The following is a 57671-nucleotide window of genomic DNA, read 5'->3' on the forward strand; positions in this document are numbered from 1 at the left end:
GCCCGGGTACAGGTGGCCGGCCATTGGCTGCTCATCGTTACCGCAGCGCTGGTGGTGGGGGTGATAGGGTACCTGGGGCGGGGTTGGAGCCAAATGCCAAGGGACGCCTGGAGGCGCTGGCGCGCGCGGCGCAGGCAGGCCTGGCTCGCCTCGGCCGCCTACGCCTGGCGGCAGGTGCCGGGCCAGCTCGCCCAGCAACCGCCGCAGTTGGGCGCGCTGTACCTGTGGCTCAGGCGCGCGACGGGTTGTCGTGAAATGAGTACGGGCCTGGGCGCACTTCCCGTTGCTGTCAGTAAATGTTTGCTAGCGTTTCTGAGGGCGCGCTATGGCGTTTCGCCTCAGGACACGACGACGGCAAGCCAACTGATGGAGACGTTACCAGCGCTGCGACGTGCGGTCGACGAGCACACCCGGCCCGCGTCACCCCGACACGGCCTGAAGAGGCTCAACCCCTGACTTCGGCCCATTGCCTGCATTCATCAAGGAAGTCATATGCATCTGAACGCTGTTTCCCGCCCAGGGCGCTGGTTGTTCACACTTTTGCTGATCCTGCCGTTGCTGGCCCAGGCAGCGGATGCCTTGCCCTCCTGGAACGCCAGTGCATCCCGTGACGCGATCGTGGCCTTCGTCGAGGCGGTGACCGACGAGAAGGGCAAGGACTACGTGCCAGTGGCCGAGCGAATCGCCGTGTTCGACAATGACGGCACCTTGTGGAGCGAGCAGCCGATGTATTTCCAGGTGCTGTTCGCCCTGGCCGAGGTCAAGCGCCTGGCGCCGCAGCACCCGGAATGGAAAACCCAGCAACCGTTCAAGGCCGTGCTGGAGGATGACCAGAAGACCCTGGCGGCCAGTGGCATGCAAGGCCTGATGCAGATCGTCACGGCCACCCATACCGGCATCAGCACCGACACCTTCAGCCAGAACGCCCGCCGCTGGCTGGCCAGCAGCAAGCACCCGCGCAGCCAAAAACCCTACACCGAGATGGTCTTCCAGCCCATGTTGGAGTTGCTGGCGTACCTGCGCGCCAATGGCTTCAAGACCTACATCGTCTCTGGCGGTGAAGTGGCCTTCATGCGCACCTTCGCCGAAGAGGTCTATGGCATTCCCCCTGAACAGGTGATCGGGACCACCTTCGCCACGCGCTTCCAGGACCAGGATGGGACGTTGTCGATCCAGCGCCTGGCCCAGCTCACCCACAACGACGACGGCCCCGGCAAGCCGGAGAGCATCGAGGCCTACATCGGTCGTCGGCCGATCCTGGCGTTCGGCAACTCCGACGGCGACCTGCAGATGCTGCAGTGGACCATGGCTGGGGAAGGGCGGCGCCTGGCGGGGCTGGTACACCACACCGATGCCCAGCGGGAATGGGCCTACGACCGGCAGAGCCAGGTCGGTCGGCTGGACAAGGCGCTTGACCAAGCCCGGGACAAGGGCTGGGTGATCGTGGACATGGCCAAGGCGTGGAAACAGGTCTACCCCTTCGACCAGGACGCGAGCCAACACTGATAGATAGCCACAGGGAGTGCTGCGAGAGGTCCGTGCAGGCGTCGTCTCTCGATGCACAGGCAGTCGTGGATACGACAAGCAACCAGAACGGAGAAGCACCAATGAAACGCACAGGAAGGTGGTTATCGCAGTTCGCACTGGCGGCGACGGCGATAGTGGGATGCTCGATGGCCACGGCCGCGGACAAGCCGAACATCCTGGTGATATTCGGCGATGACATCGGCCAGACCAATATCAGTGCGTATTCGCACGGAGTGGTCGGCTACAAGACGCCGAACATCGACCGTATCGCCAAGGAAGGGCTGATGTTCACCGACTACTACGCCGAGAACAGCTGCACGGCGGGGCGCTCTACCTTCATCACCGGCCAGTCTGCCTTGCGCACCGGGCTGTCCAAGGTCGGCATGCCGGGCGTCAAGGTCGGCCTGCAGGATCGCGACGTGACCATCGCCCAGGCGCTCAAGGCACTGGGGTACGCCACGGGTCAATTCGGCAAGAACCACCTGGGTGATCGGGACGAATACCTGCCGACCAACCACGGCTTCGATGAGTTCTTCGGCAACCTCTACCACCTCAACGCCGAGGAGGAGCCCGAGCGCCCGTATTGGCCCAAGGACCCCAACGACCCCTTCGTCAAGGCCGCTTCGCCGCGTGGGGTGATCCGCTCCACCGCCGACGGCAAGATCGAGGACACCGGCGCGCTGAACAGCAAGCGCATGGAAACCATCGATGACGATACCACCCAGGCGGCCATCAACTTCATCGACAAGCAGGCCAAGGCCGACAAACCGTTCTTCGTGTGGATGAACACCACACGCATGCATGCCTTCACCCATGTACGCGAGTCGATGCAAGGGCAGAGTGGCATGGTAGGCAACGAATATGCCGACGGCATGCTCGAACACGACGGTGACGTCGGCAAGCTGCTCAAGACGTTGGACGACCTGAAGCTTACCGACAACACCATCGTCGTCTACACCACCGACAACGGGCCGAACCAGTGGTCGTGGCCGGATGCGGCGACCACGCCGTTTCGCAACGAGAAGAACTCCAACTGGGAGGGCGCCTACCGGGTGCCGGCCATGGTGCGCTGGCCGGGCAAGATCAAGGCGGGCGAAGTGACCACCCAGATGTTCTCCGGCCTGGACTGGTTCCCTACCTTGTTGGCGGCAGCTGGCAGTGCGGACATCAAGGAACGCTTGCTCAAAGGGGCTGATGTCGGTGGCAAGAACTTCAAGGTGCACCTGGACGGCTATAACCAGCTGGACTTCCTGACAGGCAAGACCGACAAGAGCGCACGCGAGGAATTCTATTATTTCAGCGACGATGGAGACCTGGTCGCCATGCGCTTCAAGGACTGGAAGCTGGTGTTCTGCGAACAGCGCGCCCCGGGTGGTTTCAAGGTCTGGAGCGAGCCGTTCACATGCCTGCGGGTACCGAAGCTGTTCCATCTGCGCATGGATCCATATGAGCGGGCAGACGTGGTGTCGGACCAGTACTACGACTGGCTCGCCAAGAACGACTACCTGATTTTCGAGGGCACCCGCAGGGCTGCCGCCTTCCTGCAGACCTTCGTCGACTATCCCCCCAGCCAGCGTCCGGCGAGCTTCAGCATCGACCAGATCCGTGCCGACGTAGACCGGCAGATCGAGGCCAAGATGAAGCAAGGCGCCAAATAAGCGCCGACTGGAAGCGGACGCAGGCCAGCGCCTGCGCCCGTCCCCTGGCCTGCGGCAGTCTTCCTGGCGCAGGCCTCCTTTCGTTCGATAAGGCTTTGCCATGTCATCAGCCGCCAGTCAGTCCCGTTCGCGCCCCCGTCGCGCGGTAGTCCAGGCAACCTCGGCCATGGCACGTTCCCAGCTGTCGATCACCGCGTTGCTGATGTTCCTTTCCGGCGGTGCGGCCCTGGTCTACCAGGTGCTCTGGGTCAAACAACTGTCCTTGGTGGTGGGGGTGGAGGTGTATGCCGTCACCACGGCCATCAGTGCTTTTTTCGCCGGCCTGGCGCTGGGGGGCCTGGCGTTCGGTCGGTGGGCCGACCGTCTGCGCCGTCCGGTCCTGTTGTATGCCGGGCTGGAGGTGTTGGTCGCGGTCCTCGGGGTCGCCGCAACCCTGGGGCTTGGCGCTGCCGCGGGCCTCTTCGCCCGGCTGGAGGCCAGCCTGGGGCCGCTGGCCTGGGTGCTGCCTTTCGTGCTGGTCGGCCTGCCGGCGTTCTTCATGGGCGGTACCCTGCCAGTGCTGGTGCGCGCCCTGTCCCCGGTCGAGGGCGAGCTCGGCCGGGCAGGTGGCGGCCTGTATGCCGCCAATACCGCGGGCGCCATCGCCGGTACCCTGGCGGCGGCGTTCGTGCTGTTGCCAACGCTCGGTGTGCTGGCCAGTGCCTATGCCGCCGCATTGCTGAACGTGCTGGCTGCTGTCGCCGCGCTGTGGGTAGCCCGCGCGCCCGTCGAACCGGCACACCAGGCCACTGCGGCCACCACCGCACGCAGTGCCTCGGCACGCCTGGCCATCGGCCTGTATTGCCTGGCCGGCGGGGTGGCGCTGGGGTACGAAGTGATCTGGACGCAGTCGATCGTGCAGTTCATGAGCACGCGGGCCTTCGCCTTCGCCGTGGTGCTGGCCACCTATCTCTGCGGCCTCGTGCTCGGTAGCGCCTTGTATGCGCGGCATGCGGACCGTATTCGCGACCCCTGGGGCGTGTTCGGCCTGCTGATCGCCAGTGCGGGGCTGCTGGCGATTCTCCAGGTCGCCGGGCTGGGGCAGTGGCTGGTCGGCGCGCAGAGCCTGGCCGAGCGCTGGGTGCTGACCCTCGGTGGCAGCGAACTGGCGGGCATGTCCGCACGCTTCGCCGTCGCGGCGCTCAGCGTGGTGTTCCTGCCCACGACCTTGCTGGGCGCGGCGTTTCCCCTGGCCTTGCGCCTGGCGGTAGACAGTGCCCATGTCGGCCGCGATGTGGGGATCGTGGTTGCCCTCAACACCCTGGGTGGCATCCTTGGCGTGATGCTGACAGGGTTCCTGCTGGTACCAGGGCTGGGCCTGGTGCGTGGCCTGGCGTTGCTCGCCGTGCTGGCTGCCGCCATTGGCGGTGTGGCGGTATGGCGAGGGACGCAGGTCAGCCGCCGGATGCGCGTGGGGGTGCTGCTCGTCGGCATCGCGACCCTTGCCTGTGGCCTGTTGACGTCGCCCCGGCACCTGGCGCAATTGATGCCTGCCACCCGCAGCGGGCAACTGAGCTTCTATGAGGAGGGGCGGGGCGGCACGGTGGCGGTGGTACAGCAAGGCAAGGGGCAACGGCAGTTCAGCCGCCTGTACATCCAGGGCGTGTCCAATACCGGCGATGCCATGCCGTCGCTGCGCTACATGCGCCTGCAGGCGTTGCTGCCGTTGTTGATTCACCGCGGCGAGCCCCGCTCGGCGTTGGTCATCGGTTTCGGTACCGGCATCACCGCCGGTGCCATGCTGCGCTACCGCGACGTGCAGCACCCGGTGGTGGCCGAGTTGCTGCCCGAGGTGCTGAGGGCCGCGCCACACTTTCGTGGGACCTTCGAGGCCATCGACGATCCACGCCTGGACATTCGCCTGCGCGACGGCCGCCGTGAGCTGCTGCGCAGCGAGGCCCGCTACGACATGATCACCCTGGAGCCGCCGCCACCTTCGGCTGCCGGGGTGGTCAACCTGTATTCGCGCGACTTCTACCGCTTGGCCGCCAGCCGCCTGAACGAGCATGGCGTGGTTGCCCAGTGGTTGCCGTTGCCGACACAGAACGACGAGGACAGCCGCTCGCTGGTGCGCAGCTTCATCGACGTGTTTCCCCATGCCTCGCTGTGGACCACGGAGTTTCACGAGATGCTGCTGGTGGGCTCCCTGCAGCCGTTGCAACTGGACGTAGCGCGCATCCAGCAGCGCTTTTCGCAGCCCGAGGTGGCTGCCGTGCTGGGCGAGGTGGGCATCGACTCGGCGGCCGCGCTGCTGGCGACCTGGATCACCGATCGCCAAGGGCTACAGACCTATGCCGGCGATGCACCGGCGGTAACGGATGACCAGCCACGCATCGAGTACGCCCCGTGGGTCCGTGCCAAGGAGATCACCCGGGTACTGCCCGAGCTGCTGGCATTGCGCCGTGAGCCGCCCTTGGTCAACGTGCAGCCGTCGTTTCGCGCCCAGGTCAACGCGCAATGGGCGAGCTTGCGGCGTTTCTACGGCGTGGGCCTGCACGCCTACCGTGGCGAGCGCCAGGCCTGGGCACGGGAGGTGAGGACCGTGGTTCGCGAGGATGGCAGCAACCCTTACTACCGCTGGTTCATCGGTGACCCGCGATGAAGCAGGACGTGATCATCTGCGAGTACTGCGACGCGGTGTATCAGCGCACGCCGCTGGCCCGCCACCAGCGCGCCGTGTGCGTACGTTGCGCGGGCGTGCTGGAGCGCCATGGCGCCTTGTCCGTGCAGCAACGCCTGGCCCTGGGCGTGACCGGCGCGGTGCTCCTGGCGTTCGCCCATCTCTACCCTGTCATGACCATCAACATGCAGGGCCTGAGCAATAGCGCGACGCTCTGGGACTCGGTGCTGATCCTCAGCCGCGGCAGCATCACCCTCATCGCCCTGGTGGTGGCGCTGGCCATCATCATCGCGCCAGTGATGCAGGTGGGCTTGCTGATCTGGGTACTGGCCTTCGCCTTGTGCCAACGCCGCGCGCCGGCCTTTGCCTGGTGCATGCGGGGGCTGGAGGCGCTGCGGCCCTGGAGCATGCTGGAGGTCTGCCTGCTGGGCGCCCTGGTGGCCGTGATCAAGCTCGCGGGCCTGCTCGATGTGATCCCGGGCATCGGCCTGTTGGCCATGGCCGCGCTCAGCGTCCTGTTGATCTATATCGCCGGGCGCGACATCCGCCAGCTCTGGGAGCAGGTATGAGCGTGCCGCCCACCGCCGCCGAACTGAAGCTGTGCCTGTGCCATGGCTGCGGCCATGCCAGCGACCTGACCCGCCACCCGCATCGCTGCGAGCGCTGCGCCGCGCCCCTGCATGCGCGCAAGACACAGGCCGTCACCCGTACCTGGGCCTACCTGCTCACGGCGCTGGTGTTCTACATCCCGGCCAACCTGCTGCCGGTGATGCATACCGAGATGCTCGGCCAGGGCACCGACAGCACCATCGGTGGCGGTGTACTGGAGTTCTGGGAGAGCGGGGCCTGGGACATCGCCTTGATCATCTTCATCGCCAGCATCGGCGTGCCGGCGATCAAGTTCATCGCCTTGCTGATGTTGCTGGTCACGGTGCAGCGGCGCAGCGACTGGGCATGCCGGCAACGCACCAAGCTCTACCGCTTCGTGGAACTGATCGGCTACTGGTCGATGCTCGATGTGCTGGTGGTCGCGCTGGTCGCGGCCCTGGTGCAGATGCGCGAGCTGGGCACCATCGAACCACGCGCCGGCATCCTGTTCTTCGGCCTGGTCGTGGTGTTCACCATGCTCTCGGCCATGAGTTTCGACCCGCGTCTCATCTGGGACAGCGCTTCACACAAGGAGGACGCCTGAATGGTGCAAGACAGCGAGCGGCAACCGGCCGCGGCACAGGTGCAGAGCAGGCGCTGGAACGTGTCCCTGGTCTGGATCGTCCCGATCATCGCGCTGTTGATCGGCGCCTCCCTGGTGGTGCGCAGCTGGATGCAGGAAGGGCCGGTGATCACCATTTCCTTCAAGACGGGCGAGGGGCTGGTGGCGCACAAGACACAGGTCAAGTACCGCAGCGTGGTGATCGGTGAAGTGGCCTCGGTGGAACTGGCCGAAGACAAGAAAAGCGTGCTGGCCACCGTGCGACTGTCCAAGGAGGCCGAGTCGTTCGCCACCGAGGGCGCCCAGTACTGGGTCGTCAGGCCGCGCATCGGGGCGGGCGGTGTCACCGGTGTCGATACCTTGCTCTCGGGCAACTTCATCGGCGCCGATGCTGGCCAGTCCACGACGCCGGCCAAGGCGTTCACCGGGCTGGAGTCGCCGCCGCCGATCACCTATGGCGAGAAGGGCAAGCGCTTCACGCTGCATGCCCAGGACCTGGGTTCGCTCGACATCGGCTCGCCGATCTACTTTCGCAAGATCCCCGTCGGGCAGGTGGTGTCCTACGCCTTGCAGGAGGATGGCAAGGGGGTGGACATCGGCATCTTCATCGAAGCGCCCAACGATGCCTTCGTCACCCGCAACACGCGCTTCTGGAATGCCAGCGGGATCGACCTCGACCTCGGCGCCAATGGCTTGAGGGTCAATACCGAATCGCTGTCGTCGATCCTGGTCGGCGGGTTGGTCTTCGGTGAGCCCGAGTCGGCCACCGGGGCTGCGCTGGCCGAAGACCAGCAGGCGTTCGAACTGTATGCCGATCGCGATAGCGCCCTGGCACCGCCTACGGGCAAGGCATTGCCGCTGCGCCTGCGCTTCGACCAGTCCATGCGCGGCCTGGCCGTTGGCGCGCCGGTGGAGTTCATGGGGGTGGCGTTCGGCAAGGTCACGGCGGTCGAGCTCGACTTCGACGAACAGAAACAGAGCTTCCCAGTCATGGTGGACGCGGTGGTCTACCCGCAGCGCCTGGGGCCTGTCTACCTGAAGATGTTCGGGGCGCTCAAGCGAGCGCCAGGGGACGAGGAGGCCGGCAGCCAGCTGATCGGCAGTTTTGTCGCGCATGGCCTACGGGCGCAGGCGCGCACGGGTAACCTGCTCACGGGCCAGTTGTATGTATCCCTGGACTTCTACCCCGACGCACAGAAAGTCGCCTTCGATGCTTCGGCACGCCCCCTGTGGATTCCCACGGTGCCCGGCAGCCTGGACAAACTGCAGGAGCAACTGCAGCAGATGGTCGCGCGCCTGAGCAAACTGCCCATCGAACGCATCGCCAACGACCTGGACGGCAACTTGCGCGAGCTGAAGACCAGCCTCAAGCAGTTCAACACGCAGACCCTGCCTGATGTCAGCCAGACCCTGGAAGCGCTGCGTGGCACGTTGCAGACCGCCAATGCCGCGCTGTCAGAGGGGTCTCCGCAGCGCGAGAGAATGAACGACACCCTCAACGAACTGGAGCGCATGTCGCGTTCGCTGCGTGACCTGTCCGACTACCTGGGCAGGCACCCCGAATCGCTGATACGCGGGCGGCCCAAGGCCGTCGATGCCGATGGCCTGCGGCCTTGAACCAAGGAGTGAACCCCTATGCACAAGCTGGCAAAACAGCTATTGGCCGCCGGGCTGGTCGCGACCTTGCAAGGTTGCAGCAGCGCCCCCATCCACTACCACACCTTGGTGCCGGCGCAGCCTGCCGAGCGGCCGGCGGGCGTCGATATCGCGATCCAGCAGGTCACCCTGCCGCCCCAGGTCGATCGTTCGCAACTGGTCATACGCCAGGGCGACAGTGGGCTGGTGATCCTGGAGACCGAATGGTGGGGGGCCAACCTGGTCGACGAGTTCCGCAGCGCCCTGCAGGACCAGCTAGGAATGCCGACCGGGGCGGCTGGCCGGGCGACCTTGCGCGTGGAGGTGCAGCGCTTCGACTCGATCCCGGGGCAGCACGCCTTGCTCGATGTGAACTGGCGGCTGGGATACGGCACGCCGCACAGCCAACTGTCCTGCCACAGCACCTTGCAAAGCAGGGCGGACAACAGCATCTCCGGGTTGGTCGCGGCGCACCAGGACAACCTGCGCAGGTTCGCCCGCATGGTCGCACAGGCCAGCGCCGCCGGCACGACGCGCTGCCCAGCGCCGGCCCTCTAGTGGCTGGCCTTTGCCGCTGGAGCGCTCGATGACGCTACGCAAGCGACTGTTCTGGCTTTTCGCGCCACCGCTGGTGGTGGTCCTGCTGGCGATCCATGGGCTGGCGCACACGCTGATCCTGGGCCGTCTGGACCATGAGGATGAGCAACTGCTGGTGGCCGAAGCCACGCATATCCGGGCCTTGGTGGGCAACCTGCTCGAACGCGACCATGACCGCCTGCGTAATTTCGTGCTCTCCTTGGCGCCTTCGGCAGCGGCAGGCGACATCCTGCCGCTACCCTCCGCCAGCTTGAGCCGGATGAACTTCGACTTCCTGATCCACCTGGATACGGCAGGGCAGGTGAGCGCCGCCCAGTGGCAACCCGTGCAGGCCCTCGACCTGGCGACCTTGGGCACGGCGCCTGTGCGCAGCACCCAGGCCTTGCGCGACGATATCCTCGCCCTGGCGCAGCGCCTGGAGCGTGATGGAACGGCCCGGCAAGTGCCGGGGCGGCTGGTTGCGGTACAAGGCGTACCGATGATCCTGGTCGGCATGCAGACGCCACCACCGGCCTCAGGTACCCTGTTCGCCGGCCACTTCCTCGACAGTGAACGCACCACGGCCTTGCAGCGGCAACTCGAAGGCGTCCTACGGCTGCTCGCGCCCGAGCGGACGCCGCCACACTGGGCCCCGCTCGAAGGAAACGAAGACATCGCCATCAGCCCGCGCCAGGTCCTCGATGCCGACCGGCAGCGCATCTTCCTGCAGTTCGACCGTCGTCCGGACGAACCGCAGTTGGTGCTGGAGCTGCCCCGCGAGCGGCACCTGTACGTCGAGGGGCGCAAGCAGATCGATCTTTTCCTCGGCCTGTCGGCGCTGGTCGCGCTGCTGGCCTGGTTGCTGACCTACCTGGGCCTGGACGTTGTCCTGCTGCGCCGCATCTCGAGGATGCACCAGGAGCTGCTGCACATTGGACCTGAGTCCGCCGGCCGTCGCCTCAGCGACCGCGGCACGGATGAACTGGGCCTGCTCGGGCAAGAGACCAACCACATGCTCGATCGCCTGGAGCGCAGCGAAGCACGGGACCGGGCGATCCTCCAGGCCATGCAGGAAGGCTATTTCGAACTGGACGGCCAAGGCCATATCCTGGCCATCAACCCGGCCCTGGCCACGCTGCTCGGCCTCTCGCCAGAAGCCGTGATCGGCCAGCCGGCCAGCCGATGGCTGGAGACATGCACCGAACAACGGCTCGGCGCGCTGGTCGAGGCGCACTCGGCGGGGGACGCACCACTGCTGCATGGGCGCCTGCACCGGGCCGACGGTAGCCTGGGGTACTACGAAACGCACGTCTCGCCCATCTTCGATGGCCAGGGCCGGCCCAGCGGCTATCGCGGCATCCTGCACGACGTCAGTGGCCATGTCGAATACCAGAACCAGCTCTTCGACCTGGCCTATCGCGATGCCCTGACCGGGCTCGGCAACCGCAAGGCCTTCTACGAGCACCTCACGCGCAACCTGGCCGACGGGAAGGGTAGCCTGGCGCTGCTGTTCATCGACCTGGACCGTTTCAAGCAGGTCAACGACCGCTTCGGGCACGATATCGGCGACAGCCTGCTGGTGCAGATGGCCAACCGCCTGCGCGAGGCCGTGCGCAAGCCGGACCGTGCCTATCGCCTGGGCGGCGACGAGTTCACGCTGATCCTGCCCGGCACCGGCGCAAGCGATGCCCAGCGCCTTGCCGAGCGCTTGTTGCAGGTATTGGGGGCACCTGTGCAGATCGAGACGCAGACCATCGATTTCGTTACCCCGAGCATCGGCGTCGCGCTCCACCCCTTGCATGCCCATGATCCCGACACCTTGGTCAAGGCGGCCGACCAGGCCATGTACCAAGCCAAGCGTCAGCGCAACCGGGTGTGCCTGTTCACGGCCGACGTCGAACCCGAGCCCGGGCCGTGACAGGGCGTTCAGGACATCGCTGGAAACCGGGGCGCGAAGCGGCCCCATGGCATTTCACCTCGGCGCCGGTTTCCTGTTCGCGAACAGCTTCGGTAACGCGGCGAGCTCGTCGAAGAACGTCTGCGGCAGGTCGGGAATCGCCTGTTTCAGCGCCCCGACGGGGTCCTCCATGAAATACTCCATGCGTGAGGCATCGCCCCCCAGCCAGGCGAAGAAGCGCTGTTCATTCGCGGTCATCGCCTGGATCAGGCGCTCTACCGTGTTCGCTGCCGCGGCGTCGGTTTCCGCGAGCTTGCCGATGAGCGGATGATTCGCCCCGGTTACCGGCGCCCGTGGGCTTCGGGAAGAGAAGGTGACGTAGTGCTCGCCTGCGGCGCTGTCTTTGAGGCGGTACTTCACGAAGTGGGTCGACTGGCTTGCCATGGCAGGCCTCCTGTTGTTCCGTGTGTGTCGGTAGGTGCCACGTGGGCTAGACGAACAGCGGATCACCGCCCAGTTGCAAGGATATGTTCGGATGGACGTAGTCGAGCTTGAACGAGCCGCTGCCCGTCCACTTGATCGGGTCGACGGCATTGACCATGAGCAGGTCCACGGCAGGGGAGGTGTCCTTGTTGACCGATTCGATGGCCGCCGTGGCGATTTGCGATGCCCCCAGCAACAGCCCGATCACCAGGCCGCCCAAGACGATCGATGCGCCGTCGGTGAGCGGGGCGCAGATCAGCGACACCAGACCGATGATGATCGACAGGATGATCTCGGTGACGATCACGCCAGGGTCCTGGTGGACGGCGTACTGCTGGTCCGTGGGTTGGGTCTGGATGAAGGTGATGGTCTGCCCATTGTTCGACGTTCCGAGGTCGAGGGTGTACCAGTTGGTGGCTGTCGTCTCGGAGGTCACGCCGAAGGTGATGTAGGTGCTGGTGGTACTGGTGACGGTGAACGTCTCGCCATCGGTCTCTACCGTGAGCGCGGTGAGCTTCGGGTAGTAGGTCGAGCCATCATGCGCGATCGGCGGCATGTCGACGGACACACCTTGCACCAGGTAGAGGCGGGTCTTGTCGTCGCTCATCAGGAAGTTGTCGTCGGTCAGCCCCGGGTAGGCGACCATGATCGCCGGACGCACCAGGTCGTAGAGGGTGCGTTCCTGGGAGACCAGGAACCCGGCTTCACTGCCCCCGGGAATCGCCGACGGCGATATCTGTTCGCTCAGGGATTCACCGTTGCGGTCCCCAGTCATGGTGAGCACGCCCAGCACGCTGTCCTCGAGGGTGTTGCCGTCGAGGTAGGCGTAGCTGGTGTAGTTGGGTGTCACGAACCCCCATTGTTGCTGGTCGATCATCCGGTTGAGGTCGACCACCGAGAAGATGTGGTTGAACGCCCCCAGGTTGCCGTTGACCCAGTCCAGCAGCGCCTGGCCAAAGACGGCGCTGGTGACGGTGCCAGGGTCGGGCGACAGGGTGACCTGGCCGACCAGGGCGGCCACGGGTGTCGAGGGGTCGTCCGACGTGGTTTTCACCACCAGCGCAACCGGGTTGCAGGGGACATCGCCCGCTGCATCATGGGGAATGTAATGAAGGTTGATCTCGATGACCGCCGTGCCCGTCTCGCAGGTCACACGCTGGCCGTTGCTGTAGTCGACCACGATCCCGGTCATGGGGATGGAAAAACGCACGTTCTTGCCATCCCCACCCCTGCAGATCTGCCAGTCACAGAAGTTCGCCGAGACCGTGTAGGCATCCGCCGCCGTGACCGTGAACCCGGGCGGTGACGACTTCTGGTCGACAATGGTCTGGTTGACGTCCGGAATCGGGATGGCGAAGGCGGTATCCCAATTGTAGGTGTAGACCCCCTCGTTGCTGGTCGTCATGACGCCTCTCCTGTTCCGTACGCCGTTGCCTTCACTTGGTTTTCAGGCCGATCTGCAGCGAGTCGGCCAGCCACGCCGAGGTCAGGTCATAGCCAGTGACGCCGGGGAAGGTGTACGGCTCGATGGCATCGTTGGCGAACTCATCGAAGCCGGGCACATTGTCCCATTCGTTGTTGTACACCGCCGCCATGATCGCCGAGACGGCGATCTCGATACCGGAAGCGGCCGCCACGGCACCGGTGATGCCGCCAAACACCTTCCAGCGGGTGGAGTTGAAGGCATTCTTGATGCGGGTCATTCGGCCGGCGGTCTGCTCGGCGCCATTGGCCAGGGCATCCTTCTCGTTGGCGAGGTTCTGCTCCTCTGCTTCATCGCTGCCACTGAGCTCTTCGACGAAGGTGGTTTCGTTGATGACCGCGCTGCCTTCCTCGACGCTCTCGACCGTCACTTCCGCCGCACTGGCCAGGCCGTCGACGATCGGGCCGAGCACGGCGACCAGGGCCAGGCTGGCGGTGACCGCCCCCATCACGATCTCGAAGGTGATTTCCGCCTGGGTCTTGGTGACATCGACGGTCATGTTGCGCACCGATTGGGTGAAATTGAAGATCTGCTTGGTCGCCCCCGTCGACGTGGTGACCGTCTTCAGGCCCAGGTTGACCTGCTCGGTGTAGTTGATGTGCACGTCGTACTGCCAGCTTTGCGAATAGGTCAGGTCGATGAATTTGATCTCGAGGAAGCTGTGCTCCAGGTTCATCTCGAACTGCCCGGCGGCGATGGTGACCTGGGTCGCGGTATAGAACTCGAGCTGGCCGTCGTTGAGGTCGACGATGTACTCCGAGCCGTTGCCGCTGAGGAACCACTGGCTGCCGGCGACATTGACCTTGACGGTATCGCCGCGCAGGTCAGGGTTGTAGTAATAGCCACCTTCGCCATCGGAGTGCTTGAAGGCATCGACCAGCCCCTGGGGCAGCGAGCCGCTGTCCAGCTCGGCGGAGTAGCCGTTGTCGGCGGTGGTGGCGTCGGGGTCGTCCTCCATCTTGAAGTAGCCGTAGGTCAGCGCGTTGACGTTCTGGATGGACAGCCCATCGTTGAATATCGAGAAATCCTCGTCGCTGGCATCGTCGAACAGGATCTTGGCGCCGCCGAGCATCATGTTCTTCATGAAGTTCTGCCCGCTGATCAGCAACCCCACGTTGGCGCCATTCGCATCGCTACCGGTGGGAATGGCATTGGGCGATACCTGGTGGTTCGCGCCGGGTCGGTTGTTCTGGACCATGGTCAGCACCCCCATCACCGAGCTGGTCATGGTCTGCTCGTCGATGACGGCATAGCTGGTGGCCGTCGGGTCGATCCAGGTGTAGCTGGGCGATTGATCGAGCTGGGGGGTGAGGTCGATGACCGAGAAAACGAAGTTGAAATAGCTGATGTTGCTGTTGAACCACTCGCTCAGCAGCTCAGGGAGCACCGCGTTGCCGATGCTGCCGGCATTTGGCGGATTCAGCACGTTCATCACCACGACGGCTGGCGTTGCACCGGCTTCCTTGCTCAGGGCGCGAAGCTGGGTGGCGAAGGACTTGGTGTACTGGTACACGGACAGGAACTGGTTCTGGTCCTTGTCCTGGCTGAAGAACAGGTAATAGAAGGTGTTGTCGGCGGCGGCGATCAACCAGGCGGCGCCCTGATGGACCGTCGAGAGCTTCGACTCGCTGGTGATGGTGACGCCGTTGGCGGCGAAGTCGGCAATGAGGGCCGCATCGACGATGTCGTTGTCGAGGTCGGCGACGATGGCCGCCACCCCGCTGTTGATCACGAAGGACTTCTGGTCGGGGTCGGGGATCCAGTCCATGTTGATCTGGATGATTGCACTCATGCCCAGCCCGTCCAGCGGATAGCTGTTGGCGCCAGCCTGGTAGACACCGCTGGCGATCGGCACGCTCATGTTGATGTTCTTGCCGTCACCGCCGATGGTCAGCTGCCAGGGGTCGAGGCTGGCCTGGATCTGGTAGGACGGGTCGTCGCTGGCGGCCTGGGTGAGGGTCTTAGCGCGGCTGTCGACGCTGCCCCAGTTGTCGGTGAGGGCCGTATTGGTGGTGTCGAAATGCAGGGCCACCACCGTATCCCAGTCGTAGGTATCGGCCGTTGGACGGGTGGCGATTTCTGATACGGGCACAGGGGCGAGCGATGTGTTGTCGGTGGGGGTGGCCATTGGCTGTTCCTCCTGGGTGGATCGATTTCCCGGCCTGCACACCCGCGCCGGGCACCTGGAACGCTCAGGAAAGGTTTCCACGGAAGTAGAGGGCACCGTCGAGCCCACCGTCGGTCAGGGCGAACGATTGACCGTTGGCCTGCCAGTCGAGCAGGTCGGTGACGTTGACCGCATGGTTGCCGAGGGTGGATTGCACCGCGCCATTGATGTTCGACATGCCGACGTCGTTGACCTGGTCGCCGAAGCCGTTGACGGCGTCGGTGATGTCGGCGATCAGGCCGACCAGCGTCAGGCCCAGCCCCACCAGGATGATGTAGTCGTACCAGGGGATGTCCTGATCGTGGGTGGTCGTCGGGTTCGGGTCTTGCCGGAAGGTCATGCTGCCGCTTGCAACGTCCAGCGACAGTGGGTTGACCGTATGGGCACTCCAGCTGTAGGAGGCATCGGGGAGGTCGGCCAGGCCGAACAGGAAGGTCAGGGGGCCGCCGCCTGCGGAGGAGGTCTGCAATCCGTCCCCGGCATCGGAGGGCCATAGGGAGAAGCTGTTGGTGTTGATCGCGTCGCCACCAACCTGAACGGTGAAGGCGCCACTGTTGGAAATCAGCGAATGCTGGTTCGATTGGCTGACGGAAAAGGTCCCACCCGGGAAGGTGGCCTGGACACCAGGCAATAGCGTGTTCTTGAAAAAGGCGCTCTGCGAGATGAGGGCCACGGCGTTGGCGCCCGGCACCAGGGCCGTCGAATCGAAGGCGGGTGTGGGTGGGAACGGTGAGTCGTCGAGCATGGACAGGAAGCAGAGTGCCTCGATGTTGCCCGAGGCGATGTAGTACTGCCACTTGTACGGGCGCAGCCAGGTCGTCGCGCCGGCAGGCACCGGGACGACGCCGGCGAATACATACTGCAGGTTGCCCCGGTTCTCGTAGAAGGCCGCCTGGATAATCTGCTTGAGCATACCGATGGCGGCACTGGTCAAGGTGCCGGAAGGGTCGGTGACCGTCAGTATCGCAACGTAGCCGGGATCGTTGGGCGTCGCGTCTTGGGTGGGCGAGAACACCAGCTGGGTCAGCGACCCTTCACCGTCGAGTGCCTGCTGGTTGCCAGGGCCCATCCAGCCCAGCGTTATCTCCAGCAGCAGGGAGACACCGGCCATGTTCCATTCGCCGTTGACACCGGGGAGATTGGAGATGCTCAGGCTGCCATCCTTGATGGGCACGTTGAGCTTCATCAGGCTGTTCTGGCCGCCGTCGGCCATGCTCCATACATCCAGGTGGACATCGAGCGTGGTGATGGCCCCGGTCATGGGGTCGTGGTCGGTGTAGGCGACGGGCATCGCGACGGATGCCAGGTTCCTGCGTAGGATGTCGTTGACTTTGTCCTGGCTCAACGCATAGGAATAATCATATTGATAGGTGTCCATAAGAGCATCCCTGTCTCTCCTGCTCCTTGTTGTTTCGCCCACTCGCTGAATAACAGCGAGTGGTATTTCAGGCTAGTCGCTTTCTTGTGCGGGTCAACGCGCTTCAATAATAAAAATGAAGCAGGCGAGGGCGGTATTGGGTTCGAGGCGGCAGGGTATGACGATATTGCGAGGGCCTTGCAAGGCCTGGGCGCGATATGAGGGTTGGGCTTGACGCTTGTTAAAACAAGGCATTGAGCAGAGCAAGGGCATCGGAAGGAAACCCCGGAACTTGATATTTGATGAGGCCAAGTAAGATGTCCACTTATGAAGAATGTGAACATCAATGACATCATCTATTCGGATATAATTGGCTCGTCGTTTCAGGCCGATATATAAAACCTGAATCATCAGATGTCGATCAATTGATTTCTCTATGATGGCTTATGCAGCACACGCCCGGGCACGACCGAGGGCACGGAGATGGTGTCCATCGCCGGCTGTAGCTTACGAAGGATCGTCAAGGCTCGCAGGGTTGGTTCGTAGACCCTGCCGTTGCGTACCATCCGCGGGTCGCCGAACAGCTCCCGCAGGCGCGCCAACGCAGCGCAGCCGGTTGCCCGAGATCGGAGAACCACGGAGAGGGTGAATAAAGCTGCTTCGTCGTCCAGGACAAAGGGGCTGGCCAGCCTATTGCGAATAACGATAGCGAGCGCGTGCCATTCGAGGGAGTCTGCGAACCGACTTCAAACTGACGCAACGCTCGGGAAAGCGGCGCTCCCCAGGGGGAAAGCGCCGCGTTTCAAGCCTTTTGGGGCGGGAAAACTAACAGCCTTGCGGCATCTCGCCCTGTGCCAGGCGGGCGTTGATGTCGGCGATCACCGCTGGAAGCTCGGCGATGGTGTCGATCAGGTAGTGCGGGCGTGAGCCTTCGAACATCTGGCCGATGCGCTGGCGCTCCTGCTCCAGCGTGTCTGCCGGCAGCGCCTTGTATTGCTCGTAGGTCAGGCCCAGGGCATTGCCTGAACACGTCAGCGCAACGGTCCACATGCCAGCACGGCGGCCTTCGAGGATGCCCGGCCAGGTGTCGTCGACCTTCACGCAGGCGGCGACGTCATCGATGCCAAGGGCAATCACATTGGCCAACGCCTGCGCGGGATGCGGACGGCCGTTGGGGACTTCATCGGTGGCTACCACATGGTCGGCGACGTAGCCGTTGCGCTCGGCCAGGGCGACGACCTTCTCCATCACCACCGCCGGGTAGCCGGAGCAGGACCCAATCTTCAGGCCGCTCTTGCGCAGGGTGGCGATGGCCTCCAACGCACCGGGGATCAGCGCGGAGTGCTCGGCGATCTTCTCGATCTGCAGCGGCATGAAGCGCTCGTAGATGGCGGTGACGTCATCATCCGTGGGCAGGCGGCCGAAGGCGGCGCGGTAGCGCTCGCCAATGGCCGGAATGTCGCACAGGGTGCGGATGTGGTCCCATTTGCCCATGCCCATCGGGCCGCGTGCCTCTTCCAGGCTGACCTGCACGCCGAACTCGGCGAAGGCCTCGACGAAGATCTGGGTCGGCGCGAACGAGCCGAAATCGACCACGGTGCCGGCCCAGTCGAGAATGGCGGCTTGCAGTTGCTGGGGTTGCTGGTAGTGCATGGCAGTACTCCGATGAAGGGAATTGCAGGGTGAGCGCAGCCTGCCCGACGATAGGGCAGGCTTGCAGGTTCTAGGGGACATCAAGGGTCGCTGGCGGTCGCTGCGGCGGCGGCGTCAAACAGCTCGGCGATGATCGGCCGCTTGCGGCGGATGCCCAGGCAGCACAGGTAGTAGCTGATGTGGAACGGATCCTCGGCAAAGGCGATGGAGCGGGTGCCCGGCCTGTCGGCGTATTCCACCGCCGAGACGAAGCCCACGCCGATACCGTGTACCACCGCGTGGACGATGGCCTCGCGGCTGTTCAACTGCATCGCGCAATCCAGTTTCACGCCGTGGCGCCGACAACCTTCCTCTACCAGTTGGCGGGTGCGCGAGGCCGGCTCGCGCAGGACCACGCGCTGCTGCGCGATCGCCTGCACGCTGACGCCCTGCTGCCGCGCCCAGGGATGGTCGTCGCGCACCACCGCGAGGATCGGGCAGGTGCGATACAGCTGCGTACTCAGGCGCTGGTCGAACTCCGAAAGGGCGAGGATTGCCACGTCGATGTCGAAGTTGTACAGCCGCTCCAAGGTGCCGGCCTCGCTGGTGAAGGAGGTTTCCAGCTCGATGTGCGGGTAACGCTGCATCAGCGAATAGGTCAGGCTCATGGCGATCGGTGGCGAGACCGCGCCGATGCGCAGCATGCCCTGCTTGCGCTGCTGAAAGCTCTGCAGCAGCTGCAAGGCTTCGTCCTCCTGGCCGAACAGGCCTTGGGTGATGGCGTAGAGTTGCTCCCCGGCAGGGCTCAACTCGATGAAGCGGCCGCGGCGATGGAACAGCTCTACCGAGAAGCGCTTTTCCAGGCCGCCGACCTGCTCGCTGATGGTCGGCTGGCCGATGCTCAGCAGCTCGGCCGCCTGGGTGAAGCTGCCGGTGCGGGCCACGGCATGAAAGGAGCGCAACCACTTGTGGTACTGGTACATGGAGCCTCTCGAACCAGGGGGCGTTGATCAATGGCGTGCCGGCAGCCAGCCGCATGGCTGTGCCTCAGCGCCGCACGAACAGGGCGACCAGGGCGCTGCACACGCAGGCCGTGGTGACCACGACGAAGATCAGTGAAGTATTGCCGGTCGTGTCCAACATGCGACCGATCAGGGGTTCGGCCAGGCCCGCGAAAAGATAGGACGAGAAGTTCATGATCCCGGTGGCGGTACCGGCACGGCGCGCGCCAACCAAGTCCGGGCACAGCGCCCAGAAACTGGAAGCCGGGCCATAGACGAAGAAGCCACAGAGGAACAGGGCGAGCAGGCCGATACTGCTGTGGGCCGGCAGGCTCCACATCCACAGGCTGGTCAGTGCGCCGAGGACCATGTAGAGCACGATCGCGTGGTAGCGTTTGCTGCCGAACAGACGGTCCGATACCCAACCGTTGCTCAGCGCGCCGACGGCCATGCCGACGGGCAGGGCGATGGTGATCCACTTCGGGTCGATGAAGCTCTGGCCTTTCTGCCAGTCGGCGCCGAGGAAATGCACCGGCACCCAGACGATCAGCCCATAGCGCGCGGCGTTCTGGAAACCCAGGGACAGCGCGGCCACCAGCAGGCGCGGGTTCTTCAACACCGCCAGGTAGCGTTGCAGCGAGGACTCCTCCTGACCATCAGCGGCCTCGCTGGCACGATCCTCGGCATTCGCCACGCCGGTGTCGGCCAGCGGCTCGAAGCCCATGTCCTGCGGACGCTCCCGTGCCACCAGGTAGAACACGATGCCGCCAGCGAGCATCAGCAGCACGGGCAGGCGGAAGATCCAGCGCCATTCCAGGTGCAGTACATCGATCACGACGACCGAGGTGACGTACGACAATACCGAGGCACAGCCCGCGGCGAACACGTAGAAGCCATAGACCTTGCCACGCTCGGCGCTGCCCCACCAGTTCGACAGCAAGCGGCTGCCTGGCGCCCAGCCCAGGGCCTGGAAGTAGCCATTGACGCCCCAGGGCAAGATCAGGCTGGCGAAACCGCTGGCAAAACTGGTGACCCAGTTGGCGCCGCAGGACAGCACTGCGCCCAGGCTCATGATGCGTCGGCCGCCGAACTTGTCGGCAAGGTTGCCGTTGATGGCCTGGCCGATGGCGTACATCCAAAGCATGGCGCTCGACACCCAGCCGAGGGTTTCCTTGCTCAGGCCGAACTCGGCCTGGATGCCCGGGATGGCGAAGCCGAAGGTCTGGCGGCCGGTATAGAAAAACAGGTAGCAGAACATCGCGGCGAGCAGCATGCGCCACTGCGCCGCCCGGAAGGGAGACGTGGAGGAGTCGAGGCCAGGCAGGGTTTGTGCGCGGTTCATGGCAATTTTCCTTCTTGTTCGCTCGCGCCGGCGCAAGGCTCGGCGTGTCGGCACTCTTGTTCGGTGCAACAGGAAAAGGCGGCCGCCTGGGCCACCCGGTCAAGGACAGCTTCAGGCGGCTTGCGAGCCGATGAAATTACGGCCTCGCGCACCCTGCATGGCAACGTCGATCATCGCCTCGGCTTCGGCGGCAGTCACCCCGTAGTCGCCGAATTCGGTCTTGACGCCCAGGCGATGGAGGAATTCACGCAGGCGCTTCTGTGCGCTATCCAGGTCGCTGCCGAAGACACGTTGCAGGGTGCGGTCGCGGTCAGCGTCGTGGCCCCAGGCCAGGCCCAGCACCAGTGGCAGGGTGAAGGAGCAGGCGATGCCGTGGGGTAGCCCGTGGCGCAGGGTCATCTCGTAGGAGATGGAGTGGGCCAGGGCGGTCTTGGTGTTGGAAAAGGCCATGCCGGCCTTCAGCGCCGCCAGCGCCATGCGCGAGCGCAGTTCGCGGTTGCCCAGGTCTTGCTGCAGGCGCGGCAGGCAGTCGAGGATGTCCTCGATGGCAGAGACGGCGAAGGTGTCGGAGATCGGGTTGGCATTGTGGTTCCAGATCGATTCCAGTGCGTGGGACAGTGCGTCCAGCCCGGTAGAGGTGGTCACACCGACGGGCACGCTGAGCATCAGGTCTGGGTCGATCAGCGCCACCTGCGGCCAGGTGCAGTCCAGGTGCAGCGAATACTTCTTTTGCCGCTGCGCGTCCCAGAGGGTGGCCCAGGGCGTCACTTCGCTGCCGGTACCGGCGGTCGTCGGCGCGGCGATCAGCGTCTTGTGCCGGGCCGGGACGAAGGGTTTGCCGGTGGCCAGCAGGTCGAGCAGCTCATCGAAGTGCCCGGACGCGGTGCCGACGATCAGTGCCTTGGCGGTATCGATGGCACTGCCACCGCCGAGGGCGAAGACGGTGGTGCAGTCCTCCGCCTCGAGCCAGAAGCGCTCATGCACGTCGCGCAGCCAGGCCACGTCGGGGTTGGGCTGCACGTCATCGATCACGTGGACGAGGCGTTCGCCGAGCTGGGCGCGCACGCGGTCGATCAGCCCCAACTGCGCCGCTTCAGGGAAGGTCACCAGGGCGACCTTCCCTTCGCAGAGATCGGCGATGCGGTCCAGGCTGCCGCCACCGAAAACGGTGGCGACCGGGTTGTGGAAGTGAGCAGGCATGGGCGGTTCCTTGTTGTTGTGTGTTCGTGTGGCCATGCTCAGGTCATCGTCGTTTTCGTTCCAATCGATTGATCGCAGGTAGGTATTGGCTAGACCGATAACAGCCGGGAGGGCATCGTGACGGTCTGCAGGCGTGCAGGTAGCACCTCCATGTGGGTAAGGCTTGTCCTGCGGGGTGAGGGCGGGGGTATCCTGTGGCCCCGTCGCAGTCACGAGACCGTCATGTCGTGCGTAGTAGGAGGCGGGGCGCAGGGGATCGATGGACGCTTATTCCAGCGCAACCCTTATCTGCAATGAGCGGCTCAGCCAGTCGCAAAAGCTTTTGCTCAGCGGGTCCGCCTCGCTGTCACGGTGCACCAGGCAGGCCCACTTGGGCCCTCGCACGCGCTGGTCATCGAGCGGTACCAGTAGCCCACGTTCGCGCGCTGGGGCTGCTAGAAGCTGGCTGACGAGGGCGATCCCCAGCCCCTGAGCCGCCGCATCCAGCAGCAGGCCCGGGTCAGAGAAGTTCAGGCCCTGGCTGTGCTGGCCGACGTCGCGACCGCCCTGTACTTGCCAGTGGCTCCAATCCATCTCGCGTTCGCCATGCAAGGTGGTGCGTCGATCCACCGGGGTGTCCAGCAGGTCAGGGTGACAGGCCGGATACAGGCGGTCTTCGAGCAGTACACGAAAACTGCATTCGGCCTGGGCGCTGAGGTCATCGCGCACCGCGATGTCGATGGTCTGAGTGGCCATGTCCGGCGTTTCGTCGGTGGTCAGTAGCCAGAGATCGACCTGGGGATGCTGCCGGTGGAAGTCAGCCAGGTGCGGTACCAGCCAATGGCGGGCAAAGGCCGGTGTGGTGTTGACCACCAGTTGGTTCGGTTTGCGGTACTGGTCCAGGCGACGGATGCCTACCGCCAGTTGCTGCAACAGCGACTGGGTGGTGCTGAGCAGGTCGAAACCCGCATCGGTCAGGGCCACCCTGCGGCCGTTGCGCAAGAACAGGGGCTGTTCGAGAAAGCCTTCCAGGCTGCGGATCTGCTGGCTGATGGCCGATTGCGTGAGGTGGAGTTCTTCCGCGGCCTTGTGGAAGCTGCCCAGACGGGCAGCGGCTTCGAAGCCCCGCAGGGCGTTCAGTGGAGGCCAGTGTTTGAGCATGCCTGATAAGCTCTCCTAATCAAAATTGCGCAAAATCTATCGTTTGTTTCCGCGTTTTTACAGACCTAGCATACAAGTCATTACCGCAGTCGCAATTCCCACCAAAAGAAAAACTTAACTGAAGGCGCTTGTATGCAATTCAACGATTCGCAGAACGGTTGGCTCATGCCCGCCGAATGGGTACCCCATGTCGCTACCTGGATGGCATTTCCCCATAACCAGGCCCTGTGGGAAGCCAGCTGGGGCGTGACGCTGGCCCAGGTGCAGGTTGACTTCGCCCGGGTGGCCAACGCCATCGCTCGCTTCGAGCCGGTGAAGATGGTGGTCGATCCCACTGCGGTAGCTCGCGCCCGCGAGCTGTGCGGGCCGAACATCGAACTGATCGAGCTGGCGATCGACGACAGTTGGTGCCGCGACTCCGGCCCGAGCTTCGTCTGTCATCCGCAACTCGGCACTGCCGGCGTCAACTGGCGCTTCAACGCCTGGGGCGGCAAGTCGGCGCATGGCCTGGACGAGACCTTGGCGCAGCGCATTCTCAACACGCTGGGCCTGGAATGCTTCGATACACCGCTCACCAACGAGGGTGGCGCCATCCATGTGGATGGCCAGGGCACCCTGATCACCACCGAGTCGGTGCTGCTCAACCCCAATCGCAACCCCGGCATGAGCAAAGCCGAGATGGAAGAGATATTCAGCCGCCTGCTCGGCGTGAAGAAGACCATCTGGCTGCCGGGCGATCCTGACTACGTCACCGGCGACATGACCGATGGCCATGTCGATGGCGTGTGCGCCTTTGCCCGTCCCGGTGCTCTGTTGGTGGATGCCACCCGAGATCAGGGCTCGGTGTACGCCGAAGTGGTGCGCGAAAACCGCCGGGCCCTGGAGCTGGCCACCGATGCCCAGGGCCGCCGCTTCGAGATGCTCGAGCTGTTCGAGGCCAGCGAGGCGGTAGACACCGAGGCCGAGGTGTTCTGCGCCTCCTACACCAACTTCTACATCTGCAATGGCGCCATCATCATGCCGGCCTATGGCATTGCTGCCGACGACGAGGCGGCTGCCACGCTGCGCATGGCCTTCCCTGGCCGCGAAGTGGTGCCGGTACGGATCAACGAGCTGGCCCATGGCGGCGGTGGCGTGCACTGCATTACTCAACAGCAACCGGCCTGGCCGCTGAAAGGGGTAGGGCAATGAGCAAGCTGACCGTCGCTACGACCCAGTTCGCGTGCGGCTGGGACCTCAAGCAGAATCTCGACCAGGCCGAGCAATTGGTGCGCGACGCCGCTGCCCAGGGCGCTCGGCTGATCCTCCTGCAGGAGCTGTTCGCCACGCCGTACTTCTGTATCGAGCAAGATCACAAGCACCTGGACCTGGCCGAGGAGTATACCCAGAGCCGGCTGCTCAAGCGTTTTGCCGCGCTGGCCAAGGAACTGGGCGTGGTGCTGCCGCTGTCGTGGTTCGAGAAGGCCGGCAATGCCTATTTCAACTCGCTGGCGGTGGCCGATGCCGATGGTCGTTTGCTCGGGGTGTACCGCAAGACGCATATCCCCAACGCCATTGGTTACCAGGAGAAGGAATACTTCAGCCCGGGCGACACGGGGTTTCGCGTCTGGGATACCGCGTTCGGTCGCATCGGCGTGGGCATCTGCTGGGACCAGTGGTTCCCTGAAACCGCGCGTTGCCTCGCGCTGATGGGCGCCGAGGTGCTGCTCTATCCAACCGCCATCGGCTCCGAGCCGGGCGCTACGGCACTGGATTCGCGGGATCACTGGCAGCTGGTCCAGCGCGGCCATGCCGCCGCCAACATCCTCCCGGTGATCGCCGCCAACCGGGTCGGTCATGAAGTGGCAACGACCGATCCGCAGCTACGGATGAGCTTCTACGGCTCGTCCTTCATTAGCGACCACAAGGGCACGCTCCTGGCCGAAGCGGACCGCGACTCGACCGGGGTGCTGGTGCGCGAACTGGACCTCGCCCTCATGCGTGAGGAACGCCAGACCTGGGGCATCTACCGCGATCGTCGCCCGGAAATGTACGGCCCGCTGCTGGGCCTGGACGGCCGTCGAACGCATGTGCACTGGCAAACGCCTGGAGTCTGAAAATGAATGCGCTGAACAAGTTGCTGATCGGCTCATTGAGCCTGGCCCTGAGTTGTGCCGTGTTGTCGGCCAACGCTGAACAGAAGACCTTGCGCCTGTACAACTGGGCGGACTATTTCGCCGAGGACACCATCGCCAGCTTCACCAAAGAGACTGGCATCCAAGTGATCTATGACGTCATGGACGGCAGTGAGACGCTGGAGGCCAAGATGATGTCCGGCCATAGCGGCTACGACCTCATTTTCCCCGGCGACACCGTGGCTGAGCGGCTGATGCGCGCCGGCGCCCTGCAGAAGCTGGACCCGGGCAGGCTCGAGCATCTGGACGACATCGAGCCTGGGCTGCGCACCTTGCATGCCAAGTATCCTCACTCACGGGACGCGACGGTGCCCTACACCTGGGGCACCATCGGCGTGACCGCCAATCAGGCGATGATCGAGCAACGCATGGCCAATGCCCCGGTCGACAGCCTGGACCTGATCTTCAAGCCCGAGCTGGCGGCGAAGTTCGCCGATTGCGGCATCTCCATCATCGACTCGCCCGACGAGGTGCTGGCCGTGGTGCTCAACTACTTAGGCCACGACCCACGCAGTGCCAAACCGGCGGAGCTGGCCGAGGCGACGACGCTGCTCAAGCGCATCAAGCCATACATCCGTAAGTTCCAGTCGCAGCCGGTCACCCAACTGGTGAATGGCGATATCTGCCTGTCCCTGGGCTACAGCGGCGACATGACCCAAGCCCAGCGTGCTGCGGACGAAGCCGGCAAAAAGGTGCGCTTCCAATACCACATCCCGAAGGAGGGCACCACGGTGTGGATGGATACCATGGCCATCCCGGTCGACGCCCAGCGTCCGGATTACGCCTATGCCTTCATCAACTTCGTCATGCGCCCGGAGAACATGGCTGCGATCAGCAACTTCACCGGCTATCCCACCTCCAGCGCCAAGGCCAGGCCGATGGTGGCGGCCGACATGCGCAACAACCCGGATATCTACGTCGATGAGGCCACCTATGAGCGGCTGATTCCCGGCAGGGACATCCCACAGCGCGACATGCGGGCACGCATGCGTGCCTGGACCACCTTCAAGACAGTGAAGGTCGACTGAACCGCCGGTCGCTCGTAACACCGCTGCGGCAGTGCCATGCCAGGGACGGCATGGCCGAGTGCAAGCGGCCAATCACCAGCAGATGAGAGTGCAACAACATGCCTACACGTCGTGATTTCATGAAACAACTGACAGCTGCCGCCGGCCTGGGTGTCGTCGCATCCATGGGCCTTGGCCTGAGCGCTCCGCGGGTGCGTGCCGCGACAGCCAGTAATTGGTACATGCCCGATGAGCATGCACCGCAGGAACGCGTATTCCTCGCCTTTGCGGCCTCATTATGGAGAAACGGCTTGGGGGTAAGTGACTGGCGACTGCTCATATCAGCGATTACGTAATTTAACATAATATACATTATGCGCACCTTCGTATGGAGCTGCCGGGGCCGTGGTTGGGCTGTGACGATTGCGAAACTGCGGCACTAGAAATTTTGAAACCTGGGAATCCCTAGGAATACACGAAGATTCAATGGGTTACGGAAAGAAATGGTTCTCTGGGTTTACAGTACTCGTGTCCCATAGCTTCGAAAAAAGCTGTAAACCTGGGAATCTGGGTCAACCTCCAGAAAATTTCGCGTCGTCCAATTGGTACGCTCGCGTTCTGGAAAGTCGAAAAGAACCTCAGGATCACTCAGTCGCTCATCGAAATTTGTTAGCCAAGCGTGAATGTAACTGGCGCGTCAGGGGAAAAGCTGGTGCTGACGTTATTAAACAGATGATTTTCTCGTCCTAAAACGCGGCACAACGCTTAAAAACAGAGGGAGTTATCGGAAATAGTGGACTCTAATATCTGGCTGCAATCGTCAGTAAGGCGTCTAAGTCAGTATTCTGGGTAACGCGCGAAAACATGGGGCAACGTTAGAAAAATTATTAACCTTGGCACTCCACCAGTTCCGAAAATGTCAAATCCGATGCGGTCCGCGACCATTTCCGATGCGGTCCGCGACCATTGCCCAGTGGACCTAGCGAACAGCGACTTTTAACCGATACAGAGCCGTTGTTACCCGTCAGACGGCCTTGTGCAGTGATCCCGTGAGATGCTTGAACTGCTCTGCTCCTCTGCACGCATGGCTTTGCGACTGTAAGGAGTAGTGTTTTATTTTGCTGTGACAGCTTTTATCTTTTTGGCGATATTAAATAGTGCGCTGGCCGTTCAGCAGTAGAGGCTTGCATTGAGTTGGTCATCTGCTACCCTTCGCCAACTTGCATTCTGGTAAGTCTTAATGTTAACTACACTAAATATCCATTTAGTTGAGTTATAGGTGTGGCTTGTCAAGAAAGTGACCTTTGCACTCCCCCCAATATCCGATAACTCCCAGACCCGGATATTGCAAATTCCTCAGCGCCATCCTTTGTTCAGGTTGTCCCATGTCATCGTCACCACATCCGCTCTTCGAAAGTTACCGGCGCTTCCTGGAACTGAACTTCCAGCAGCTGACCGAAGAACAGCCGACGGTGCGAGACTACCTAGCGACCTTCCCCGAGTCGCTCAATGCGGCCGAGGGCTATGTCGCGGCGCGCGGCTTTCTGAAGTCCTACGCCGGGAATGAAGCCACCTTCAACTCCTACCGCACGCATGTCGAGCGTTTGCTGCTCTGGTCGCTGCTGGTGGCTGAAAAACCGCTGCTGGCCCTGCGGCGCAGCGATGCCGAAGCCTTTATGGAGTTCTGTCTCAAGCCTGCACCATCCTGGGTGGGTCCCATGGTGAAGTCGCGATTCCTGCGAATCGGCGGCCGGCTGAAAAGCCACGACGACACTTACCAGGTCAATCCCGCCTGGCGCCCCTTCAGCCAGACCGCGCCCAAGCGTGACAAACACCTGGACGAACCCGCAGTGCCGGGACGGCGCCGATACAAAATGGCCCAGGGCTCGGTGGCGCAAGTGTTTGCCGTCTGCGGCAGCTTCTATCAGTATGCGATGGATGAGGGTTTGACCGAGGCGAAACCGTGGCACAAAATTAGAAAAATCGAAAATTTGTCCCACAGTTATTCATTTTTTTATTTTTTTATCTTAAAAATCAATTACCTGAAAAACTCCCGGGTTTAAGCATTCGTCACATTTGAAGCTAGGCCCGCCCCTTGATCGCTGTGCTCCAGCTCCTACGCTTGGCGATGCGTTCTCCGCATGCTTGAATGCCGGCCTTTAGCAACGCTGTTGCTTACACCCAGCGCCGGAGAAACGGAATGTGGCTTTGTACAGACTGGAAAATTGACTGGGATGCAATCAGCGCTGTGGCGACTGCCACTGCCGCCGTCATTGCTCTGTGCGTTTGGATCTACGACAAGTGTCAACGGAATGTTGAGCGCAAAGCCAGTGCTAGGCTTCTTGCTCAGATTATGACGACACCCGTCGGAGCTGCACACGTCCAGATCTCCAAGTTCAAAAGCGATCTTTTCCCAACCGGCAGCGATCCGCTGATTGGTGCTTTACGTGAAGATAAAGAAGCCCGTCGTCTATTAGCCGAAAAGGCATCGGCGATTACGATCGACCTTCCTTCACAGTTCTTGGATAAAGCTGACTTCTTCAGCGAAGCCGCGAGCAGCAGCCTGGCAAACGCTTTTTCCCAAGTGAATCGTCTGAAGCAATTCGTTGGATTGCTTGCAGACCTAGCGGATAAAGAAGCGCAGGACGTGATTGACCTGCATTTAAAGACAGCCCTTTACCAAATCAATGAGGCTGAGGCTGCTGCTGAGGCTGCATTTCAGGCGCTTCTTGCAGTTGGGCGAAGCAGTCGATAGCCTTGTCTTCCCCTCCTTTTTAATTGCTTGTTATTATAACTAAACTAAATGACTATTTAGTCGAGTTATAAGTAAGGCCCAACACCATATCCCCCTTCAATCTAGAGCTAGGCAGCACTGCCACGGTCGGCGATTGCTGGCAGATCCATAGTCGTCAGCGTCACCGCTGGCGTATTTCGTGTGTTGCGACATCTACCGAACCCTACAACCTACTCCTAACCATCCATTCCAGGCATGCCTAGGCTCTGTATGAAAACCTTTGAAACGCCACCAGAGCCGCTGAAAGCCTGATTTTCCGTAGAGTTCTCACCTTTTAGGCGAAGCATTCTGCCATGCCCAAGCGATACGAACTTTCCGACGCAGACTGGGAAATAGTCGCCGATCTTTGCCCCTCGGCGTACCGGACGCCCAAGAGCTGATGATCGCCTGATGCTCAATGGCGTGCTGTGGGTGCTTTGCTCTGGCGCCGCATGGCGAGACATGCCGGAGCGATTCGGGCCTTGGTCCACGGTCTATCAGCGCTTCCGAGATTGGCGAAACCAGGGCATCTTCAACAAAATGCTCAAGCGCCTACACGTGAAACTCAACGCTCAAGGCCTGATCGACTTGGACACTTGGTGCATTGATTCAACGGCAGTCAAAGCGTCCCGGGCCTCATCTGGAGCAGGCCAAAAAGGGGGCAGAAGAACCAACGGACCACGCACTCGGAAGAAGCCGGGGTGGGCTGACGCAGCCCGTGATTCCCTACCGAATCATGAAGCGCAAACCGAAACCTGGATTGCCGCGTCTGTTCGACAAACCCAAGTACCGGGAACGCAACGTTATCGAGCGACTGTTCGGCTGGCTGAAGGAGCATCGTCGCTTGGCGACGTTACTGCAAGCTCGCGAAAAGCTATGCCGCCATGGTCACATTGGCCTGCTGGCGGCGGTGTCTACGACAGTACTTTTCATACAAAGCCTAAGATGATCAGGCCCTTACGAGAGGGGTGCGCGAGTGGCACCCCTTTTCGCATGCTACGAACGCTTGATCGCTCTCTCGATCCGCTGACGCCCCGCGTGCGCTAACTTGCCCACGCCCGCCTCCTTGGCCACCGCATAAATCAATGCTTCACCTTCATAGCCTCGCTCCGCGAGCTCCGCCACCAATGCACTGAGCTCAGGTAGGCAAATTTCGGCCAGCCCTCTTACGTTATCGTCATCACCGGGTCGGCGGAAAACAACATTCCCATCGGATTCGATGTGAGGTGGCCAGAAGAAGATTCCGGTCTGTTCCTCTTCGTGAGTCCGGTACTTTGAACGTGCGATCTGCTCTACGCGGTCACGGATCCTAGACCCCGTACGAACCCAGCCGTGCGCCCGAGCAATGCGTCTTGCGAGAGCGGTATCCAAGACGGGTCCTTCCTCTGTAACCACATGATCGATCATGCGCTCTAAGGTTGCGGTATAGCTCGGGTCAAAGAACTGCTCGGGATCAACGATTTCTACCGCTTGGCTAGGATCTGCTTCTCGATAAATCAGTTGCTCAACAGCCTTGGTAAAGGAGACGACCTCCTCCACCGTAGAAACCGTCGTCGCTCTGGCATACTTAAGCTCTGGCAACGAACCTGCAGGATCATTGACCCCAGCAGGATTAGATCCTGCCGTGATTGTGGTGACCTCATCGACAACGTTGATGACTTCGGCCGTCGCACCATCGACTTTGAGGCGCTCAGCCTCGTGAGCAGCCTCGATGGCTGCCTGCTTGGCTCTGGAGTTAGTAAGAAGCTCAGTCAGACGAGAATGTACCTTCTCCGCTGTCCCTACTGCATCCACCCACCAATCAGTCGACCAGATCCGAACGATCTCCCAACCAAGCCCACGCAGCACAAACTCCCGCAGCTTGTCTCGATCTCGCGCGGTAGCACTGCGATGATAAGTAGCCCCATCGCATTCCACACCGGCAAGGAATCGCCCCGGTGCATCAGGGTGAACAACGCCCAAGTCTACTCGGAACGACGACACGCCAATCTGGGTCTGGATCTGCCAGCCTTTTTTGGCCAAGGCAGCAGCCACCGCTTCTTCAAACGGGCTATCGAAACCACCCAGGCTACCGAAATTCGCTTCTGCCAAGGCCTGCGGCCCACGTTCTGCAAATTCTAAGAAGTGCTTCAGGTCGCGCACCCCGACGGCTTGCGTGCGGGCAAGATCAATGTGCTCGGGGCGCAGCGTCGAGAACAGCACGAGCTCCTGACGGGCACGAGTAACAGCGACGTTGAGTCGACGCTCGCCACCAGGACGGTTCATTGGGCCAAAGTTCATCGACATCATACCGGCGGCATCCTTCCCGTAGGTGGTCGAGAAGTAGATGATGTCCCGCTCATCACCTTGAACACTTTCCAGGTTCTTGACGAATACAGGCTCGAGTTCCGACTCGGAGAAGTAGCTGTCGAGCGACGGATCCTTTCGGCATGCCTCATCCAGCATGTCCATAATGAGCTTCTGCTGCTCACCATTGAATGTCACGACACCCACGGTGCGCCGGCTCTCACGGAAAGCCGGCGACTGAAGGCGCGCCACAAGATCCGCCACCAGGGCTCTCGCTTCGATCAGGTTGGTGCGAGAACCGCCTTTGTCGTAGATACCTGCTACCGGACACAGGCGCACAGCCTTATCAGCTGTGAACGGCGACGGGAAGGTCACCAGCTTCGACCCATAGTATCGCTGGTTCGAGAATGCAATCAGACTCTCGTGGCGGCTACGGTAGTGCCAATTCAGATTACGCATCGGCAAGTTAGCGCTAATGCATTCATCCAGGATGCTCTCGAGATCCGCCTCGACATCCTCGTCATCGGCAGTGGATTCAGCCCGATCGAAGAACGAAGTTGGCGGAAGCTGTTTCGGATCACCCACCATCACAACCTGCTTTCCTCGGGCCATCGCCCCGATTGCGTCCCATACAGGAATCTGCGAGGCTTCATCGAAGATGACCAAGTCGAACGGGGTCGAGGCAGGCGGCAGATACTGGGCAATCGACAGAGGGCTCATCAGCAAGCACGGTGTGAGTTTCGTGAGTGCCTCCGGTGCTCGTGTCATCAGCTCACGCAAGGGGATGTGCTTGGTCTTCTTGCCCATTTCATGGCGCAGCAGTCCCCACTCCGATGAACGACTTACGCTGTCTTGGCTTGGCAGGTCAGCACACAACCGGGCACGGAGCCAGTCCTTCGTGAGCTCGGTGAATTTATCATCGAGCGCACGAAAGTCACGTATGCGCTGCTCGTGCTCGACGCTGACAAATGTGCGGATTACTTCCTCGTTGTCGACGGTGGTGTTCAACCACCAACGAGCGTAGTTAACCTCAAGAACGCGACTCACTTTTCCAGAGGTGATCGCACCGCTTTCCATGGACTGGACAATTGGAGCCAAGCCAACCGCGAACGCCTCATCACGAACCTTACGCCACGCGCACCATGCCTTAAGTCGCGACTCAGAAGAAACTACGGTCTCACAGTTCTTTCTTAGGTCATTCAGCGACAGGTGAGCAGCTTCGTCGATACCGGTTTCGGTGAAGTGGCCGATCGAAGTGAGGTGCGTCGACCGCTCCAGCAACAGTTCAATCCCCTCGCGTAAAGCTACACCTGCGAGTGCTATAGCCCCTTCCTGTTCCAGCAAAGCGTTGCCATCACCCAGCAGCGTCTGGAGAGGCGCTTTATAGGCAGAAATTTGCTCCGGGTTAAGCGCCAGTTTTGCCACAGCCGTCGCTACCTGACTGTGGAATGCAACAGCCTGACGTGCTACCTCAAGCTTGGTCTTCAGGTCGCTCCAGATGGGTACCAACTCTCGCAAGTCAGTTAGATCCGCCAGATCCCGTTCAATCGCTGCCCGTTGCTTGAGGAGCTCAAAGTCAAGCTTCAGCGACATCCCACAACGGCCTTCTTCTACCTCTGGGTGCTCGTCAACGAGCCGACCACGCTCTTCGATATCCCGACGCTCTGCCTGGAAACGCAGCGCTGCAGCCAGGTGATCGATGTTTGTACTCAGACCGCTCCAGAGCTGATGGGTGCTAGAGCCAAGATCGGACAACTGGGCCATCTCGGTATCAAGACGAGTCAGGGTGCGAAGCCGCCGGAGCTCCTCCGTCAACACGTCCCCAAGCCGCCCCTGCTCAACCAATTGGAATCCGTCATCAATCCAGTCCGAATCAGCCTTTTGAAGCCTAATGGCTTCCTGAAGCTTGATCGCCGTCGTCAGCTGCTCGGCCTCAGATTTCGAGCCTTGCCAAACCGCAACACACTCATGTCCGGGCTCCAATTCATCAATAACGCGACGCACAGAGCGAATTTCAACCCAGGTCGCCAAATCTTTACCATGATCCGCTTCACCTTGTGCTGTCTGGGACGGGGCCAATAGCGCTGCGATTCGGCGCTTACCGAACCACGACTTTGGCCAGAACGACTCCTCTGCTTCCTTCCACTCACGCAGCAATAGGTCGACGTCGAGAGACTCTATCGCATCGCTGTAGGTCGCACTGAGCTGCTGCTTGTGATCTGCAATTTGGCCCATCAGCGACACGGCATGAGCAAGGGTATCCGTGACGCTTTCTGGCCAAGCTGGGCCGAGCTCGGCAAATGTAGCCCGACGCTGCTGCAGCAGTTCGATACCTTGCTTCGCTTCCGCCACCACACGCGATGGCCATGGGGCAGACAGCTTGCTGTTGAGATCACGATGCTGTTCGACCCATGCACAACCATCGTTCAGCCGCTGGGCAATTGACCGAGCATCAGGGCGTAGCGCGAACCGCCAATCTTGGCCGGCAGCGGCAGGCAGCGCTAGGGAAAGGACAGACAGCCCCTCCAGAGCTGTTGAGGTGTACTCCGTAGCCGGAAGTCCAGACAACTCTACGAAACGATCAGCAGCACGCTGCACATCCTGCACAGCAGACAGCACATCACGAGCGACCTGAACGAACTGTTGCTGCCAGTGAGGCGACCATTCGGCCTGGCCAACAGCGACCAACGCATTGTCGACAAGCTGGCTGTACCCAACAGCTTGAGCATTTACTTCAAGCCGGTCACCCAATTCACGAAGCTCAAGCATTGCTTTTGGGTCGTGCGTATCAGGCGATGCCCACGCCAGAGGTGCGACAGGCTCGTCTGCACCCGATGTCACCGTGCCGATCGCATCGTAGATGGTGTAACCGTTCCGGTGCCGACGATGCAGGCGCTCGACGTAAATGTTCAGACTGTCACGCAGCGTTGCGAGGCGCTGTGCCTCGACCTCCCATGCTGCGGAATCGACCTGCCCTTTCGCCTCCCAAGCGGATTGCAGTTGGGCCAGGACATCAGTTTTCCGAGCCTTGCTCGAGTGAAGCTCCAGACAGAACTCTCCCAGACCAATCTCACGCAGACGGCGATACACCACATCCAACGCGGCGATCTTCTCCGAGACAAACAGCACACGACGGCCCTGGGCAATCGACTGAGCAATCATGTTGGAGATGGTCTGGCTCTTACCGGTACCTGGTGGGCCGATCAGCACAAAGTCTTTGCCTTTGGCTGCGGCCATCACTGCAGCCAACTGGGATGAGTCAGACGGCAGTGGGCAGAAGACGTCTGTCGGGCCGTAATCGCGATCCAGCGAATCAGCCTCCGGGAACGGCGTATCGGAGACGAACGAATCGCGCGGGGTATCTAGGAGGTGCTGAACTACAGGACTTTGCCGCAGGTGCTCAGCGTTCTCGGCCAAATCCTTCCACATGAGGTATTTGGCAAACGAGAACATCGACAGCACGACGTCTTCGCTCAATTCCCAACCTGGGATGTCCTTGATGGCATGGCCGACTTTGTTCCAAATGCCAGCAATATCCAGGCCCGAGTCGTCTCGAGGCAGCTCGTGCTCCAACGAACCTAAGCCAAGCTCAAAGTCTTGCCGAAGCATCTCGATCAGGGTCGGGTTGAAGCGCGGCTCATCATCGTGGAGCACCATGGTGAATCCGGAACGAGCGCTCTTGCGCTCCAACGTGACCGGAACCAAAACCAATGGCGCCTTGTACTTCTGCCCTGCCCTGTCTTCACGCGTCCAACTCAGGAAACCGATGGCCAGGAACAGCGTGTTGGAGCCACCTTCCTGAAGGGCTGTACGAGCACCTCGATAGAGTTCTGTGAGTCGCACATCCATCTCATTGGACGCCAGCGCGACGAACACCTCTCTGCGCTTGAGCGCATCCTCGGCATGGCGGCGACGAACATCCTCCCGCTCGCGCTGTTCGTAGAGCGCGCGCTCCCGCGGATCGGCACCGTCCATGAGGTCAGGCCGGGTCAGCAGCTTCAGCGACTGTCCGCTAGCCAGAATATCCTCAAGCGCGCCCGGGTCGGGCGACTCAAGTTTCAGCGCTCGCTTGCCCGTCTTGAAGTTGAGCAGGTTATTCCGAAGGGAGAGATCCAACAGCTTACGCTGCCACCGACCTAGACGGTCAGCAGGATCAAGCTTGGAAAGGTCTTCGACCACCACCTCGTGCACTTCATCCGGAATGTCCGCCCCCTCTTCAACCAGGAGCGGTGGAGCTTCGTCCAACACCTCCGAAGCGACACGTGCAATCTGAGCCTCGGAGCTCGCCAGCGGTTTGATCCGCTGTAGGCGGGCCCGGCGGATGTCTAGCAGCATCTCAAAGTCGCTGTCCGCGTCTTCGGCAATCTGCTTCGCACCTCGTTCGACAGCGTAAGAGAAGGACGGGGCTAGATTCTGAGTAATGAGCGTAGTTTCGAATAGCACGAGCTCCCGCAACTTCACCCGTTTACGCACCGCCGTCACATCATCGACCAGCGTAGTCGTGAACTCTTCTGGCTTCATCCACAAACCAGCAAAAGCGTGCCCTCGGGTGAAGACGATCACGGGGTTGAGACCAATTTGCTCAAGAGCAGCACAGAAAAGCAGGGTGAGATCCATACAGGTCGCTAAACCGGTGTCAGCGATCTGACTGGGGCTGCGCACCTTCTGCCCTGCCTGCTCGAAGCTAGCCGGCGGCAAAGCGTAATCAAGCTTCATGCGCGCCACAGCCCCCCAAACCGCTGACGCCAGTTGCCAGGCACGCTTCGCACCGCCCTCGTACCCATCCAGCGATGACGACTTCTCACTGAGACGTAGCAACTCAGCCGTCTGCTTCAACAACCGATCAACCGCTGGGTCATTGGGCTGTACGAATGCGGCTGTCATATCCGGAATATGACGAAGCCCTCCCCACTGGTTACGCGGCAGAAGGTCTACGACCTGCTCCAGACGAGCGACCTCCTTCCGACCACTCTCGGACGCCTTGTCATCGGCCTCAAGGACGAAGGTAAAAGTGGATAGCTCCGCCTCTGTGAGGCGACTGAGCAAGGGGCCGTCCAGGACAAGATCAAGTCCCGGTATGACTCGAAAACTGTCAGCTGCGATTTCGTCGATGCGCCAGACCTTGGATTTGAACACTTCAGGCTCCGAAGACAGCGTGAGCGTCGCATTGACGAAGCGATCATCGGTCTCGTTCGAGATTCGAAGCTCTCGGATCACAGGGATGGCGTTCTGGAAGTCCGCAAGGTTCAGCTTAGCCACTAAGGTGACCAAGATCTTAACTTCTTTAGGCGGGAGTTCTTCTTGTGCCGTGAGGGGCTGAACGATGTCGTCCATGCGCAACCTTCCTTATTGTGATGCCCAAGGGAGTGCCGGAGTTGGCCGGCCAAGGGGGCTCCTCCTGAGCTAATGGCAGGATGATAGCGTTTCCTGATTCAGGCGTAATGATCCTTTGGTCGTCGAGCTGTGATGGGTGGCGCTGACCGTAGCACCGCTGACTCAGGCCAACCCACCAAACCGCCGATAGAAGCTCTCACTGGCATCGGGCAATGGCCCATCCGCCGTCTCCAGCGCCTCGCCCAACAGGGCCTCGGCCCCGGCATACACCAGCCGGTAAAGGTTGCGACACAACTGCCGCGCGGCCCTGCCCTCCCAATCACCGGGCAGCAGTTCCTCCGGCAGTTGCGGATCGCGCAGCAGCAACTTGCGATATTCATGGATCAACAAGGTCCGGGCCAGGAAACAGTCCTGGGCGCTCGGCGCCTCCTGTTCCTTCATGGCCTGCCACAGCGGGCGGAACAGGCGGATGAACTCGCTGTAGTGCTGCCCCAGCTCCTCGATCCGCCAGCTTTCGCGAACCTGGGCGCGCATGGCCTTGGAGGCCAGCACTTCCTGGGCATGGGTCTCGAAGATGATGCTGTCGTCGCTGGCATCCAGCTCGCGCAGGGTGGCGGCAAGATCCGCGCGATCGGCGCGTGGACAGCCCAGCACGTTCGGGGCGATGACGCCAAAGCCCTGCCACTCCAGCTCTTCGCGTACCGCCTTGCGCCGGGCGGCATCCAGCTGCGACAGCAGGACCAGCGTCCAGGCCCCGTCCCAGGCCGGCAAGCTGGCGCTGTAGACCCGCTTGAAGGCCTTCTCGAAGCGCCGGCGGCCGGTACCGGTCAGGCTGTAGTAGCTGCGCCGCCCGACCTTCTCGGCGGTCAGCCAGCCTTCCTTGGTCAGGCGGAAGATCGAGGTACGGATCAGCCGCTCGTTGATACCGATCGGCTCGAGCAGGTTGATCAGGCTGCCCAGCCAGACGGTACCGCCATGGGGCTCGATGGCATCGCCGTACAGGGTGATGATCAGCGAGCTGGCGCGGATCGGCGTCTGCTCCTGGAAACGGGTGATCAGGTTGTTCAAGGGTGCAAGGCTGCTCATGACGGCACTGGAAGCGGACAAAGCCCCGACTATACCTGTACGCCGGGCGGCCTGGCCATTGCGGCGCAGTGCGACATTCATGCGCCCGCCTCCCCCTTGGGCCTGAAGCCCGAGTCGCCCATGCGCGGGCGCGCCGGTTCGACCTCGGCCAGCGGCGGGCATTCCACCAGCGCCGTCATGCAGCGTTGGGCCAGGGCCTGGTACTCGGCCGTGCCGCGTTGCTTCCAGGCGACCTCCTGCTCCGTGAGTGGGCGTTTGACCACGGCGGGCGATCCGACCACCAGGCTTTGCTCGGCACACATGAAACCCGCCTTGACGAACGCCGTGGCCGCGACGATGCAGCGTGGCGCGATGTGCGCGCCATCCATGACCACGGCATTCATGCCGACCAGGGCATCCTCGCCCACCCGGCAACCATGCAGGACCGCCCCATGGCCGACATGGCCGTTGCGCTCGACCACCGTGTCACCACCCGGGAAGCCGTGCATCACGCACGTGTCCTGAAGGTTCGCACCCGCTTCCAGGACGATGCGCCCGAAATCTCCGCGCAAGGAGGCCAGCGGCCCTACATAGCAGCGAGGACCGACGATCACGTCGCCAATCAGTACCGCGCTCGGATGCACGTAGGCGCTTGGGTGGACCACGGGAGTCAGGCCGTCCAGGCGGTAGCAGGGCATGTCGCATCTCCAAAGTGATTCAGGAACTGAGCAAATCATGTATCACGATGATCACGATCGTCAATTGCCAATCATTCTGTATCGCTTTCTTGGGGACTAGAAAATATTCCAAAAAATGAATAATAAAGCAGAAAAAGCCCACTAAAATACAAAAAATAGGTAGTTTTTCAGCAGGAAAACCTCAGGCAAAGAAACAGAATAGACACATAAATTCAATTTTGATGTTGATGTTTTGTATCGCAATAGGCATATACTGGATCGCACCTGGGCATGACCGGCGCCAAGCCCCCTGCCCCTGCAGACAATTCCAAGATATGCCGGCCATGACAGTGCCGTGCGTGCAGCTTGAGGAACCCAGCATGCCTCGTTACCTCGTTGTACAGGCGCCCGAGGACGGCGTCCGCCTCATCACCTTGCAACGGCCGGAAGCCCTCAACGCCCTCTGCACCGAGCTGCTGGCCGAACTTGCGGCAACGTTGGACGAGGCCGAGCGCGACGCCGAGACTCGCGCCGTGGTGCTCACTGGCAGCCGCAAGGCCTTCGCCGCCGGCGCAGATATCCGCGAGATGGCCGAGCGTGACCTGGTCGGCATCCTCAACGACCCCCGCGTGGCCCACTGGCAGCGCATCGCCGCGTTTCCCAAACCCCTGGTCGCCGCCGTGAACGGCTTCGCCCTCGGCGGCGGCTGCGAGCTGGTCATGTGCGCCGACATCGTCATCGCCGGCGAGGATGCCCGCTTCGGCCAACCCGAGATCAACCTCGGCATCATCCCCGGTGCCGGCGGCACCCAACGCCTGCTGCGCGCAGTCGGCAAGCCGCTGGCCATGCAGATGGTGCTCGGCGGCGAGGCCATCACAGCCCGCCATGCCCTGCAGGCCGGCCTGGTCAGCGAGGTCACCCAGCCGGAACTGGCGGTCGAGCGCGCCCTGCAGGTGGCCCGCACCATCGCCCGCCAGGCGCCACTGGCGGTGCGCCTGGCCAAGGAGGCCCTGCTCAAGGCCCAGGACACCGACCTGGCCACGGGCCTGCGCTTCGAACGCCACGCCTTCACCCTGCTGGCCGGCACCGCCGACCGCGACGAAGGCATTCGCGCCTTCCAGGAAAAACGCCCGGCCCACTTCCAGGGGCATTGATCCACCTATTCCCACCGACTGACGGAGCGAGTCTGTCATGACTTTCGAGCACATCCTGTTTTCCATCGAGGACGGCGTCGCCCTCCTCTCGCTGAATCGGCCGGAGCAGCTGAACAGCTTCAATACCCAGATGCACCTGGAGGTGCGCGAGGCGCTCAAGCAGGTACGCCAGAGCGAACAGGCCCGGGTCCTGCTGCTGACCGGCGAAGGCCGTGGCTTCTGCGCCGGCCAGGACCTGTCCGACCGCAACGTGGCACCCGGTGCGCAGATGCCCGACCTGGGCGAGTCCATCGAACGGTTCTACAACCCCCTGGTGCGCACCCTGCGCGACCTGCCGCTGCCGGTAATCTGCGCGGTCAACGGCGTGGCCGCCGGCGCCGGGGCGAACCTCCCGCTGGCCTGCGACCTGGTGCTTGCCGCGCGTTCGGCCAGCTTCATCCAGGCATTCTGCAAGATCGGCCTGGTCCCGGACTCCGGCGGAACCTGGTTATTGCCACGGCTGGTCGGTATGGCACGGGCCAAGGCCCTGGCCATGCTCGGCGAGCGCTTGAGCGCCGAGCAGGCCGAGCAATGGGGGCTGATCCACCGCGTGGTGGACGATACCGACCTGCGCGACGAGGCACTCAAACTCGCACGCCACCTGGCGACCCAACCGACCTACGGCCTGGCACTCATCAAACGTGGCCTCAATGCCAGCTTCGATAATCGTTTCGACGAACAACTGGAGCTGGAGCGCGACCTGCAACGCCTGGCCGGGCGCAGCGCAGACTACCGCGAAGGCGTCAGCGCCTTCATGGACAAGCGCGCCCCCGCGTTCAAGGGGTGCTGACCATGGCCGCCCTCCCTAGCAATGCCCAGGTGGCCGTGATCGGCGCCGGCGCCATGGGTGCCGGCATCGCCCAGGTCGCTGCCCAGGCCGGTCACCCGGTCATGCTGTATGACAATCGCCCCGGCGCCGCGAGCCAAGCCGTGCAAGGCATCGATCGCCAGCTCGGCCGCCTGGTGGAAAAAGGCCGGCTCGATGCCAGCGCGCGCGAGGCGATCACGGCCCGCCTGCAGCCGGTCGAAACCCTCGATGTACTGGGCGAGGCACACCTGGTGATCGAGGCGATCGTCGAGAACCTGCAGGTCAAGCAGGACCTGTTGCGCCAGCTCGAAGCGCTGTGCACCGTAGATTGCATCCTGGCCAGCAATACCTCGTCGTTGTCGATCACCAGCCTGGCCGCCGGCCTGCGCCGGCCACAGCGGGTGATCGGCATGCACTTCTTCAACCCCGCCCCCTTGATGGCCCTGGTGGAGATCGTCTCGGGCCTGGCCACCGACCCGACCCTGGCCGCCACCCTGTACGACACGGCCAAGGCCTGGGGTAAGCAGCCCGTGCATACCCGCTCCACGCCCGGGTTCATCGTCAACCGCGTGGCGCGGCCGTTCTACGCCGAAAGCCTGCGCCTGCTGCAGGAAGGTGCCGCCGACTGCGCCAGCCTCGACGCCCTGTTGCGCGAGGCCGGTGGTTTTCGCATGGGCGCCTTCGAGCTCACCGACCTGATCGGCCACGACGTCAACTATGCCGTCACCTGCTCGGTCTTCGATGCTTTCCACGGCGATTTCCGCTTCCAGCCTTCGCTGGTGCAAAAGGAGCTGGTTGACGCCGGACGCCTCGGCCGCAAGAGCGGCCAGGGCTTCTACGACTACGCCGCGGGTGCCGAACGCCCGCAGGCAGCCGAGCTGCACAGCCAGGCCCGTGTCGAACGCTGCGTGGTCGAGGGCCAGCCCGGCCCCTTGCACGCGCTGCTGCCACGCCTGCGGGCCAGCGGCATCGGTGTGACCGAGCGGGCCGGCAGCGGACTGCTGCGGGTCGGCGACGCCACCCTGGCGCTGTCCGATGGCCGCCTGGCCAGCCAGCGTGCCCGGGAGGACGGCCTGCGCAACCTGGTGCTGCTCGACCTGGCCCTGGACTACGCCAGCGCCTCGCGCATCGCCATCAGTTGGTCCGCCGACACCACCGCCCAGGCCCGCGACCAAGCAGTGGCCCTGCTACGCCAGGCGGGCCTGCAGGTGACCGCTGTCGCCGACCTGCCCGGCCTGGTGGTGCTGCGTACCGTGGCCTGCCTGGCCAACGAGGCCGCCGACGCCATGTTGCAGGGCGTCGGCACGCCGGGCGACATCGACCTGGCCATGTGCGCCGGGGTCAACTATCCCCAGGGGCCGCTGGCCTGGGCCGATCAGCTCGGCGTCGGCTACACCCTGAAGGTGCTCGAACACCTGCAGCACAGCTACGGCGAGACCCGCTACCGCCCTTCTCTGCTGCTGCGTCGCATCCACGCCGAAGGAGGCCGCCTGCATGGCTGACCCGCACCGTACCCCCGAGGAACTGGCCCAGGCCTGCGCCGATGCCATGTTCTCCCGCGACCAGGCGACCCAGGCCATGGGCATTCGCCTGCTGGAGATCGGCCCCGGCCGTGCCCGCCTGGGCATGCCGGTGCGCGCCGACATGATCCAGGGCCACGGCACCTGCCACGGCGGCTACCTGTTCGCCTTGGCCGACTCGGCCTTCGCTTTCGCCTGCAATTCATACGACGAGGCCACCGTGGCCCTGGGGTGCAGCATCGACTACCTGGCGCCGGCATTGCGCGACGACCAGTTGACCGCCACTGCCAGCGAACTCAGCCGCAAGGGCCGTACCGGCCTGTACGACGTGCGGGTGGAGAACCAGCGCGGCGAGCTGGTGGCCCTGTTCCACGGTAAATCCTACAAAGTGCGCGGCACGGTGCTGGCGCAGGAGACGCAAGATGACTGAACCTACCCTCTGCGATGCCTTGATCATCGACGCCGTGCGCACGCCGATCGGCCGTTATGGCGGCGCCCTGAGCGCGGTGCGTGCCGACGACCTGGCGGCGGTGCCGATCAAGGCCCTGATCGAGCGCCACCCCGAGTTGGACTGGCGCGCCATCGACGACGTGATCCTCGGCTGCGCCAACCAGGCCGGCGAAGACAACCGCAACGTGGCCCGCATGGCCGCCCTGCTCGCCGGCCTGCCGACCGAGGTGCCGGGCACCACCCTCAACCGCCTGTGCGGTTCCGGGCTCGACGCCATCGGCAGCGCCGCCCGCGCCCTGCGCTGCGGCGAAGCCGGGCTGATGCTGGCCGGCGGCGTGGAATCCATGTCCCGCGCGCCGTTCGTCATGGGCAAGGCCGAGCAGGCGTTCGGGCGCACTGCCGAGCTGTACGACACCACCATCGGCTGGCGCTTCGTCAACACGCGGATGCAAGCGCAGTACGGCATCGACTCGATGCCCGAGACCGCCGAGAACGTTGCCGAGCAGTTTGGCATCTCGCGCCAGGACCAGGACGCCTTCGCCCTGCGCAGCCAGCAGAAGGCCGCCGCGGCCCAGGCCCGTGGGCGCCTGGCACGGGAGATCGTGGCGGTGCAGATCCCCCAGCGCAAAGGCCCGGCCAGGTGCGTGGAGCAGGACGAGCACCCGCGTGGCGACACCACCCTTGAACAATTGGCGCGCCTGGGCACGCCGTTTCGCGAAGGCGGCAGCGTCACCGCCGGCAATGCCTCGGGGATCAACGACGGCGCCTGCGCCCTGTTGCTGGCCAGCAGCGCGGCAGCCCGGCGCCATGGTCTGAAGGCCCGCGGGCGGATCGTCGGCATGGCGGTGGCGGGCGTCGAGCCACGGATCATGGGCATCGGCCCGGCACCGGCGACGCGCAAGGTATTGGCGCTGACCGGCCTGTCGCTGGCCGACATGGACGTCATCGAGCTCAACGAAGCGTTCGCCGCCCAAGGGCTGGCGGTCCTACGCGAGCTGGGCCTGGCGGACGACGATGCACGCGTCAACCCCAACGGCGGCGCCATCGCCCTGGGCCACCCGCTGGGCATGAGCGGTGCCCGCCTGGTCACCACCGCCTTGCACGAACTGGAGGAGCGTGGCGGGCGCTATGCCCTGTGCACCATGTGCATCGGCGTCGGCCAGGGTATCGCCCTGGTCCTGGAGCGCCTCTGACCAATGGCCTGAGACCGAACACGACAAGGGCAGTATGCTGCCTTCCATGACACTCACCGCCCCTGGGCGGCGTACAAGAACAACTCGAGTGAAGCCATGAACATGTACCACGATGCCGAACGCGCCCTGCTTGACCCGATGGAAACCGCAAGCCTCGACGCGCTGCGCCAGCACCAGCTGGAGCGCCTGCGCTGGAGCCTGAAGCACGCCTACGCGCATGTGCCACTGTACCGCGAGCGCTTCGACGCGTGCGGCGCCCACCCCGACGACCTGAAGACGCTCGACGACCTGGCGAAATTCCCCTTCACCGGCAAGAACGATCTGCGCGACAACTACCCCTACGGCATGTTCGCCGTGCCCCAGGAGCAGGTCGTGCGCCTGCACGCCTCCAGCGGCACCACCGGCAAGCCGACGGTGGTCGGCTACACCCAGAACGACATCGACACCTGGGCCAACGTGGTCGCCCGTTCGATCCGTGCCGCCGGCGGGCGCAAGGGCGACAAGGTGCATGTCTCCTATGGCTACGGCCTGTTCACCGGCGGCCTGGGCGCCCACTACGGCGCCGAACGCCTGGGGTGCACGGTGATCCCCATGTCCGGCGGCCAGACCGAGAAGCAGGTGCAACTGATCCGCGACTTCCAGCCCGACATCATCATGGTCACGCCGTCATACATGCTCAACCTGGCCGACGAGATCGAACGCCAGGGCATCGATCCGCACGACCTCAAGCTGCGCCTGGGCATCTTCGGTGCCGAGCCCTGGACCGACGAACTGCGCCGCTCCATCGAGCAGCGCCTGGGGATCGACGCCCTGGACATCTACGGCCTGTCGGAAATCATGGGGCCTGGCGTGGCCATGGAGTGCCTCGAGACCAAGGATGGCCCGACCATCTGGGAAGACCATTTCTACCCCGAGATCATCGACCCGGTGACCGGCGAGGTGTTGCCGGACGGTCAACTGGGCGAGCTGGTGTTCACCTCGCTGAGCAAGGAAGCCCTGCCGATGGTGCGCTACCGCACCCGCGACCTGACCCGCCTGCTGCCTGGCACGGCGCGGCCGATGCGGCGCATCGGCAAGATCACCGGGCGCAGCGACGACATGCTGATCATCCGCGGGGTCAATGTGTTCCCGACGCAGATCGAGGAGCAGGTGCTGAAAATCAAACAACTTTCCGAGCTGTACGAGATTCATCTGTATCGTAATGGCAACCTCGACAGCGTCGAGGTGCACGTGGAGCTACGCGGTGAATGCCAGGTACTGGACGAGGCGCAGCGCAAGCAGTTGACCAGTGAGCTGAGCCGCCAGATCAAGACCTACATCGGCATCAGCACCCAGGTGGTGCTGCAGCCCTGCGGCACCCTCAGGCGCTCGGAGGGCAAGGCCTGCCACGTGTACGACAAACGGTTGGCCAGCTGACTCATCGGCTGCCTCTTTACGCCCCGGCCTGGTCCGGGGCTTTTTTTTTGCGCAGGCCTTGCGACCGATTCGCGGGCAAGCCCGCTCCCACAAGGACCGAGTTGATCGTAGATGATGCAGCCTGCCGGGCCATGCGCGGTGGGCTTGCCGGGACGCCGGACCGCCGCGAATGGGCTGCAAAGCAGTCCTAGGAATGCGATACACAAATCTTATTCGATACATCAAAATGTGTTTGATGTTATGTTTTGTATCGCTTATAAATGACTCATGCCTTAACCAGCCCCAGGGCAGGAGTCGGAACATGTACGCACAGCTAGTGGAAACCGGTGTAAAGCGTGTCAAGTCGCTGGAAGAGATGTCGCCCGAGGAGCGCGCCTTCCAGGAGAAGATCGACGCGGAAATCAAGATCGAAGCCAAGAACTGGATGCCCGAGGCCTACCGCCAGACGCTGATCCGGCAGATCTCCCAGCACGCTCATTCGGAAATCGTCGGCATGCTGCCCGAAGGCAACTGGGTCACCCGTGCCCCGACCCTCAAGCGCAAGCTGCAATTGATGGCCAAGATCCAGGACGAGGCCGGTCACGGCCTGTACCTGTACAGCGCCATGGAAACCCTCGGCGCCGACCGCGACGAGGAGATCGCCAAGCTGCACAGCGGCAAGGCCAAGTATTCGAGCATCTTCAACTACCCGACCCTGAGCTGGGCCGACATGGGCGCGGTGGGTTGGCTGGTCGATGGCGCCGCCATCGTCAACCAGGTGGTGCTGCAGCGCACCTCCTACGGCCCCTACTCCCGCGCCATGATCCGCATCTGCAAGGAAGAGAGCTTCCACCAGCGCCAGGGCTACGAACTGCTGCTGACCATGATGCGCCACGGCACCCAGGCGCAGAAGGACATGGTCCAGGACGCCATCAACCGCCTGTGGTGGCCGGCACTGATGATGTTCGGCCCCAGCGACGAGCATTCCCCCAACAGCGCCCAGTCCATGGCCTGGAAGATCAAGCGCCAGACCAACGACGAACTGCGCCAGCGCTTCATCGACCAGACCGTGCCGCAACTGGAGCTGCTCGGCTGCACCGCGCCCGACCCGCACCTGAAGTGGAACGAGGCTCGCGGCCACTACGACTTCGGCGAGATCCAGTGGGACGAGTTCTACGAAGTCATCAAGGGCAACGGCCCCTGCAACCAGGAGCGCGTGGCCACCCGCCGCAAGGCCATCGAAGACGGCGCCTGGGTACGCGAGGCCGCGGTGGCCTACGCACGCAAGCAACAGAACAAGAACGCCGCCTGAAGCGGCGATTGATGCGGAGAATCGAACATGTCTGTCTGGACCCTCTATGAAGTCTTCGTGCGCAGCAAGCACGGCCTGAACCACAAGCACGTGGGCAGCGTGCATGCCGCCGATGCCGCCATGGCCATCGAGAACGCCCGCGAGCTCTACACCCGCCGCAGCGAGGGCGTCAGCCTGTGGGTGGTGCCCTCGGCGCTGATCACCGCCTCCTCGCCCGACGAGAAAGACCCACTGTTCGCCCCCTCGGACGACAAGGTCTATCGCCACGCCAGCTTCTACGAGCTGCCCGAAGAAGTCGGACACATGTGAGGCCAGCCATGCATAGAGAAGACCTCATCCAATACCTGCTGCTGCTCGGCGACAGCGCCCTGGTCCAGGGCCAGCGCCTGTGCGAGTGGTGTGGCCGGGCACCGGCCCTGGAAGAAGAACTGGCGCTGATGAACGTCGGCCTCGACCTGGTGGGCCAGGCGCGCAACTGGCTGGAATACGCCGCCGAGCTGCTCGACGACGGCCGTGATGCCGACGCCCTGGCTTTTCGCCGGGACGAGCGGGCGTACCGCAACCTGTTGCTGGTCGAGCAGCCCAACGGCGACTTCGCCGTGACCATGGCCAAGCAGTTCTTCTACGACGCCTGGCACCTGGCGATGCTCGAAGGCCTGGCCCGCTCCAGCGACGAGCGCATCGCCGGCATCGCTGCCAAGGCGGTCAAGGAAGTCACCTACCACCTGCGCCGTTCCGGCGAATGGGTGCAACGCCTGGGAGGCGGTACCGAGGAAAGCCGCCAGCGCATGCTCGAGGCGATCCCGGCCTTGTGGCGCTTCACCGTGGAACTGGTCGCCGGCAGCGATGCCGAAGCGCGCCTGGCCGAAGCCGGTATCGCCGCCGACCCGGCCCAGGTCGGGAGCGCCTGGCTAAAGCAGGTGAACGCGACCTTCGCCAGCGTCGAGCTGCCGCTGCCCAAGGCCGCCAGCCACTTCTACCTGGACGGGCGCAAGGGCCTGCACACCGAGCACCTGGGCCTGCTGCTGGCCGAGATGCAGTTCCTGCCGCGGGCCTATCCCGATGCGACCTGGTGAGCTGATCGCCAGCGACCGCGGCGCCCGGGCGCCCCGGCACGACGACCTGGCCCGGGCCTGGGAGGTGCTGGAGCAGGTGATGGACCCGGAAGTGCCGGTGGTCAGCGTGGTCGACCTGGGCATCGTCCGCGACCTGGGCTGGCACGCCGGACACCTGCACCTGGTGGTGACACCGACCTACTCCGGTTGCCCGGCGACCGAGGTGATCGAAGGTGACATACGCCAGGCCCTGGAACAGGCCGGTTTCGCCGAGCCAGCCTTGGAACGCCGCCTGACCCCGGCCTGGAGCACCGATTGGATCAGCCCCCAAGGCCGGGAACGGCTGCGCGCCTATGGCATCGCCCCGCCCGAGGGCAGCCACAGCAAGCGCAGCCTGCTCGGCCAACCGCCCCAGGTGTGCTGCCCGCAGTGCGGCAGCGCCCACACCGAGCTGCTCAGCCAGTTCGGCTCCACAGCCTGCAAGGCGCTGTACCGCTGCCGCGAGTGCCTGGAGCCTTTCGACTATTTCAAATGCATTTGAGCCGTGGAGAACGCCATGAGCCAGTTTCACAGCCTGACCATCAAGCAAGTGCGCAGCGAGACCCGCGACGCGGTGTCCATCCTCTTCGACGTGCCGGCGCACCTGCAGGCGCAGTTCCGTTTCACCCAGGGCCAGTACCTGGTCATGCGCACCCGGTTGGACGACGAGGAAGTGCGCCGCTCCTACTCCATCTGCAGCGCGGTGCAGGACGGCGAATTGCGTGTGGCCGTCAAGCGCGTGCCGGGCGGGCGCTTCTCGGCCTTCGCCAACGATGCGCTCAAGGCGGGCCAGCAACTGGAAGTGATGCCGCCGAGCGGCAGCTTCTTCGTGCCGCTGGACCCGGAGCGCCACGGCCACTACTTGGGCGTGGCGGCCGGCAGCGGCATCACGCCGATCCTGTCGATCATCGCCACCACCCTGGCCAGCGAGCCCAATAGCCGCTTCACCCTGCTCTACGGCAACCGTTCCAGCTCCGGGGCGCTGTTTCGCGACAAGCTCGAGGACCTGAAGAACCGCTACCTCGACCGCCTGAACCTGATCTTCGTGTTCAGCCGCGAGCAACAGGACGTCGACCTCTACAACGGCCGTATCGACGCCGACAAGTGCGGCCAGCTGTTTTCCCGCTGGCTCGACGTACGCGCCCTGGACGCTGCCTTCATCTGCGGCCCCCAGGCCATGACCGAGACCGTGCGCGAGAGCCTGCAGGCCAACGGCATGGCCAAGGAGCGCATCCATTTCGAGCTGTTCGCCGCCACCGGCAACCAGGCCCGCCGCGAAGCGCGCGAGGCCGCCCGGCAGGTGGACTCGGCGCTGAGCCACATCACCGTGATCAGCGATGGCCGTGCCCTGACGTTCGACCTGCCGCGCAACACCCAGAACATCCTCGAGGCCGGCAATGCCATCGGTGCCGAGCTGCCCTACTCGTGCAAAGCCGGGGTCTGCTCGACCTGCAAGTGCAAGGTGGTCGAGGGCGAGGTGGAGATGGACAGCAACCATGCGCTGGAGGACTACGAGGTAGCGGCCGGGTACGTGCTGTCGTGCCAGACCTACCCAGTGAGCGACAAGGTGGTACTCGATTTCGACCAGCTCTGATACCGGGGCGCCTGCTTCGCGGGCTTGCCCGCGAATGGGCCCCGGCGACCCCGCAACACCCGCGTGACCTGAAAGAACAATTACAACACCAGAGAGATCGCTTCCCATGACCCCCGAACGCATCGAAAGCATCAGCAACCACCCCGACTTCCAGCACCTGGTACGCCACAAGCGCCGCCTCAACGGCAGCCTGACCCTGACCATGCTGGTGGCCTACTACGGCTTCGTCCTGCTGGTGGCCTTCGCCCCCGGCGTGCTCGGCCAGTCCCTCGCCGGCGGCGTGACCAGCGTCGGCATGCTGGTCGGCGTGCTCATGGTGCTGCTGTCCTTCCTTCTCACCGGCCTCTACGTGCACCGCGCCAACAACGTCCTCGACCCGCTCAACGAAAAGGTCAAGCAGGAGTGCGCGCCATGAACTGGACCGCCATCTCGATGTTCATGGTGTTCGTCTGCTTCACCCTGCTGGTGACCCGCTGGGCCGCGGCGCGCACCCGTTCGGCCAGCGACTTCTACACCGCCGGCGGCGGCCTGAGCGGCATGCAGAACGGCCTGGCGATCGCCGGCGACATGATCAGCGCCGCCTCCTTCCTGGGCATCTCGGCCATGATGTTCATGAACGGCTACGACGGCCTGCTGTATGCCCTGGGCGTACTCGCCGGCTGGCCGATCATCCTGTTCCTGATCGCCGAGCGCCTGCGCAACCTGGGCAAGTACACCTTCGCCGACGTGGTCTCCTACCGCCTGGCCCAGACCCCGGTACGCCTGACCTCGGCCTTCGGCACCCTGGCCGTGGCGCTGATGTACCTGGTGGCGCAGATGGTCGGCGCTGGCAAGCTGATCGAGCTGCTGTTCGGTATCAGCTACCTCTACGCGGTGGTCCTGGTCGGCGTGCTGATGGTGCTGTACGTCACCTTCGGCGGCATGCTCGCCACCACCTGGGTGCAGATCATCAAGGCCGTCATGCTGCTCTCGGGTACCACCTTCATGGCCTTCATGGTGCTGCGCCACTTCGGCTACAGCACCGAGCAAATGTTCGCCAGCGCCGTGGCCGTGCATGCCAAGGGCCAGGCGATCATGGCCCCCGGCGCCCTGCTGTCGAACCCGATCGACGCCATTTCCCTGGGCCTGGGCATGATGTTCGGTACCGCCGGCCTGCCGCACATCCTGATGCGTTTCTTCACCGTCAGCGATGCCAAGGAAGCGCGCAAGAGCGTGTTCTACGCCACCGGCTTCATCGGCTACTTCTACCTGCTGCTGATCGTCATCGGCTTCGGCGCCATCGTCATGGTCGGCACCGAGCCGGCCTACCGCGACGCCAGTGGCGCGATCATCGGCGGCGGCAACATGGTCGCGGTGCACCTGGCCCAGGCCGTGGGCGGCAACCTGTTCCTCGGTTTCATCTCGGCGGTGGCCTTCGCCACCATCCTGGCGGTGGTAGCAGGCCTGGCGCTGTCCGGCGCCTCGGCGATCTCCCACGACCTGTACGCCTGCGTGGTGCGCAAGGGCCAGGCCAGCGAGCAGGAAGAGATGCGCGTATCGCGGATCGCCACCCTGGTGATCGGCGTGCTGGCCATCGTCCTGGGCCTGGTGTTCGAGTCGCAGAACATCGCCTTCCTCTCCGGCCTGGTACTGGCCGTCGCCGCCTCGGTCAACTTCCCGGTGCTGCTGCTCTCGATGTTCTGGAAGGGCCTGACCACCCGTGGCGCGGTCTGCGGCAGCATGGCCGGGCTGGTCTCGGCGATCGTCCTGGTGGTGCTGGGCCCGGCGGTGTGGGTCAACGTACTGCACAACGAACAGGCGCTGTTCCCCTACAGCAACCCGGCGCTGTTCTCCATGACCCTGGCCTTCCTCGGCGCCTGGGCGTTCTCGGTCACCGACGGCTCCGAACGGGCCAACCAGGAGCGCGGACGCTACCTGGCCCAGTTCATCCGCTCCATGACCGGTATCGGCGCCGCCGGCGCCAGCAAGCACTGATCCTTGAACATCGAATGTCGGGTACAACAACAATGAACCACACTCGCTTCAAGTCGGCCGCCTGGTTGGCCAGCCTCGTCCTGCCCCTGCCGGCCATGGCGGATTTCATCGGCGACAGCCAGGCACGGCTGGAGATGCGCAACCACTACATCAACCGCGACTTCCGCCAGGACAATGCGCCCCAGGCCAAGGCCGAGGAATGGGGCCAGGGTTTCACCGCACGCCTCGAGTCAGGCTTCACCGATGGCCCAGTTGGCGTCGGCGTGGACGCCATCGGCCAGCTGGGCATCAAGCTCGACGCCAGCCGCGATCGGCGCAACACCGGCCTGCTGCCCTTCGGCCCGAACAGCCATGAACCGGTCGACGACTACAGCGAACTGGGCCTGACCGGCAAGCTGCGGGTGTCGAAGAGCACCCTGCGCCTGGGCACCCTGCAGCCGATCCTGCCGGTGGTGGTGTACAACGACACCCGCCTGCTGGCCTCGACCTTCCAGGGCGGCTTGCTGACCAGCCAGGAACTCGACGGCCTGACCGTCAACGCCGGGCGCCTGACCAAGGCCAACCTGCGCGATTCCTCCGGGCGCGACGACATCGGCTACGGCGCGGCCAGCAGCGACCACTTCGACTTCGCCGGCGGCAGCTACGCGATCACCCCGCAGACCAGCCTGAGCTACTACTACGCCAAGCTCGACGAGATCTATCGCCAGCAGTACCTGGGCCTGGTCCACACCCAGCCGCTGGCCGAAGGCGTGAGCCTGCGCACCGACCTGCGCTACTTCGACAGCCGTGGCGACGGCGCCGAGCGTGCCGGCAACATCGACAACCGTAACTTCAACGCCCTGTTCACCCTTGGCGTGCGGGCCCACAAGTTCTCCGCCACCTGGCAGCAGATGTCCGGCGACAGTGCCTTCCCATTCCTCAACGGCGGCGACCCGTACACCGTCAACCTGGTCACCTACAACACCTTCACCCGCGCCGGGATCGACTCCTGGCAGTTGCGCTACGACTACGACTTCGTCGCCCTCGGCATCCCCGGCCTGAGCTTCATGACCCGCTACACCGACGGCCGCCATGCCCAGACCCCGACCTCGGGCAACGGCCGCGAGCGCGAACGCGACACCGACATCACCTACGTCATCCAGAGCGGGCCGTTCAAGGACGTCAGCCTGCGCTGGCGCAACGTCACCTTCCGTTCCGGCAATGGCCTGAACAATGCCGTGGACGAGAACCGCCTGATCATCGGCTACACCCTGGCGCTGTGGTAACAGCGCCCCTCAACAGGAGAACAGCATGTCTGACGCCCCAACCCTGCAAAGCTTCATCGCCGGCCGCTGGATCGGCCAGCACGGCGCCCAGGCCCTGCGCAGCGCCCTGGACGGCCATGTCCTGGCCTACAGCCACGAGGAGCGCCCGGACTTCGCCGAAGCCCTCGAACATGCCCGCCGCCAGGGCCTGACCGCGCTGATGGCCCTGGACTTCCAGCAGCGTGCCGCCCGTCTGAAGGCCCTGGCCCTGTACCTGGCCGAGCGCAAGGAGCAGCTCTACGCCCTCTCCCACCACAGCGGCGCGACCCGTACCGACAGCTGGATCGACATCGAAGGCGGCAATGCCACGTTGTTCGCCTATGCCGGCATCGGCAGCCGCGAGCTGCCCTCGGGCAACCTGGTGCACGAAGGCCCGGCCATCCCTCTGGGCAAGCAAGGGCATTTCGCTGGCAGCCATATCCTGGTGCCGCGCGCCGGGGTGGCGGTGCACATCAATGCCTTCAACTTCCCGATCTGGGGGATGCTGGAGAAGTTCGCCCCGACCTTCCTCGCCGGCATGCCGTGCATCGTCAAGCCAGCGACCTCGACCAGCTACCTGACCGAGGCGGTGGTGCGCCTGATGAACCAGTCGGGCCTGTTGCCGGCGGGCAGCCTGCAGCTGGTGATCGGCAGCACCGGCGACTTGCTCGAGCGCCTGCAGGGCCAGGACGTGGTGACCTTCACCGGCTCCGCCGACACCGCCGCCAAGTTGCGGGTAACGCCGAACCTGGTGCGCCACTCGGTGCCATTCACCGCCGAGGCCGACTCGCTCAACTGCGCCATCCTCGGCCCGGACGTCAGCCCCGACAGCGAGGAGTTCGACCTGTACATCAAGGAGGTGGTGCGCGAGATGACCACCAAGGCCGGGCAGAAGTGCACCGCCATCCGCCGCGCCATCGTCCCGGCCAGGCACCTGGACGCCGTGGCCACCCGCCTGCGCGAGCGCCTGGCCAAGGTGGTGGTGGGCGACCCTTCGGTCGAAGGCGTGCGCATGGGTGCGCTGGCCTCCCACGACCAGCAGCGTGATGTTGGCGAGCGCGTGCGTAGCCTGCTCCAGAGCTGCGATCAATTATTCGGCGCGAGCGACGGCTTCGCCCCGGTCGGCGAGGGTGTGGCCGAGGGCGCGTTCTTCGCCCCAACCCTGCTGCAAGCCCGCGATCCCCATGCCGAAGGCGGCGCCCACGACATCGAGGCCTTCGGCCCGGTGAGCACGCTGATGGCCTACGACGACCTGGACGAAGCCCTGGCCCTGGCGGCCCGTGGCAAGGGCAGCCTGGTGGCGACCCTGGTCACCGCCGATCGCGCGGTGGCGGCCAAGGCCATCCCGGCGGCGGCCGCCTGGCATGGGCGCCTGCTGGTGCTCGACCGCGAGGCGGCCAAGGAATCCACCGGCCACGGCTCCCCCTTGCCACAGCTCAAGCACGGCGGTCCCGGCCGGGCCGGTGGTGGCGAGGAGCTCGGTGGCCTGCGGGCGGTCAAGCACTACCTGCAGCGCGCGGCGGTGCAAGGCTCGCCGAGCATGCTGACGGCGGTGACCGGCGAGTACGTGCGTGGCGCCGAGGTGATCGAGAGCGAAGTGCATCCGTTCCGCCGTCATTTCGACGACCTGCGCATCGGCGAGTCGCTGTTCACCCACCGGCGTACCGTGACCGAGGCGGACCTGGTCAACTTCGGTTGCCTGTCGGGCGACCATTTCTACATGCACTTCGACGAGATCGCCGCCAAGGCCTCGCAGTTCGGCAAGCGCATCGCCCATGGCTACTTCGTGCTGTCCGCGGCGGCAGGGCTGTTCGTGTCGCCGGGCGAAGGGCCGGTGCTGGCCAACTACGGCCTGGATACCCTGCGCTTCATCAACCCGGTGGGCATCGGCGACACCATCCAGGCCCGCCTGACCTGCAAGCGCAAGATCGACCAGGGCAAGTCCAGCCCGCTGGGCCAGCCCCAGGGCGTGGTGGCCTGGGACGTGGAGGTGAGCAACCAGCTGGGTGAGCTGGTGGCCAGCTACGACATCCTGACCTTGGTGCTCAAGCGGACTTGAATGCCGTGAGGGCTTGGGGCCGCAAAGCGGTCCCCAATGGCGATGCAAGCCTGGCCCCCACCTGCCACTGCGGTTGACTCCCCCTGCCATAAATGCTCAGATGCGCCCCTGTTTCAGGTGTCCCCCGCCGCCGTGCGGGGGGTTAAACGGGAAGCCGGTGCCTCGCCCTCGCGCGACCAGTCCGGCGCTGCCCCCGCAACGGTAAGCGAGCGATGCATTCGACACACCACTGTGCCGCCGGCATGGGAAGGTGAATGCCTCACGCCCCTCGCAAGCCCGGAGACCGGCCTGAAACTGCAATTGGCAACTCCCGCGGTGGGCGGGCGCGGGCCGGTCCTGGGGCAGCCTCGTGCCCACGATTGCTCCGTGCGTGCGCTCCGTCGGGTCTTCTCAACCCCGCAACGGTCGCTCACCCATGTCTTTGCCTACCCTGCGCATCGAAGGCCTGCACTGGTCACCGTCACCCGGCGAACGCCGGCTGCTCGACGGCATCGACCTTGAGGTCGGCCCTGGCGAGTTCGTCGGCCTGATAGGCCCCAACGGCAGCGGCAAGACCAGCCTGTTGCGCTGCGCCTACCGTTTCACCCGGCCAGACAGCGGCCGCGTATCGCTAGAAGGCGAGGACATCTGGCAGCGCCCGCCGCGCTGGGTGGCACAACGCATCGCGGTGATGCTGCAGGAGTTTCCCGAGGACTTCGGCCTGAGCGTGCGCGATGTCGTCGCCATGGGCCGTACCCCGCACCTGGGCTGGTTCCAGGGCGACAGCGAAGCGGCGCTGGTCGATGCCTGCCTGCGCGAGCTGGGCCTGCTGGCCTGCGCCGAGCAGGGCTTCGCCAGCCTGTCCGGCGGGGAAAAGCAGCGGGTTCTGCTGGCCAGGGCACGGGTGCAGCAACCGCGCCTGATGATCCTCGACGAGCCGACCAACCACCTCGATCCGCGCTACCAACTGGCCCTGCTCGAGCACATGCGCGGTACCGGGCTGAGCCTGCTGGCGAGCTTCCACGACCTGAACCTGGCCGCCGCCTTCTGTGACCGGCTGTATGTCATCGAGGCCGGCCGCATCGTTGCCCATGGCACGCCGCAGCAGGTCCTGACCGAACAGTGCCTGGCCCAGGTGTTCGGCGTGCACGCCCTGGTCGATCGTCATCCCCTCGCCTGTCACCCGCGCATCACCTGGATCAGCCCCGCATGAAACGCTTCGTCACCTGCCTGGCCCTGCTGACCGCCCTGCCCCTCGCCGCTCTGGCCAGCGACTTTCCCCTGACCGTGCACAGTTGCGACCGCGACGTGACCTTCACCCAGCCGCCACAGAGGGCGGTCAGCCACGACGTCAACCTCACCGGCATGCTCCTGGCCCTGGGGCTGCGCGAGCGCATGGTCGGCTACAGCGGCATCAGCGGCTGGAAGAACCTCGACCCGTCGATGCGCCAGGCCCTGGCCGGCCTGCCGGAACTGGCGGCACGTTACCCATCGCTGGAAAACCTGCTGGACGTGGACGCCGACTTCCTGTTCGCCGGCTGGAGTTACGGCATGCACGTGGGCGGGCCGGTCACGCCACAGACGCTGGCGCCCTTCGGCATCCCGGTCTACGAGCTGAGCGAATCCTGTTCGCGGATCATGCCCCAGCGCCAGGCCAGCCTGGAGGACCTGTACCGGGACCTGGACAACCTCGGCAGGATCTTCGCCGTGCCCGCCCAGGCCCAGGCTTTGATCGGCCAACTGCGCCAGCGCATCGCCCGGGTGACGGCCCAACTTGGCGAGGTGCAGCGCAAGCCCCGGGTGTTCCTCTACGACAGCGGCGAGGACCGCCCGACCACCTCCGGCCGCCTGGGCATGCCCCAGGCGCTGATCGAGGCGGCCGGTGGCGAGAATGTGATGGCCGATGTCAACGCCAGCTGGACCGAGGTCAGTTGGGAAAGCCTGGTCGAACGCGACCCGGAGGTGATCGTCATCGTCGACTACGGCCCCACCCACTGGCAGCACAAGCGCGACGTCCTCCTTAAGCACCCGGCCCTCGGCGAGGTGAAGGCGATTCGCGAACGGCGCTTCGTGGTGCTGTCGTACCTGCAGGTCACGCCCTCGGTGGACAACGCCGTTGCCATCGAGCACCTGGCCGCCGCGCTGCATCCGCAACGGTTCGCCGGGGCGCCGCGCTGATGCCGGTGCGTAGCCCTGCCGGCTATCGCCTGTTGCTGGTCGCACTGCTGGCGGCGCTGGTGTTTTCCTGCCTGCTGTCGCTGGGCTTCGGCGCTGCCCAGGTGCCGCTGGCCAAGGTGCTGGGTATCGTTCTGCAGCAACTGGGCCTGGCCGACGGCGGCGACTGGAGCCGCGGACAGGCGCAGATCGTCTGGCAGATCCGCGCCCCACGGGTCGTGCTCGGCGCGCTGGTGGGCGCCGGCTTGGCCCTGGTTGGCGGCGCCCTGCAGGCGGTGACGCGCAACCCACTGGCCGATCCGCACCTGCTAGGGGTCAGCTCCGGTGCAGTGTTGGGCGCGGTGCTGGTGGTGCTGTTCCTTGGCCCCTTCGCCGGTGCCTTGAGCCTGCCCCTGGCGGCCTTCATCGGCGCCCTGGGCAGCATGCTGCTGGTGCTGGGGGTGGCCAGCCGACGTGGCCGGCTGGAGAGCGAACGGCTGTTGCTGGCCGGGGTAGCGGTGTCCTTCGTGGTCATGGCCCTGGCCAACCTGCTGCTCTACACCGGCGATCCCCATGCCGCCAGCTCGGTCATGTTCTGGATGCTCGGCGGGCTGGGCCTGGCGCACTGGTCACTGCTGTGGCTGCCGGCCGTTTGTGTGCTGGCCGGCTTCCTCTTGCTGCTCAGCCTGGCCCGCGCCCTCAATGCGCTGATGAGCGGGGAGCAGACCGCCGTCAGCCTCGGCTTCGACACCCGCCGGGTGCGCGCCCAGGTGTTCGTCGGCTGCGCCCTGCTCACGGGCGTGCTGGTGTCGCTGTCCGGGGCGATCGGCTTCGTCGGCCTGATGCTGCCCCACGTGGCCCGCTGGCTGGTGGGCGCCGAGCATCGCCGCCTGCTGCCGGCCTGCGTCGTGCTCGGTGCGCTATTCGTGGTCTGGGTCGACATGGGCGCACGCACCCTGATCGCCCCCCAGGACCTGCCCATCGGCATCGCCACCGCGGCCATCGGCGGGCTTTTCTTCATCATCCTGTTACGTCGCAGGCCCTGACATGCCCTGTCGATCGCACGGGCGTGAGCGCCGTTGGTCGGTGCCGTAGGCCCGGGCAGGGATCGACAGCCGCCTTGCGCCGCTCTGATGCCATGAGGGGTGGTCAGTGGCTTCGCCCCTCGCGCCTGTTTCCGGCCCGCCCGCCGGCAGGTCTTTTCCCATCGAAGCCAAGCCGAGGAAGCCGTCATGAACGAGACACTGCGAATGGGTGGTGGCAGCGCCCAGGACGACTGGCCAGAACTCGATCCCGAAAAACGCAATGACCGGGCCGACGATCCCGATGTCGACCCCAACCTGACCGAAGAAGAGGACCGGCCTGGCGTGCCGGCCAGTG

43 protein-coding genes, 5 pseudogenes and 1 riboswitch (1 of these 49 running past the window's edge) are annotated in these 57671 nt (G+C 63.9%); of the genes and pseudogenes, 35 read left to right on the plus strand and 13 right to left on the minus strand.

All coding sequences use genetic code 11. The features are described 5' to 3' along the window. The 9 genes and pseudogenes from WCE05_RS07535 to WCE05_RS07575 all read left to right on the plus strand — a co-directional run. A pseudogene (locus WCE05_RS07535) lies at positions 1 to 456 on the plus strand (hypothetical protein); the annotation flags it as partial. Between the two features lie 36 nt (positions 457 to 492). Further along, positions 493 to 1506 carry an HAD family hydrolase gene (locus tag WCE05_RS07540; protein ID WP_368815675.1) on the plus strand — a complete coding sequence of 338 codons (1014 nt, stop codon included), beginning with the start codon at positions 493 to 495 and terminating at the stop codon, positions 1504 to 1506. A gap of 101 nt (positions 1507 to 1607) precedes the next feature. After that, positions 1608 to 3185, plus strand: a complete 1578-nt coding sequence (locus tag WCE05_RS07545) for an arylsulfatase (RefSeq protein WP_225787777.1) — start codon at positions 1608 to 1610, stop codon at positions 3183 to 3185. A gap of 166 nt (positions 3186 to 3351) precedes the next feature. Then, complete coding sequence (locus WCE05_RS07550; protein WP_368815676.1) at positions 3352 to 5826, plus strand: fused MFS/spermidine synthase; 2475 nt, start codon at positions 3352 to 3354, stop codon at positions 5824 to 5826. Then, on the plus strand, positions 5823 to 6413 hold the full coding sequence (locus WCE05_RS07555) for a paraquat-inducible protein A (protein WP_368815677.1): 591 nt from the start codon (positions 5823 to 5825) through the stop codon (positions 6411 to 6413). Before WCE05_RS07550 ends, WCE05_RS07555 begins: the two co-directional genes overlap by 4 nt. Next, positions 6410 to 7036: a paraquat-inducible protein A gene (locus WCE05_RS07560; RefSeq protein WP_225787780.1), complete on the plus strand. Its 627-nt coding sequence runs from the start codon at positions 6410 to 6412 to the stop codon at positions 7034 to 7036. The genes WCE05_RS07555 and WCE05_RS07560 overlap by 4 nt, the downstream gene beginning before the upstream one ends. After that, positions 7037 to 8671 carry an intermembrane transport protein PqiB gene (locus tag WCE05_RS07565; RefSeq protein ID WP_368815678.1) on the plus strand — a complete coding sequence of 545 codons (1635 nt, stop codon included), beginning with the start codon at positions 7037 to 7039 and terminating at the stop codon, positions 8669 to 8671. Positions 8672 to 8689: 18 nt separating this feature from the next. Further along, entirely contained in the window at positions 8690 to 9247 is a 558-nt protein-coding gene (locus WCE05_RS07570) for a membrane integrity-associated transporter subunit PqiC (protein ID WP_368815679.1), read from the plus strand. A gap of 28 nt (positions 9248 to 9275) precedes the next feature. Continuing rightward, positions 9276 to 11183 carry a diguanylate cyclase gene (locus WCE05_RS07575; protein ID WP_368815680.1) on the plus strand — a complete coding sequence of 636 codons (1908 nt, stop codon included), beginning with the start codon at positions 9276 to 9278 and terminating at the stop codon, positions 11181 to 11183. A gap of 54 nt (positions 11184 to 11237) precedes the next feature. Here the strand turns inward: WCE05_RS07575 and WCE05_RS07580 are convergent, their stop codons facing one another. From WCE05_RS07580 to WCE05_RS07625, 10 genes and pseudogenes are all read right to left on the minus strand, one after another. Continuing rightward, positions 11238 to 11606 (minus strand): hypothetical protein, encoded by a 369-nt coding sequence (locus tag WCE05_RS07580; protein ID WP_253102610.1) that lies wholly within the window; start codon positions 11604 to 11606, stop codon positions 11238 to 11240. A gap of 46 nt (positions 11607 to 11652) precedes the next feature. Continuing rightward, complete coding sequence (locus WCE05_RS07585) at positions 11653 to 13050, minus strand: TULIP family P47-like protein (RefSeq protein WP_368815681.1); 1398 nt, start codon at positions 13048 to 13050, stop codon at positions 11653 to 11655. A 31-nt stretch (positions 13051 to 13081) separates the two neighbouring features. Then, a complete protein-coding gene (locus WCE05_RS07590) occupies positions 13082 to 15256 on the minus strand; it encodes a TULIP family P47-like protein (RefSeq protein WP_225787786.1) in 2175 nt (724 codons plus the stop codon). Positions 15257 to 15320: 64 nt separating this feature from the next. Further along, entirely contained in the window at positions 15321 to 16673 is a 1353-nt protein-coding gene (locus tag WCE05_RS07595; RefSeq protein WP_225787787.1) for a TULIP family P47-like protein, read from the minus strand. A 441-nt stretch (positions 16674 to 17114) separates the two neighbouring features. Beyond that, a pseudogene (locus tag WCE05_RS07600) lies at positions 17115 to 17260 on the minus strand (LysR family transcriptional regulator); the annotation flags it as partial. Positions 17261 to 17477: 217 nt separating this feature from the next. Continuing rightward, positions 17478 to 18305, minus strand: a complete 828-nt coding sequence (phnX, locus tag WCE05_RS07605) for a phosphonoacetaldehyde hydrolase (RefSeq protein ID WP_253101494.1) — start codon at positions 18303 to 18305, stop codon at positions 17478 to 17480. 80 nt (positions 18306 to 18385) lie between these two features. Next, the gene (locus WCE05_RS07610; protein WP_368815682.1) at positions 18386 to 19267 is read right to left on the minus strand and encodes a LysR substrate-binding domain-containing protein; all 882 of its coding nucleotides are present in this window, start codon (positions 19265 to 19267) and stop codon (positions 18386 to 18388) included. 64 nt (positions 19268 to 19331) lie between these two features. Beyond that, positions 19332 to 20627, minus strand: a complete 1296-nt coding sequence (locus WCE05_RS07615) for an MFS transporter (RefSeq protein WP_225787790.1) — start codon at positions 20625 to 20627, stop codon at positions 19332 to 19334. A gap of 111 nt (positions 20628 to 20738) precedes the next feature. Beyond that, positions 20739 to 21827, minus strand: coding sequence for an iron-containing alcohol dehydrogenase PsrA (gene psrA / locus WCE05_RS07620; RefSeq protein WP_368815683.1), 1089 nt, complete (start codon positions 21825 to 21827; stop codon positions 20739 to 20741). 267 nt (positions 21828 to 22094) lie between these two features. Continuing rightward, positions 22095 to 22967 (minus strand): LysR substrate-binding domain-containing protein, encoded by an 873-nt coding sequence (locus WCE05_RS07625; protein WP_368815684.1) that lies wholly within the window; start codon positions 22965 to 22967, stop codon positions 22095 to 22097. A 132-nt stretch (positions 22968 to 23099) separates the two neighbouring features. Between WCE05_RS07625 and WCE05_RS07630 the strand changes: the two genes are divergently transcribed. The 7 genes and pseudogenes from WCE05_RS07630 (at position 23100) to WCE05_RS07660 (ending at position 29865) form a co-directional block, all read left to right on the plus strand. Further along, entirely contained in the window at positions 23100 to 24158 is a 1059-nt protein-coding gene (locus WCE05_RS07630; RefSeq protein WP_368815685.1) for an agmatine/peptidylarginine deiminase, read from the plus strand. Beyond that, on the plus strand, positions 24155 to 25063 hold the full coding sequence (gene aguB / locus WCE05_RS07635) for an N-carbamoylputrescine amidase (protein WP_368815686.1): 909 nt from the start codon (positions 24155 to 24157) through the stop codon (positions 25061 to 25063). Before WCE05_RS07630 ends, aguB begins: the two co-directional genes overlap by 4 nt. Positions 25064 to 25065: 2 nt before the next feature. After that, on the plus strand, positions 25066 to 26169 hold the full coding sequence (locus WCE05_RS07640) for an extracellular solute-binding protein (RefSeq protein WP_253090783.1): 1104 nt from the start codon (positions 25066 to 25068) through the stop codon (positions 26167 to 26169). Between the two features lie 98 nt (positions 26170 to 26267). Further along, entirely contained in the window at positions 26268 to 26504 is a 237-nt protein-coding gene (locus tag WCE05_RS07645) for a twin-arginine translocation signal domain-containing protein (RefSeq protein ID WP_368815687.1), read from the plus strand. Between the two features lie 1029 nt (positions 26505 to 27533). Beyond that, positions 27534 to 28130: pseudogene (locus tag WCE05_RS07650) on the plus strand (site-specific integrase); the annotation flags it as partial. 218 nt (positions 28131 to 28348) lie between these two features. Then, complete coding sequence (locus tag WCE05_RS07655) at positions 28349 to 28903, plus strand: hypothetical protein (RefSeq protein ID WP_368815688.1); 555 nt, start codon at positions 28349 to 28351, stop codon at positions 28901 to 28903. Positions 28904 to 29235: 332 nt separating this feature from the next. Then, positions 29236 to 29865: pseudogene (locus WCE05_RS07660) on the plus strand (IS5 family transposase). A gap of 52 nt (positions 29866 to 29917) precedes the next feature. Here WCE05_RS07660 and WCE05_RS07665 read toward each other — a convergent pair. The 3 genes from WCE05_RS07665 to paaY form a co-directional block, all read right to left on the minus strand. Beyond that, positions 29918 to 36541, minus strand: coding sequence for a DUF3320 domain-containing protein (locus WCE05_RS07665; protein ID WP_368815689.1), 6624 nt, complete (start codon positions 36539 to 36541; stop codon positions 29918 to 29920). A gap of 162 nt (positions 36542 to 36703) precedes the next feature. After that, complete coding sequence (gene paaX, locus WCE05_RS07670; protein WP_225787971.1) at positions 36704 to 37627, minus strand: phenylacetic acid degradation operon negative regulatory protein PaaX; 924 nt, start codon at positions 37625 to 37627, stop codon at positions 36704 to 36706. A 77-nt stretch (positions 37628 to 37704) separates the two neighbouring features. After that, on the minus strand, positions 37705 to 38304 hold the full coding sequence (paaY, locus tag WCE05_RS07675) for a phenylacetic acid degradation protein PaaY (protein WP_225787800.1): 600 nt from the start codon (positions 38302 to 38304) through the stop codon (positions 37705 to 37707). A 359-nt stretch (positions 38305 to 38663) separates the two neighbouring features. Here paaY and paaF point away from each other — a divergent pair, with 359 nt between their 5' ends. The 19 genes and pseudogenes from paaF to WCE05_RS07770 all read left to right on the plus strand — a co-directional run. Then, positions 38664 to 39437 carry a 2,3-dehydroadipyl-CoA hydratase PaaF gene (paaF, locus tag WCE05_RS07680; RefSeq protein WP_253080117.1) on the plus strand — a complete coding sequence of 258 codons (774 nt, stop codon included), beginning with the start codon at positions 38664 to 38666 and terminating at the stop codon, positions 39435 to 39437. A gap of 37 nt (positions 39438 to 39474) precedes the next feature. Beyond that, a complete protein-coding gene (paaG, locus tag WCE05_RS07685; protein WP_225787802.1) occupies positions 39475 to 40266 on the plus strand; it encodes a 2-(1,2-epoxy-1,2-dihydrophenyl)acetyl-CoA isomerase PaaG in 792 nt (263 codons plus the stop codon). A 2-nt stretch (positions 40267 to 40268) separates the two neighbouring features. Continuing rightward, a complete protein-coding gene (gene paaH / locus WCE05_RS07690) occupies positions 40269 to 41786 on the plus strand; it encodes a 3-hydroxyacyl-CoA dehydrogenase PaaH (protein WP_368815690.1) in 1518 nt (505 codons plus the stop codon). Next, entirely contained in the window at positions 41779 to 42234 is a 456-nt protein-coding gene (gene paaI / locus WCE05_RS07695; RefSeq protein WP_225787804.1) for a hydroxyphenylacetyl-CoA thioesterase PaaI, read from the plus strand. Before paaH ends, paaI begins: the two co-directional genes overlap by 8 nt. Beyond that, a complete protein-coding gene (pcaF, locus tag WCE05_RS07700) occupies positions 42227 to 43447 on the plus strand; it encodes a 3-oxoadipyl-CoA thiolase (protein ID WP_368815691.1) in 1221 nt (406 codons plus the stop codon). The genes paaI and pcaF overlap by 8 nt, the downstream gene beginning before the upstream one ends. 96 nt (positions 43448 to 43543) lie before the next feature. Beyond that, the gene (gene paaK / locus WCE05_RS07705) at positions 43544 to 44863 is read left to right on the plus strand and encodes a phenylacetate--CoA ligase PaaK (RefSeq protein ID WP_368815692.1); all 1320 of its coding nucleotides are present in this window, start codon (positions 43544 to 43546) and stop codon (positions 44861 to 44863) included. A 301-nt stretch (positions 44864 to 45164) separates the two neighbouring features. Next, the gene (paaA, locus tag WCE05_RS07710; protein ID WP_225787807.1) at positions 45165 to 46154 is read left to right on the plus strand and encodes a 1,2-phenylacetyl-CoA epoxidase subunit PaaA; all 990 of its coding nucleotides are present in this window, start codon (positions 45165 to 45167) and stop codon (positions 46152 to 46154) included. A 27-nt stretch (positions 46155 to 46181) separates the two neighbouring features. Next, the gene (paaB, locus tag WCE05_RS07715; protein ID WP_368815693.1) at positions 46182 to 46463 is read left to right on the plus strand and encodes a 1,2-phenylacetyl-CoA epoxidase subunit PaaB; all 282 of its coding nucleotides are present in this window, start codon (positions 46182 to 46184) and stop codon (positions 46461 to 46463) included. A gap of 8 nt (positions 46464 to 46471) precedes the next feature. Next, entirely contained in the window at positions 46472 to 47230 is a 759-nt protein-coding gene (paaC, locus tag WCE05_RS07720) for a 1,2-phenylacetyl-CoA epoxidase subunit PaaC (protein ID WP_253090788.1), read from the plus strand. After that, positions 47217 to 47750, plus strand: coding sequence for a 1,2-phenylacetyl-CoA epoxidase subunit PaaD (gene paaD, locus WCE05_RS07725; RefSeq protein ID WP_225787810.1), 534 nt, complete (start codon positions 47217 to 47219; stop codon positions 47748 to 47750). The genes paaC and paaD overlap by 14 nt, the downstream gene beginning before the upstream one ends. Positions 47751 to 47765: 15 nt before the next feature. Further along, positions 47766 to 48842 carry a 1,2-phenylacetyl-CoA epoxidase subunit PaaE gene (paaE, locus tag WCE05_RS07730; protein ID WP_253090789.1) on the plus strand — a complete coding sequence of 359 codons (1077 nt, stop codon included), beginning with the start codon at positions 47766 to 47768 and terminating at the stop codon, positions 48840 to 48842. 106 nt (positions 48843 to 48948) lie between these two features. Further along, on the plus strand, positions 48949 to 49257 hold the full coding sequence (locus WCE05_RS07735) for a DUF485 domain-containing protein (protein WP_368815694.1): 309 nt from the start codon (positions 48949 to 48951) through the stop codon (positions 49255 to 49257). Continuing rightward, positions 49254 to 50816, plus strand: a pseudogene (locus tag WCE05_RS07740) (cation acetate symporter); the annotation flags it as partial. The gene WCE05_RS07735 and the pseudogene WCE05_RS07740, both read left to right, overlap by 4 nt. Positions 50817 to 50848: 32 nt before the next feature. Further along, a complete protein-coding gene (locus WCE05_RS07745) occupies positions 50849 to 52081 on the plus strand; it encodes an OprD family porin (protein ID WP_368815695.1) in 1233 nt (410 codons plus the stop codon). 25 nt (positions 52082 to 52106) lie between these two features. Next, positions 52107 to 54158, plus strand: coding sequence for a phenylacetic acid degradation bifunctional protein PaaZ (gene paaZ / locus WCE05_RS07750; protein ID WP_368815696.1), 2052 nt, complete (start codon positions 52107 to 52109; stop codon positions 54156 to 54158). A gap of 98 nt (positions 54159 to 54256) precedes the next feature. Beyond that, positions 54257 to 54465: riboswitch (cobalamin riboswitch) on the plus strand. A gap of 114 nt (positions 54466 to 54579) precedes the next feature. Continuing rightward, on the plus strand, positions 54580 to 55350 hold the full coding sequence (locus tag WCE05_RS07755; protein WP_225787972.1) for an ABC transporter ATP-binding protein: 771 nt from the start codon (positions 54580 to 54582) through the stop codon (positions 55348 to 55350). After that, positions 55347 to 56315 carry an ABC transporter substrate-binding protein gene (locus WCE05_RS07760; RefSeq protein ID WP_368815697.1) on the plus strand — a complete coding sequence of 323 codons (969 nt, stop codon included), beginning with the start codon at positions 55347 to 55349 and terminating at the stop codon, positions 56313 to 56315. Before WCE05_RS07755 ends, WCE05_RS07760 begins: the two co-directional genes overlap by 4 nt. Further along, on the plus strand, positions 56315 to 57337 hold the full coding sequence (locus tag WCE05_RS07765; RefSeq protein ID WP_368815698.1) for a FecCD family ABC transporter permease: 1023 nt from the start codon (positions 56315 to 56317) through the stop codon (positions 57335 to 57337). Before WCE05_RS07760 ends, WCE05_RS07765 begins: the two co-directional genes overlap by 1 nt. A gap of 186 nt (positions 57338 to 57523) precedes the next feature. Continuing rightward, positions 57524 to 57671, plus strand: the 5' portion of a protein-coding gene (locus WCE05_RS07770) for a hypothetical protein (protein ID WP_225787818.1). 20 nt of this gene lie beyond the right edge of the window; 148 of the gene's 168 nt are visible here — the first part of the coding sequence; its start codon is at positions 57524 to 57526; the stop codon falls past the right edge of the window.

This window comes from Pseudomonas sp. I2 (genome assembly GCF_040984075.1).
Taxonomy (GTDB): Bacteria; Pseudomonadota; Gammaproteobacteria; order Pseudomonadales; family Pseudomonadaceae; genus Aquipseudomonas; species Aquipseudomonas guariconensis_B.

What these genes read in the sequence shown, in the direction of transcription:
- WCE05_RS07540 (WP_368815675.1), top strand. Translation starts at nt 493, where the DNA reads ATGCATCTGAACGCTGTTTCCCGCCCAGGGCGCTGGTTGTTCACACTT.
- WCE05_RS07545 (WP_225787777.1), top strand. Translation starts at nt 1,608, where the DNA reads ATGAAACGCACAGGAAGGTGGTTATCGCAGTTCGCACTGGCGGCGACG.
- WCE05_RS07550 (WP_368815676.1), top strand. Translation starts at nt 3,352, where the DNA reads ATGGCACGTTCCCAGCTGTCGATCACCGCGTTGCTGATGTTCCTTTCC.
- WCE05_RS07555 (WP_368815677.1), top strand. Translation starts at nt 5,823, where the DNA reads ATGAAGCAGGACGTGATCATCTGCGAGTACTGCGACGCGGTGTATCAG.
- WCE05_RS07560 (WP_225787780.1), top strand. Translation starts at nt 6,410, where the DNA reads ATGAGCGTGCCGCCCACCGCCGCCGAACTGAAGCTGTGCCTGTGCCAT.
- WCE05_RS07565 (WP_368815678.1), top strand. Translation starts at nt 7,037, where the DNA reads ATGGTGCAAGACAGCGAGCGGCAACCGGCCGCGGCACAGGTGCAGAGC.
- WCE05_RS07570 (WP_368815679.1), top strand. Translation starts at nt 8,690, where the DNA reads ATGCACAAGCTGGCAAAACAGCTATTGGCCGCCGGGCTGGTCGCGACC.
- WCE05_RS07575 (WP_368815680.1), top strand. Translation starts at nt 9,276, where the DNA reads ATGACGCTACGCAAGCGACTGTTCTGGCTTTTCGCGCCACCGCTGGTG.
- WCE05_RS07580 (WP_253102610.1), bottom strand. Translation starts at nt 11,606, where the DNA reads ATGGCAAGCCAGTCGACCCACTTCGTGAAGTACCGCCTCAAAGACAGC.
- WCE05_RS07585 (WP_368815681.1), bottom strand. Translation starts at nt 13,050, where the DNA reads ATGACGACCAGCAACGAGGGGGTCTACACCTACAATTGGGATACCGCC.
- WCE05_RS07590 (WP_225787786.1), bottom strand. Translation starts at nt 15,256, where the DNA reads ATGGCCACCCCCACCGACAACACATCGCTCGCCCCTGTGCCCGTATCA.
- WCE05_RS07595 (WP_225787787.1), bottom strand. Translation starts at nt 16,673, where the DNA reads ATGGACACCTATCAATATGATTATTCCTATGCGTTGAGCCAGGACAAA.
- phnX (WP_253101494.1), bottom strand. Translation starts at nt 18,305, where the DNA reads ATGCACTACCAGCAACCCCAGCAACTGCAAGCCGCCATTCTCGACTGG.
- WCE05_RS07610 (WP_368815682.1), bottom strand. Translation starts at nt 19,267, where the DNA reads ATGTACCAGTACCACAAGTGGTTGCGCTCCTTTCATGCCGTGGCCCGC.
- WCE05_RS07615 (WP_225787790.1), bottom strand. Translation starts at nt 20,627, where the DNA reads ATGAACCGCGCACAAACCCTGCCTGGCCTCGACTCCTCCACGTCTCCC.
- psrA (WP_368815683.1), bottom strand. Translation starts at nt 21,827, where the DNA reads ATGCCTGCTCACTTCCACAACCCGGTCGCCACCGTTTTCGGTGGCGGC.
- WCE05_RS07625 (WP_368815684.1), bottom strand. Translation starts at nt 22,967, where the DNA reads ATGCTCAAACACTGGCCTCCACTGAACGCCCTGCGGGGCTTCGAAGCC.
- WCE05_RS07630 (WP_368815685.1), top strand. Translation starts at nt 23,100, where the DNA reads ATGCAATTCAACGATTCGCAGAACGGTTGGCTCATGCCCGCCGAATGG.
- aguB (WP_368815686.1), top strand. Translation starts at nt 24,155, where the DNA reads ATGAGCAAGCTGACCGTCGCTACGACCCAGTTCGCGTGCGGCTGGGAC.
- WCE05_RS07640 (WP_253090783.1), top strand. Translation starts at nt 25,066, where the DNA reads ATGAATGCGCTGAACAAGTTGCTGATCGGCTCATTGAGCCTGGCCCTG.
- WCE05_RS07645 (WP_368815687.1), top strand. Translation starts at nt 26,268, where the DNA reads ATGCCTACACGTCGTGATTTCATGAAACAACTGACAGCTGCCGCCGGC.
- WCE05_RS07655 (WP_368815688.1), top strand. Translation starts at nt 28,349, where the DNA reads ATGTGGCTTTGTACAGACTGGAAAATTGACTGGGATGCAATCAGCGCT.
- WCE05_RS07665 (WP_368815689.1), bottom strand. Translation starts at nt 36,541, where the DNA reads ATGGACGACATCGTTCAGCCCCTCACGGCACAAGAAGAACTCCCGCCT.
- paaX (WP_225787971.1), bottom strand. Translation starts at nt 37,627, where the DNA reads ATGAGCAGCCTTGCACCCTTGAACAACCTGATCACCCGTTTCCAGGAG.
- paaY (WP_225787800.1), bottom strand. Translation starts at nt 38,304, where the DNA reads ATGCCCTGCTACCGCCTGGACGGCCTGACTCCCGTGGTCCACCCAAGC.
- paaF (WP_253080117.1), top strand. Translation starts at nt 38,664, where the DNA reads ATGCCTCGTTACCTCGTTGTACAGGCGCCCGAGGACGGCGTCCGCCTC.
- paaG (WP_225787802.1), top strand. Translation starts at nt 39,475, where the DNA reads ATGACTTTCGAGCACATCCTGTTTTCCATCGAGGACGGCGTCGCCCTC.
- paaH (WP_368815690.1), top strand. Translation starts at nt 40,269, where the DNA reads ATGGCCGCCCTCCCTAGCAATGCCCAGGTGGCCGTGATCGGCGCCGGC.
- paaI (WP_225787804.1), top strand. Translation starts at nt 41,779, where the DNA reads ATGGCTGACCCGCACCGTACCCCCGAGGAACTGGCCCAGGCCTGCGCC.
- pcaF (WP_368815691.1), top strand. Translation starts at nt 42,227, where the DNA reads ATGACTGAACCTACCCTCTGCGATGCCTTGATCATCGACGCCGTGCGC.
- paaK (WP_368815692.1), top strand. Translation starts at nt 43,544, where the DNA reads ATGAACATGTACCACGATGCCGAACGCGCCCTGCTTGACCCGATGGAA.
- paaA (WP_225787807.1), top strand. Translation starts at nt 45,165, where the DNA reads ATGTACGCACAGCTAGTGGAAACCGGTGTAAAGCGTGTCAAGTCGCTG.
- paaB (WP_368815693.1), top strand. Translation starts at nt 46,182, where the DNA reads ATGTCTGTCTGGACCCTCTATGAAGTCTTCGTGCGCAGCAAGCACGGC.
- paaC (WP_253090788.1), top strand. Translation starts at nt 46,472, where the DNA reads ATGCATAGAGAAGACCTCATCCAATACCTGCTGCTGCTCGGCGACAGC.
- paaD (WP_225787810.1), top strand. Translation starts at nt 47,217, where the DNA reads ATGCGACCTGGTGAGCTGATCGCCAGCGACCGCGGCGCCCGGGCGCCC.
- paaE (WP_253090789.1), top strand. Translation starts at nt 47,766, where the DNA reads ATGAGCCAGTTTCACAGCCTGACCATCAAGCAAGTGCGCAGCGAGACC.
- WCE05_RS07735 (WP_368815694.1), top strand. Translation starts at nt 48,949, where the DNA reads ATGACCCCCGAACGCATCGAAAGCATCAGCAACCACCCCGACTTCCAG.
- WCE05_RS07745 (WP_368815695.1), top strand. Translation starts at nt 50,849, where the DNA reads ATGAACCACACTCGCTTCAAGTCGGCCGCCTGGTTGGCCAGCCTCGTC.
- paaZ (WP_368815696.1), top strand. Translation starts at nt 52,107, where the DNA reads ATGTCTGACGCCCCAACCCTGCAAAGCTTCATCGCCGGCCGCTGGATC.
- WCE05_RS07760 (WP_368815697.1), top strand. Translation starts at nt 55,347, where the DNA reads ATGAAACGCTTCGTCACCTGCCTGGCCCTGCTGACCGCCCTGCCCCTC.
- WCE05_RS07765 (WP_368815698.1), top strand. Translation starts at nt 56,315, where the DNA reads ATGCCGGTGCGTAGCCCTGCCGGCTATCGCCTGTTGCTGGTCGCACTG.